The organism is Blautia pseudococcoides, from assembly GCF_001689125.2.
Classification (GTDB): domain Bacteria; phylum Bacillota; class Clostridia; order Lachnospirales; family Lachnospiraceae; genus Blautia; species Blautia pseudococcoides.
In genome coordinates this window covers 2,114,531-2,172,201 of sequence record NZ_CP015405.2, presented here as the reverse complement: position 1 = coordinate 2,172,201, position 57,671 = coordinate 2,114,531, and the positions used below count along the sequence as shown (strand labels likewise).

Below are 57,671 nucleotides of genomic sequence, written 5' to 3'. Positions count from 1 at the left end.
ACTTCATTGCACATCCTACAGGTAATGTTTTCTTGAGCAAAACATATAAGAATTAATTGTAACCGGAAAGGTACGGAGCCATTACAATTAATTGGTAAAACGGGATTGCATAAGGGCAGAGAGATCTGCCCTTATATGCGGTCTAAAAGCCTGTTTTACGGAGGAACAGTTCATTTCTGAGAGGGCTTTTTCAAAGACCCCTTGAGAAATGAATTGTTCCGGAGACAATCAAAAGAAAAAAGAGAGGGCAAGACATGTTTAAGTACATAATGAAACGGCTTTTACAGCTCATACCGGTTCTCTTCGGTGTATCCCTGATCGTCTTTTTCCTTATGCGTGTATGTGCACCGGACCCTGCGTCCATAGTATTGGGGCAGCACGCTACACAGGAAAGCATGGAAGAGTGGCGGGAGGCGAACGGGCTGAACGAACCCATAGTTACACAGTATGTAGATTTTATCAAAGGCGCTGTTACCGGTGATCTGGGTACTTCCTATTATACAAAAGCACCTGTAACAAAAGAAATTTTCAGTCGTTTCCCGGCTACCGTGGAGCTGGCAATTGTTGCCATTATACTGGCTGCGGTTTTTGGGATCGTGATCGGTGCTGTTTCGGCAGTGAAAAAGAATTCGATTTTTGACAATGGAGGTATGCTTATATCCCTGATTGGAGTGTCCGTTCCTATTTTCTGGCTGGGCATTATGCTGATCATTCTGTTTTCCGGTGTTCTGCACTGGCTGCCTTCCAGCGGACGGATCGACCCGGCTTTGCGTCCTGATACCGTGACGGGATTTATGATCATTGACAGTATTCTGGAAGGAAACACAGAGGCTCTGAAAGACAGCCTTCTGCATATGGTTCTTCCGGCAGTGACACTGAGTCTTTATTCTATGGCTATCATTGCCCGTATGACGCGTTCCAGTATGTTGGAAACGCTGGGACAGGATTACATCCGTACTGCAAGAGCAAAAGGAATCAGTGAAGGCAAAGTGACGAGAAGACATGCACTGCGCAACGCCATGCTTCCTGTCACAACCGTTATCGGCCTGCAGTTAGGTTCCCTGCTTGGCGGTGCGGTATTGACAGAATCTGTATATGCATGGCCCGGAATCGGAAACTACACGGTGCAGTGTATCATGAAATCGGATTTCCCTGTTGTGCAGGGAGTGGTACTGCTGATCGCAGTCATATTCGTGCTGATGAATCTGATCGTAGACGTTATCTATGCATTTTTAGATCCGCGTATCAAATATGTTAAGAAGGAGGTGTAACCGTCATGCGGAAAAAACAACAGGTACAGACAACAGGAGAGACACTTGAAAAACCGGAATCCCAAATCCGTGTGATGTGGGACACCCTGAAAAAGAATAAGGCAGCAGTGGCGGGTCTTATCGTTATTGTATTTTTTGTATTTTTAGCGATCATGGGAGACTGGCTGGCTCCTTATGATCCGGAGTATTCTGATATGGCCCATACGTTTGTAGCGCCCTGTAAGGATTACTACTTTGGAACAGACCAGCTTGGACGGGATATCTTTTCCCGTGTACTGTCAGGTACCAAAGTTTCTCTCTTTGTAGGTGTGGCTGCCGTTGTGTATTCTCTGCTGATCGGTACCATTCTCGGTTCTGTGGCAGGGTATTTCGGCGGTAAAGCGGATTCCTTTATTATGAGATGTATGGATATTATGCTCTCCATTCCCTCTATTCTTCTGGCGATCACATTGATGGCAGCACTGGGAAAAGGGCTTGATAAGGCCATTATTGCCATTGGTACTGTGTCAATCCCGGAATATGCCCGGATTGTGCGAAGCTCCATTCTTTCCGTCAAGGAAAATGACTATGTGGCTGCCGCCAAGGTTGTGGGAAATTCTGACAGGAGGATCATCTTTCATCACATCCTTCCAAACGTGGTAAGCTCCATTGTGGTCAGGGCAACCCTTGGTATCTCCACCGCGATCCTGGATACTGCAGCTCTTGGATTCTTAGGTATGGGTGTACAGCCGCCTATGGCAGAGTGGGGAGATATGCTGGGACGTGCGAGAACTTATATTTTCTCGGCGCCCTACACCTTGATTTTCCCGGGTCTTGCCATCACGTTAGCAGTGCTGGCATTCAACCTGTTTGGCGACGGCCTGCGCGATGCGCTGGATCCGAAAGAAAGAGTATAAGGAGGACCGTATCATGTTATTGGAAGTAAAGGATCTGGAGACAGAATTTAAAGTAAAAAGAGGTACGGTCAAGGCGGTAAACGGTGTCAGCTTTGCAGTGGACAAAGGAGAGATCCTGGCAGTGGTGGGAGAATCCGGTTCCGGAAAAAGTGTAACCTCCCTCTCTGTCATGGGATTGATCCGTGACCCGGGCCGGGTGGCAGGAGGGGAAATCCTGTTCAACGGCGAAAATCTGTTAAAGAAAAACACAAAAGAGATGCAGGCTGTCCGCGGAGATAAGATCTCTATGATCTTCCAGGAGCCAATGACCTCTCTAAACCCGGTGTACAGGATCAAGGACCAGATTATGGAGACCATTCTGACCCACACCACTATGAGTAAGAAGGAGGCTCTTGACAGAGCCATTCAAATGCTGGACCTGGTAGGTATTCCTGCGCCGGAGCAGCGTGTGAACGACTATCCACATCAGATGTCCGGCGGTATGCGTCAGCGTGTGATGATTGCCATGGCTCTGGCCTGTGATCCGGAGCTTCTGATCGCAGATGAGCCTACTACTGCCCTTGACGTTACCATCCAGGCACAGATTCTGGATTTGATCAACCGTCTGAGAGAAAAATTGGGTATGGCGGTACTTCTCATCACCCATGACCTGGGGGTTGTGGCTGAGACCGCCGACAAAGTGGTGGTTATGTACTGCGGCCGCGTGGTGGAACAGGCTTCTGTGGAACAGCTTTTCACAAAACCCCTGCATCCTTACACACAGGGACTTCTGGACTCCATCCCGAAAATGGATGAAGAAAGGGAGCGCCTGTACATGATCAAAGGTATTGTACCGGACCCCATACATCTGCCGAAGGGATGTTCCTTTGCGGACCGCTGTGACAAATGTATGGATAAGTGCAGGGAGCATATGCCCAAACTGGCTGAGACAGAGGATGGAAGAAAAGTAAGATGCTTTCTGGTAAGCGATGAAGTGGAGGGTGCGTAAGATGAGTGAAGAGAAGAGAGAAGTGCTTTTGGAGGCCAGACACCTGAAAAAGTATTTCAATGTGGAGACAAATTTCTTCGGAAAACCCACCGCTGTCCTGAAAGCTGTGGATGATGTTTCTTTTAAAATATATAAAGGCGAAGCTCTGGGCCTGGTTGGAGAGTCCGGCTGCGGTAAATCCACGATAGGTAAAATGCTGGTGGATCTGTACAAGCCCACTTCAGGAGAAATCATATACAATGGAACTGATATATCCAAGCTCTCCACAAAAGAGAGAAGGAAATACTGCAAGGACATCCAATTGATCTTCCAGGACCCCTATGCATCCCTGAACCCGCGTATGACGGTGGGCGATATTATCGCTGAACCCATCCGTATTAACAAGCTCATGCCGGATAACCAGGTGGAGGACAGGGTTACCTATCTGATGAACTGCGTAGGCCTTGCGAACCATCAGAGAAACCGGTATCCTCATGAGTTTTCAGGCGGGCAGAGACAGAGGGTGGGGATTGCCAGGGCGCTGGCTGTACAGCCCAAGCTGATCGTCTGCGATGAGCCGGTATCCGCACTGGATGTTTCCATTCAGGCCCAGGTTCTGAACCTGCTGGATGATCTGAAGGACGAATTCGGACTTACCTACCTGTTTATTGCCCATGGACTGAACGTGGTGAAACACATAAGTGACCGTGTGGGCGTAATGTATCTGGGTAAGCTGATGGAGGTGGCAGATAAGCGTGAGATCTATGATAATCCGCTGAATCCATACACACAGGCCCTCCTTTCCGCTATTCCATCCACGGATATCACGAAGAAAAAAGAGCGGATCATTCTGACGGGGGATGTGCCAACGCCTATTAACCCTCCGGCAGGCTGCCGTTTCTGCTCCCGCTGTTTTAAGAAAACAGAGGGCTGTGATACGGTGATCCCTGAATTAAGGGATATCGGAAACGGGCATATGGCTGCCTGTCATCTCTATGATCAATAAATCGGTAACTGTTTTGTATGTGCACAGTTATAAGATCCTTCCTACTAAAATACAAACACAGCCCCGGCAGTTCTTTACTGCCGGGGCTGTGTTTTGAATATATAAAAGGATTTTATCAGTTAGGCTTTTTCTATTTGGGAAACGGTGGTTTCTTTGCTCTATGTACTTATCAGTAAGTGCTTATAGCTATTATACCATGATATAAAGATAAGTAAAGATAAAAATAGGCAAAATGACGAATATGTATACTTCATGGTCTTTGGGACAGCAGCCGGTAAACAGGAATCAACAGCAGCAAAGTTTATGCAACTTTAATAATTAGTTATGTTGACACCATTCCTGTAAAGACATATAATTTTACCATCAGACTGACCAGTCAGTCGGTCGATCAAAAATACAGGAGGACTTTAAATGTTATCGCGTTTTAGTGTGAAAAAGCCCTATACCGTCGTTGTGGCGGTAGTGCTGGTGATTCTTTTGGGCGTGGTGTCTGTGACAAAAATGAACACCGATTTGCTGCCCAGTATGAATCTGCCTTATGCAATCGTAATGACTACCTATGTGGGCGCCAGCCCGGAATCGGTGGAGGAGACTGTTACAAAGCCTATTGAACAGAGTATGGCGACAGTCAGCAATATTAAGAATGTAAGCTCTGTCTCCAGAGAAAATGTATCTATGGTCATCCTGGAGTTTGAGGAGACCACCAATATGGATTCTGTGTCCCTGGAGATGCGGGAGAATCTGGACCAGATAAAGGGATACTGGGACGACTCGGTGAGTAATCCCATTATTATGAAACTGAACCCGGATATGCTTCCGGTTTTGGTTGCTGCCGTGGATGTGGATGATATGACGGCTGCGGAACTAACGGATTACATAGAAGATAATGTGCAGCCTAATATCGAGCGTATTGACGGTGTTGCCAGGGTTTCCAAGAGCGGCAGCGTAACTGAGAATATTGAGGTGAGAATCAACCAGGAGAAGCTTGATGCCATGAACCAGAAGGTCCAGGATGCCATTAACGGCAAGTTCGCTGAGGAGGAAGAGAAGCTGAACGATGCCCAGGCTGAGATTGACTCCGGTAAAAGCGAGTTGAATTCAGGCCAGAGTGAACTGGAATCCGGTCAGAATGAAGCGGCCTCCCAGATCGGTGAGGGAAGCGGACAACTCTCCCAGGCACAGAGTGAACTGACAAAGAGCGCTGCTGAGGTGGATATACAGCTCCAGAACCTGGAGAGTAAGCAGACAGAGCTTGACAGCCAGTCAAAACTTCTGCAGGCTACAGAGGAAGGCCTGAATTTCACAGTGGAAAAGCTGACAGAAGCAAAAAACAGGCTTTTGGAAGCCCAGGAGGGAACGCAGAAACTGGAGGAGGGCATTGCCACGATCCAGGGGCAGATTGAGGAGCTGGAGGAGCAGTTAAATGCTTTAACACCTGAGAAGCCTGACAATATGACAGAAGAGGAATGGCAGCAGACCATCGCCCAGCTGACCGCAGCCAAAGAGGAGATGGAGGGCAAAAAGGCGGAGATGGAGCAGCAGCTTGCAGTTCTCAACGAACAGCTTGCCCAGCTTGACCCGGTGGAAGTGGTGGATAAAGGGCTGGAAGCAGCCAATAGCGGCCTGCAGGAGATCGCAGGGGCAAAAGCGCAGCTGGCAGAGGGCCAGACCCAGTTAAATGCAGGGATACAGAAGCTGCAGGAGGCAAAGGCTCAGATCGAGGCAGGCCAGTCTCAGATGAGTGCAGCCCAGATCCAGCTTGAAACGCAGAAGATCATGGCCTCCATTCAGCTCAGTTCAGCATCCTCCAAGATCGCCATGGGAACGGCCCAGCTGGAGGCAGCCCAGTCTCAGCTTGACTCAGGAAGAGACCAGCTGAATGAGGCAAAAGAGCAGGCGCAGGACAAAGCCGATCTGAATACAATCCTCACATCCGATATGGTGAAGGGAATCCTCACGGCAGAGAACTTTGCCATGCCGGCAGGGTATGTGACAGAGGACAATAAGGAGTATCTGATCCGGGTAGGGGATAAGGTGCAGGATGTGGACAGTCTGGGGGACTTGGTCCTTCTGGACCTGAAACTGGACGGACTGGCATCTATCCGCCTGTCTGATGTGGCAGATATCAGTGTCACAGATGATTCTGCAGAGGTATATGCAAAGATCAACGGCAATCCCGGCATGATGCTTTCCATAGAGAAACAGACCGGTTATTCCACAGGAGATGTGGCTGACAAGATCCTGGACCGTATGGAGGAATTGGAGAAGGAAAATGAAGGCCTGCATTTTACAACACTGATGAATCAGGGTATCTATATTGATATGGTTGTAAATTCCGTGCTGCAGAATATGCTGTACGGAGGTATTCTGGCTATTCTGGTACTGTTTTTATTTCTGCGGGATATTAAGCCCACTTTTGTTATAGCCTGCTCCATCCCGATCAGTGTGGTGGCAGCTTTAGTGCTCATGTATTTCTCAGGAGTGACGCTGAACATCATTTCCCTCTCAGGTCTTGCCCTGGGTGTGGGTATGCTGGTAGATAACTCTATTGTTGTTATTGAGAACATATACCGTATGCGGAGCCAGGGGATACCGGCCAGAAAAGCCGCTGTGGAAGGCGCAAAACAGGTGGCGGGAGCCATTGTCTCCTCAACCCTGACAACCGTGTGCGTGTTTGCTCCCATTGTATTTACGGAGGGCATTACCCGTCAGCTTTTTGTGGATATGGGACTGACTATCGGTTATTCCCTGGCTGCCAGCCTTGTGGTGGCGCTGACCCTGGTACCTATGATGTCCGCAGGACTTTTAAAGAGGGCTGAGGCGAAGCCATCCAAACTTCTGAATAAGGTGCAGGATTTTTATGGACGTTTGATTCATAAGACCCTGAAACATAAAGCCTGGGTGCTTTTGGGAGCATTGGTTTTATTTTTGGGAAGCATGTACCTGTCGGTGAAAAAGGGGACGGAATTCTTCCCATCCATGGAGAGCACGCAGGCCAGTCTTACTGTGACCACGGACAAGGGAACCCCTCTCAAGGATACCGCAGCAAAAGCGGATGAAATTATCGACAAGATTTCTGATATAGATGATATTGAGACCATCGGTGCCATGGCTGGCGGTTCTTCCATGTCCATGGGCGGGAGTTCCACCAATGAGGTCACCATGTATTTGGTGCTGAAGGAAGATAAAAAGCTGAATAATGAGCAGCTTGAAAAAGAGATCCTGAAAAGGACCAAGGGTGTGGATGGCTGTGAAGTGGTGGTTTCTACTTCCAATATGGACATGAGCGCCCTGGGCGGCAGCGGCCTCCAGGTTGAGATCAAAGGAAAAGATTTGGAACAGCTCCAGGAGATTGCAACAGACCTGGCCGGTAAGATAGAAAAGGTAAAGGGGACGCAGAATGTCTACGACGGCATGGAGGAGACCGATGCCCAGTATAAAGTGGTTGTGGATAAGTCAAAAGCTATGCGCTATGGCCTGACTGTGGCACAGGTGTTCCAGGAGATTAATAAGAAGATCGCAGAGGCCACAAGCGCGACAACGATCTCAACGGCAACGAAAGACTATGATGTGTATGTCAGAAGTGGGAAGGATGAATCCCTTACCAGGGAACAGCTTGCAGATATATCCATCCAGACTACCAACGCAGAGGGGGAGACGGAAGAGATAAAGGTTGGGGATATTGCCGCCTTTGAGGATTCTGTAAGCCCTCAGGCTATCAACAGGGATAGCCAGTCGCGTTATATGTCAGTAACTGCCGAGATCGCGTCTGGTTATAATATCGGGCTGGTAAGCCAGGATGTACAGAAGATCCTTGATAAATATAACGTACCCGAAGGGTATACGATTGAAATGAAGGGTGAAGATGAGAGTATCAACGAGGCTATGGGGCAGCTCCTTCAGATGCTGGCTCTGGCACTGGTATTTATGTACCTGATCATGGTGGCGCAGTTCCAGTCCCTGCTGTCTCCGTTTATCATCATGTTCACCATTCCGCTGGCGTTTACAGGCGGATTTATGGGCCTGCTTGTGAGCAACAAGCCGGTCAGCATTGTGGCTATGGTGGGATTTGTCATGTTGTCAGGTATCATTGTAAACAATGGTATTGTGCTGGTGGATTACATCAACCAGCTCCGCAAGGATGGCATGGAAAAACGCGCGGCGATCGAAGAGGCAGGCCGTGCCCGTCTGCGCCCCATTGTCATGACAGCACTCACTACCATTCTGGGCCTTCTTACCATGGCTATGGGCATGGGAATGGGCGCGGATATGGTGCAGCCAATGGCGATCGTAACAATCGGAGGTTTGATTTACGGTACACTGCTGACACTCTTTGTGGTGCCGTGTATCTATGATATACTGAACCGCCGTCATTATAAAAAGGATGAGGAGAGATTAGTGGATGAAGGAGAAGCTCAGTGAGAAGGAACTGGCTCTTTTCCGGGCTGTCATTGAACTGATAGAGGAAGATGTGGACATTCACTCCATTAAGGTATCTGATATTACCAGCCGGGCCGGAATCGGTAAGGGTACCGCTTATGAGTACTTTTCCAGTAAGGAGGAGATGGTGGCGAAAGCCATCATCTGGTCCGGAGAGAAATTGTTTCAGAAAATTATGGATGTTCTCAGAAAAACCGGGAGCCTGAAAGAGCAGATCATGGCAGTGCTTGATTTCATTGAGACAGAGATGAGCAGCAGCAGATGCAGCACACAGCTTATGCGCCTGCAGGGACAGGAATGTCAGATGAAAGAACACTTATACAGGGAATATGCAAAATTCGGCGGCCCTCAGAGTCAGGTGGAGAGTGTGCTCCGCATTCTGACGGAACAGGGGAAACGCGAGGGAATCATTCCTGTGGATATGCCGGAAACATTTGTGACTATGGTATTGATGGCAGGATTAATGAGCTACTTTGTATATCTGCTTCAGGGTATGGAGACAGAGGATACTCCAAGAAATCAGACAAAAGAATTTCTACAGAGAAATATACTTCTGTCTTTTGGCAGCAGCCGGGAACAGAAGTAAACGAGAGGGAATACCGCGGCAACAGGCGGTATTCCCTCTCGTTCTGAATAAAACGCTTTATTTTCTATAGACAAATGCAGGCAGTCCGTCTGTACCCATGGGGACTTCAACGGTTCCCTGAATAAGCGGAAGCGCATAGATGACGAAATCATCACTGATATCCGAGCCATCCTCCATGATCCATTCCATGGGAACGGTTTTTTCTTTGTTACAGATCTCGTTTACATCCTCCAGGCCAAGCGTGATCGCGTAGGGGAGGTTGCAGGTCCTTTTGTATGCTACCATTTTCCCTGTATATCCTCTGAGTGCTGCACGGACGCCGAATTCACCGGCCATGACAGCTTCTTTCTGGTCCGCAGCGGACATCATGGAGGCAGAACAGCGCTGGCTTACATTCAGCTCCACGGAGCGGGCTTTTACCCCCAGACGGTTTCTCACCAGGTTTTCCAGATATTTGCCGCATCCGGCCAGCATTTTGTGTCCAAAAGTATCTGTGCCTACATTGTTGTCGTATTCACAGATAAAAGTTCCCTTGTCATCGTGGATCCCCTCAGAAACACACACTATGACATTGGGGGTTTTATCAAAGCATCCTTCCACTTTTTTGAGGAATGCCTCCTGGTCAAAGGCTGTCTCAGGCAGATAGATGAGCAGAGGGTTGTCCCCTTTATATTTTCTCGCCAGGGCGGAAGCGGCTGTGAGCCAGCCTGCATGCCGTCCCATGATTTCTATGATAGTTACTGATTTTTTCTCATATACATTGGCATCAATGACAATCTCACGCACAGTGGAAGCCACATATCTGGCCGCACTGCCAAACCCGGGTGTATGGTCAGTGAGGACCAGGTCATTGTCCACGGTCTTGGGTTCTCCGATAAAGCGGATATCACTGTTCACAGAGGCAGCATAGCGGGAGAGCTTGCTCACAGTGTCCATGGAGTCATTGCCTCCGATATAGAACACGTATCCAATCTGCAGTTCCTCAAACTTTGCAAACAGCTCCGGATAGACCGGATCAGATAAATCCTCCGGCAGTTTATAGCGGCAGGAACCCAGGTAAGCGCCCGGAGTTGTTTTCAGGCCTTCCAGTGTATTGCCTGGCAGCGCATCTTCAAAGTCCAGAATCCTTCCCTCCAGAAATCCCTCAATTCCATTTACCATTCCGTAGACACGTCCGATAAATTCTTTTTGGCGAAGGCCCTCCGCTGCCACGCCGTACAGGCTGCTGTTGATGGCAGCGGTTGGGCCGCCGGATTGGCCGACGATCATATTTTTCATTTCCATAATCCTGTTTCACTGTATAATTGCAATATATGTTATGATTCAGCAGGTCTGCACATTTAGCAGGCAAAACCCATTGCCGAAGGCGATCCTTCCTGGGTTTTTGCGGGAAATTGTGAAGACACTGAACAGTTACCAATATTCCGGCAATTATACCCTCCTTTCCATATGAATCAGAAATTTTGCTACAAATATATCATACCATAGATATCCGGGAGTGAAAACAGAAATTTACAGGACTTTTTTTGCGTGTTAAGACAGAGAGCACCCGTATGCAGGCAGGAATCGGGTAAGGAGGTCGGACCGCCTCTGGCCGGCAGCAAAGAGGAGGGGGAGTATCCGTACACATACCGCCTGGCAGGACCAACCTGTCTGGCAGGGGAATAATACCTTTAACGGGATGTGCCTGCCTGCCATAGCAGTGGAGAGGGCGGATGGGTCTTGTGAGGTGATTAAAACCTTTGGGTATGAAGATTTCAGAATGCGTCTGTAGATGTAGAGCAGCGCTTTTGCCGCCTGCATTGGTAAATTTGCGTAAGAAAAGCTTGCCAGAAGGGGGAAATGTGTTATAATAATAACAAATCGTTCTTTCCTTATGAACAGGCCGTTGGTCTGTACAAGGATGGGAAAAGCGAGAATTTTCAATTAGTGGAGGTTAGATTTATGTTAGTATCAGCAGCAGAAATGCTTAAAAAAGCAAAAGCAGGACACTATGCAGTAGGACAGTTCAACATCAATAACCTGGAGTGGACAAAGGCAGCTCTGTTAACAGCAGAAGAGTGCAAATCCCCGATCATCCTGGGTGTATCTGAGGGCGCCGGAAAATATATGACCGGATTCAAAACCGTTGCGGACATGACAAAAGCTATGATGGAAGAGCTGAACATTACTGTTCCGGTAGCTCTGCATCTGGACCATGGTACTTATGACGGATGCTACAAATGCATCAAAGCAGGTTTCTCATCCATCATGTTTGATGGTTCTCACTACCCAATCGAAGAGAACGTTGAGAAGACAAAAGAGTTAGCAGGTGTCTGCAAAGGCCTTGGCTTATCTCTGGAAGCTGAAGTTGGTTCCATCGGCGGCGAGGAAGACGGCGTTGTAGGAATGGGCGAATGCGCAGACCCGAAGGAATGCAAGATGATCGCTGATCTGGGCGTGGACATGCTGGCAGCAGGTATCGGAAATATCCACGGAAAATACCCGGAAAACTGGGCAGGCCTCCGCTTTGACGTTCTGGATGACATCCAGAAGCTGACAGGCGACATGCCGTTAGTTCTGCACGGCGGTACAGGTATCCCGGCTGATATGATCAAAAAAGCCATCGACCTGGGCGTATCCAAAATCAACGTAAACACAGAGTGCCAGCTGACTTTCGCTGCTGCTACACGTGAGTACATCGAGGCCGGAAAAGACAATCAGGGCAAAGGCTATGACCCGCGTAAATTATTAAAACCGGGCTTTGACGCTATCTGCGCTACCATCAAAGAGAAAATGGAACTGTTCGGTTCTGTTGGAAAAGCTTTCGAGTAATTCCACTGTAAAACATATGCGTTTCAAAAACTGCTCCGGGTGACCGGGGCAGTTTTTTTGCGGAACATCATTTGCGCAGAAATCCCGCTGGCAGGGGTTTCTTTTATTTCTGCGGCGCTCAGGCTGTTCATAGTTTGGACAGCATCCACATATACTGCTATGAATATCTTTTTGGGCAGGTCTTTTTGTATGTCTAATCTATTGCATACGCTCCATGAATTTGTCTGGAGCCCTGGAATGCTGTTTTTTTTCCTGGCCACCGGCATTCGTTTCACCATAAAATCACGGTTTTTTCAAATCACCCATGCAGGGGAATGGTTCCGCACCACACTGGGTTCCCTGCTGAAAAAAGAAGAAGTCAGAAAAACCAAGGAGGAGCATTCCATCTCCCAGTTCCAGTCCTTTTGCACTGCTCTGGCAGCCACGCTGGGCACCGGAAATATAACAGGGGTGGCAACAGCGCTGATGGCCGGCGGGCCCGGGGCTATTTTCTGGATGTGGGTATCCGCCTTTTTTGGTATGATGACCAATTACGCGGAGAATTATCTGGGCATCCGTTACCGCTACAGAGATGAGAACGGAGCCTGGGTAGGCGGTGCCATGGTGTATATGGACAGAGGGCTTCACTGTAAATGGATGGCTGTTATATTTTCCATATGCTGTCTGGGTGCATCCTTTGGCATGGGAAATATGGTGCAGGGAAATTCCATGGCAAAAGGGCTGGAGGAAGCCTTTCATATACCGGCCTTTTTGACAGGTGTAGTGACTATGCTGGCAACGGCCTATGTGCTGAACGGAGGCCTGAAGCGGGTCGCTGCCTTCACGGAGAAACTGGTTCCTGTTATGGCCGCCGCCTATCTCCTTGGGGCCCTGATGGTGCTGTGGGTACATAGGGAAATGATACCGGATGCATTCGGCATTATATTCCGGGAAGCATTCCGGGTAAAAGCGGCGGTGGGCGGAGCTGCCGGATACGGAGTCAGCAGGGCGCTGCAGATGGGGGTTGCCCGCGGCATATTTTCCAATGAGGCGGGCCTTGGCTCCTCCGTGATCGCACATGCCCAATCCGACGTCAAAGACCCGAAAACACAGGGGATGTGGGGAATTGCGGAGATTTTTATAGATACCATTCTGGTATGTACTGTCACCGCCCTTGTCATTTTAGTGAGTGGTGTCTACCAGCCGGAAATCTGTCTTCAGAATCTGGCAGCAGGAATTGAAAATATTGACGGCACCACCCTCACCGGAATGGCATTTTCCACAGCCATACCCTATGGCAAACAGTTTCTGGCAGCCGCCACGGTCCTCTTTGCCTTTGCGACCATTGTGGGATGGTCCTGCTTTGGTGAGCGTACAGCCGCTTATCTCTGTAAAGAGAAGGGGGCGGCTGCATACCGGTTCTGCTATATCCTGCTCACCCTGCCGGGGTGTATGCTTTCCCCGGGCGTCATATGGGAACTGTCCGATACCCTGAACGGTATGATGGCAATACCAAATCTTTTGGCACTGTTCTTTTTGGGACGGGAAGTGAAATATATTACGGATAAAAGAAGAAATTAAACATTCTTGCTGCTGTGGAGAGAAGGTGATATACTAAAACAAAATCTATTAAACAGGGTATTTGACTGCAGGAGAAAAGAAACGGTGGTGTATTATGGCAAAAATAAGAGAACTGGATATGGAGAATGCGGATGCGCTCTGTGATGTGGGAAAGGCGCTGTCCTCACCTGTGCGTGTGGAGATATTGAAGCTTCTCTATTCTGACAATATGATCATAGGAGAGATCGCCAAGGCGCTGGACATTCCCCAGTCCAGTGCGGCTTTTCATCTGAAACTTCTGGAGAAGGCAGATTTGATCCGCATGGAGGAACAGCCCGGCAGCAGGGGAACCATGAAGGTTTGCAGCAGAAAATTTGATTTTGTGAATATGTGCCTGCTCAGGCGGAACCTGGATGTCAATGAGATCGTCAGTGTGGAAATGCCTATCGGCAGTTACACCGGCTGCAAAGTCCACCCCACCTGCGGCCTGTATTCCCCGGAGGGCGTTATCGGCATGGAGGATACAGAATACAGTTTTTATGATCCTGAGAAAATAAGGGCAGGGCTTTTCTGGACATCTGCCGGTTATGTGGAATATAAATTTGCAAATGCGGTTCCCAGGAACCGTCATGCCAAGAGTCTGAGCCTGTCCATGGAAATCTGTTCCGAGGCGCCGGGATACAGGGAAGACTGGAAATCAGATATTACGGTGTGGATAAATGGCGTGGACTGCGGGACCTGGACATGCCCCGGTGATTTTGGAAGCAGAAGAGGGCGGCTGAACCCTTCCGTATGGCCGGACGGCTCCACCCAGTATGGAATGCTCATGACCTGGGAGGTGTTGGAAAACGGCGGCTTTATCAATGGAAGTGAGGCTGCCAAAGTAAGCCTGGAGGACCTTTGTTTAATGGAAAAACCCTATATTGATGTGCGCATAGGAAATAAGGAGGATGCCAGGTATATTGGAGGATTTAATCTATTTGGAAAATCCTTTGGCAACTATGAACAGGATATTGTAATGAGCGTTGAGTATTGAATACTTGTAAGCAGCCAGGAAGATCAAAACTGCCGTACGCGGAAAGCTGACAGATTTACAGCTTTCCGCGTACGGCAGTTTTTTATTCATGAGAATAGAAAACCTGTGGAGCGCGTCCCCTATTATTACATAGCCCTCTGTGATAGGGTTATAACAGAAATACTGAAAATAAAAGGTCAAATAACACTAAATATAACGGTATTACTGTTATTAATGTGCGGAAATACTGCTATAAATGGTCAAAACCACAAATAATAGCAAGTTTATACTTGACATACAGACAAAATGACGGTATTATGGATACATAAAGAACAATAAAACTGTTCTAAAGGACAAGAGTACATATCAATAACCAACAGTAATATTGTTTTTATGACCGGTCACAAAAGGATAAGAAACCAAATTTCAAGGAGGAAAAGAAAGTATGAAACGTAAAGCAATCGCATCAATCCTGGCACTTACATTAACTGCAGCAGCAGCTCTTGCCGGCTGTGGAAGCGAAAGTTCAGAAAAAAGTGAGGGGGGGGGGTAAAATCCTCTCAGGAAGAAGGAACCGCAGAGCAGGGGGAAGAAGCCTCAGCAGATGTCAATGAAGACGGAACCGTAAACAATCCGGAGGCAGTTGCCGTGGATAAAGACAAGCTGGTATTCTGGTCCCTGTTCAGCGGCGGTGACGGGGAATTCATGGATAAGATGATAAGCGAATACAATGAGGGAGGCCCGGAAAAGCAGGTACAGTCCATCATGCTGGTATGGGCAGACTACTATACAAAGCTGCAGACAGCAGTGGCGGCAGGTAAAGGCCCTGACATTGGCGTTTCCCATGCATCGTCTCTTCCGGAACTGGTAGAACAGGGTGTGGTTGCGCCTCTGGACGATTATCTGGATGAACTGGGCGTTGACCTGAGCACCATGTATTCCGAGACATCCCTGGAATCCGTAACCTTTGACGGCTCCATTTACGCGGTTCCGCTGGACACCCATGCAGAGATCATGTATTTCAACAAAGACATCCTGGACCAGGCAGGCGTCGCGCTGAATGACAAGGGCCAGCTTGCTATTGCCAGTGAAGACGATTTCTACGCGGTTTGTGATAAGATCAAAGCGGTTATTCCGGAGGGAGGCTCGGTTATCTCTCTGACAAATAATGGTGATGACCCATACCGTGTATGGTGGGCGACTTACTTCCAGATGGGAGGAACCCCTCTTGTGAATGAAGACGGCAGTGAAGTCACCATGGATAAAGACATTGCGGTAAAGGCTGCGGAATTTGTAAAGAGCCTCTATGACAAGGGCTATGTGGCAGAAGGAATTGACGACCACCAGCAGTTCTTCCAGAGCGGAAAAGCCGGCATCTATATTGGCGGCACATGGGGAACCGGAGCCCTGGAGAAAACAGAAAACCTGAATTTCGGTGCCATACCTTATCCGCAGATGTTTGACAAGAATGCATGCTGGGCAGACTCCCACACACTGATTCTTCCAACCAAGAAAGACAGAAGCGGGGAGGACAGCAAAGCAGCAGTGGAATTTATGGTGAGCGCTTCCGAAAAAGGCGGTCTTACATGGGCAGGCTCAGGCCAGATCCCTGCCAGCAATGCAGTCAGGGAAAGCCAGGAATATCTGGATATGCCCTACAGAAGCAGCTACATGGAAGCTCTGGAGACAGCAGTTCTTCCCTCAAAGGTTTCTACATTTAACGCTATGAAGTCAGGTATGATTGACAGTCTGAATACTCTGTGGTCAGGTGATACTGATGCAGAAGAGGCAGTCGGTATGCTTTACGACGAACTTGATACGAATCTTCCGTAAATAAGCAGGGCAGAGAAGGGGGAGCATAAGGCTCTCCTTTCCCTTGCAGACAGCAAAACTATCGTGAGCGGGAAGCTGTAAGGAGGAGATCAAGTGAGTAAAAAAAGAAAGCGCAAAAACCTGCTGGCAGGACTGGGATTCATACTGCCCTTTTTTATCCTGTATACAGTATTTACCATCTGGCCGGTGATCCAGGGTGTCTATGTCAGCCTTCATAAATGGTCTCTGATGGGAAAAGTAAAGTTCCTGGGACTTGACAACTACATAAAATTCCTGGGGGATAAAAAGTTTCTGGACGCCCTCTGGCACACCACATATTTTGTACTGATCACCACACCACTTCTGGTGATCATGGCACTGATCCTGGCCCTGTTTGCCAACCGGCCGAACAAATTAAAGAAGGGCCTGCGTATCTGTTATTATCTTCCCAGTGTACTGTCCGTGTCTGTTGCGGCATTTATAGCAAAATATATGTTCACGCCGTACCGGGGATTTATCAACGGATTTCTGCATTTTATTAAAGTCCTGCCCCCGGACAGGGAGCTGCAGTGGCTCAACGAGAGCGGTCTTGCCTGGTCAGCCATCACAGCCATGACGATCTGGTGGACGGTTGGATTTTCCATGCTTTTGTACCTGTCTGCGCTTCAGGATATATCGCCCCAGATATATGAGGCCGCATCCATAGACGGCGCAACCAAGAGACAGCAGCTTTTCTCCATCGTACTGCCGCTTTTGAAGCCCACTACCTATCTGGTGGTACTTCTGCAGGTCATTGCCTGCTTCAAAGTATTCGGACAGATCTATATGATCACAGCAGGCGGGCCTGCAGGCTCCACAAGGCCCCTGATCCAGTACATATATGAGACAGCCTTCAAGAAAAACAATATGGGATATGCGGCAGCCATGTCCTATGTACTGTTTCTGATACTTGTAGTGCTGACTATTGTGCAGAAGACGATTGAGAGAAAGGGGGCAGAGGCTGATGAATTCTAAGGCAAAGAAAAAACCGGGCAGTATTGTATTGTCCATCATATCCGTGATCCTGGCGGTGGTCTTTATGACGCCGATTCTGTGGTCTCTGGCAGTTTCCTTCCAGAAAGAGGGAAAGCAGATCAACAGCATACTGGATTGGTTCACACCGCCGTATACATTCCAGAACTATCCGGATCTTATTCTGGGTTCGGATGTGACAAAATGGCTGTTCAACAGTGTATTTATCGCTGTGTTGACTACAGTTCTGACCGTGATCCTTTCTGCCATGGCTGCGTATGCTCTGGCAAAGATCAAATTTAAGGGGAGCAATGCGCTGTATTTCTATTTCCTTCTGGGACTGATGGTGCCGGGGGAGGCGACCATTGTACCTCTATTTATCACGGCAAACGGCCTGAATCTCATTGATTCCTACGCAGGCCTTATATTGCCCACAATTGCGGGTTCCATGAATCTGATCATAATGGTGACCTTTTTTAAAGGGCTGCCAAACGAGCTTCTGGAGGCAGTGCAGATTGACGGGGGAGGAGAACTGACCGCGTTTTTCAAGGTGGTGCTGCCCCTGTCAAAGGCGGTTATCTCAACTGTCTGCATTTTCGCCTTTATCGGAAGCTGGAACAATTATCTCTGGCCCCTGCTTTGTTCCATGAGCAGCAGCAAGTTCACCCTTCCCATCGGTATTCCGACCTTTGCGGGAACCTATACGGTGGACTATGTAAAACCAATGACAGCAAATATGATAGCAGCGGTGCCTGTTATTCTTATTTATATCCTGTTTGAGCGTCAGATCGTGGAGGGCATCACCATGTCCGGCGTCAAGTGATGACAGGAAAAGTAATTGACATTCACCTATAAGGAGGACAAACAGAAATGAAATGCTACAAAAAAGACTATCCAAGACCCCAGTTTGTGCGTGACAACTGGATGAATTTAAACGGGACATGGGATTTTGGATTCGATGACGAAAACCGCGGAGAAAAAGAGGCATGGTATGAGACGTTTAAAGGAGAGAGGCAGATTCAGGTTCCCTTTACCTACGAGACCGTCCTCGGCGGTATCGGCGAGGAGGAGATCCATGAAAATGTCTGGTACAGACGCAGCTTTGGGGTAAATGGCGAAATGCTTTGCGGCAGGAGGCTTCTCCTGCATTTTGAAGGCAGTGATTTCCTGACAAAAGTGTGGGTGAACGGCAGTTTTGCGGGCAGTCACAGAGGCGGATACTCCCGCTTTTCCTTTGACGTGACAGACCTTGTGCGTGACGGGGAAAATGAGCTTGTAGTGAAGGTGGAGGATTCCACTGATATCCGCCAGCCAAGAGGAAAACAGCGCTGGATTAAAGAAAATTTTGCCTGCTGGTATGTGCAGACAACAGGAATCTGGAAAACCGTATGGATGGAATACGTGCCGGAGATCAGACTGGACCACGTAAAGATAACGCCTGTACTCACAGACAATGCGGTGGAGCTGGAGTATGAAATAGCGGCAGCCACGGAATGCTTCGGCGATGCGCTTTCGGTGGAAGCGGTGGTCAGTTTTGACGGAATGTTTGTGGCAAAAGGAACGGTTTTCATGGCTGCTTCCCACACAAGAACCGTGCTGGATGTTTCCGGTTCAGGGGAGAATGCCTTTGTCTGGGGCGTGAGAACCTGGTCACCGGAGGAGCCTGATCTGTATGACATTACCCTCCGTGTCCGGTACAAAGGAGAGGTTTGTGATGAGGTGGGTTCTTATTTCGGCATGAGGGAAATCAGGATTGACGGGCCAAACATTCTGCTGAACGGCAGACCACTGTATCAGAGACTTATTCTTGACCAGGGATACTGGAAGGATTCCCATCTGACCCCGCCAAGTGAGGAGGCGCTGATCGAAGACATTGACAAGATCCATGCGCTTGGTTACAATGGCCTGCGCAAACATCAGAAGATCGAGGATGAGCGTTTCCTGTACTGGTGTGATGTAAAAGGCATGTTGGTGTGGAGTGAGGCTGCCGCTGCCTATGGATTTTCTGACTATGCGGTAGAGCTGTTCACAAAGGAATGGATCGACATTGTGCGTCAGAATCACAACCATCCGTCTATCATCACCTGGACCCCGTTTAACGAATCCTGGGGAATCCAGAGAGTGGAAGCGGAGAGAAAACAACAGCATTTTACAGAGGCAGTTTACCATCTCACAAAGAGTATGGACGGTTACCGCCCGGTGGTGGTCAATGACGGTTGGGAGCATACAGTTTCCGATATCATCACGCTTCATGATTATGAAGAATGCGGCGATATTTTCTATGACCGGTATGCAGGACATAAGGAAGAGATTCTGAGTACAGAGATGTATCACAGCAGCAGCAAGTCCGCAATGGCCAACGGATACGAATACAAAGGCCAGCCTGTCCTGATCAGTGAATACGGCGGAATCGCCTTCAACAATGACGACAGCGGCTGGGGATACGGCAATAAAGTGAACAGCAGGGAGGAATTCATCCGGCGTTTTGATGAGATCACCACTGCTGTGAAAAAGGTACCTTATATCTGCGGCTTCTGCTACACACAGGTGACAGATGTACAGCAGGAGATCAACGGTCTTATGGATATGGAGAGAAACTTCAAGGTGGAACCGGAAATCATCAAAGAAATCAATGAAAGGCAAGTAGGATACTGGAGATCTTATATGTAAGAGAAACAGCTCTGCGGAGATGAAATCCGCAGAGCTGTTTTTATCCTGCCGGCAGTTCTTTTACAGGCAGATTTTTTCTGTATTCGGGAACAGAATATATTACGAGTAAGTCGTTCTCCATAAGGATGGTGTCTCCTTTGGGGACAATGGTTTCATCGCCCCGCAGTATCATTATGACCAGTTCTCCCGGATAAGGGGAAAAGTCGGAGATCTTAATGCCGATCCAGGGGCTTTTTGCAGTTATTTTCATCTCTGTCAGTTCCAGATTCTCCTGTTCCTGATATCCCCGGGCGCTTAATACAGCGGTATCCCCCGGGCAGAAAATGGTATCACCGCTTGGTATTACCGTCTCCTCCCCCCTCAGCAGCATGAGAAACAGGGTGTCAGGGGGAAGTGAAATGTCTTTAACAGCCTTGTGGCTCCAGGTATGCTCCTCAGTGATACGGATGCGGATAAACTGCAGGTCCACTTCCTCGGAATAGTCGCTGAAGGTCTTCATGACGTCTGCTTCCATATCGCTCATGTTAAGCTTTTTTGCCGCCTGGGACAAAAAACTGCCCTGGAACAAGATGGATAAGAGTACAATACAGAATACAATGTGGTAGACGTCAAAACCGGTATTGGCTTCATCAACGGTTGCCATAATGGCAAAAACGATAGATGCGGCGCCTCTGAGTCCTGCAAAGGAGACAAGTACCTGCTGGTTCATGCGGCATTTGAACGGTGCCAGAATGGCAGAAACAGCCAGAGGTCTTGCAGCCAGTGTGAGGAACAGGGCTATGGCCAGGGCGGGCAGAAAAATTTTGGGGAGCTGTGACGGTGTTGCCAGAAGGCCCAGAAGAAAGAAAATAAGCATCTGCATAAGTCCTGTGATCCCGTCAAAAAAGTTTACCAGTGATTTTTTATTCTTGATCTTGGTATTTCCAAGAATTATCCCCACCATGTAAGCGCTCAGATATCCGTTTCCGCCCGCTATGGAAGGCAGCGTGTAGGAAAGGAGTGCCACAGCGATGACAAAAGCCATGTCAAATCCGGCAATATCAAAGTGCATGTGCCGCAGGATATACCGGGCACCCAAAGCTATGAGGCATCCGAAGAGAATGCCGAAGAACAACTGGGCAAAAACCATATAGAAGATGGAGCCTGCGCCGGCAGTACCGCTCATGGCGGATAAGACCACTGCGGTGAGCATATAGGAACAGGGGTCATTACTTCCGCTTTCCAGCTCCAGCATGGAGGCAGTGCCGTATTTAAGTCCCATATTTTTGGATCGGAGTATGGAAAAAACGGACGCCGCGTCTGTGGAGCTGATGACAGAACCGATGAGCATACTGTCCAGAAAGCTGAACTTCAGGATAAAATAACAGAAAAAGCCTGTGAGGGCGGCGGTTATCACAACGCCCAGAGTGGAGAGAAGCACAGATTTGACGGCAACCGGCCTGGCCTCATTCCAGCTGGTGCCGAAACCGCCGTAGAACATAATAAAAATCAGTGCAGTGGAGCAGACATTTTCAGCCAGCCCATAATTGTCAAATGGGATTTTTACAATTCCGTCTGTTCCGAAGGCCATGCCGAGTACTATAAAAGCCAGCAGCATGGGCACGCCGATTTTATCGGAAACCCGGTGCAGCAGAATACAGAGCAGAATCACAGATGAAATTAAAAGTAAGTTCCATGTCATTGTTTAAACCTCCTGATGGTGTCCGCAGGAAAAGCAGAATGTTAAGATGCCGGAAGGCTTCAGGGATAGCGAAACCTAACAACAGTGTAACACAAAAGCAGGTTTTTGTAAAAAAGAGACACATGACCTTTTTTATTCTCTGCGATTTGTTATAATAAACCTATGAGCCACGTAAATTACAGGAAGGGATGAATATATGATAAACTATTCGGAAGTAGAGGGAAAACAATATCACACACAGGTGGGAAGAGGAGATGTGGGGCGCTATGTCATCATGCCGGGCGACCCCAAGCGATGTGAAAAGATCGCTAAGTATTTAGACGATCCCAGGCTGGTTGCGGACAGCAGGGAGTATGTGACCTATACGGGTACATTGGAGGGAGAGAAGGTCAGCGTAACCTCAACCGGCATTGGCGGCCCCTCTGCCTCTATCGCGATGGAAGAACTGGTCATGTCAGGTGCGGATACTTTTATCCGGATCGGTACCTGCGGGGGTATGGATCTGGATGTGAAGAGCGGTGATATTGTCATCGCCAACGGAGCCATCCGCATGGAAGGGACCAGTAAGGAGTATGCCCCCATTGAGTTCCCGGCTGTACCTGATTTTGGTGTGACAAATGCCCTTGTAAGTGCAGCGGAAATATTGAAAAAACCTTACCATGTGGGAGTGGTGCAGTGTAAAGATTCCTTTTTCGGCCAGCACTCTCCGGAGACAAAACCAGTGGGATACGAGCTTTTAAACAAGTGGGACGCATGGCTGAAGCTGGGCTGCAAAGCATCAGAGATGGAATCCGCGGCCCTATTCATTGTGGCAAGCTATCTGAGGGTCCGGGCAGGCAGTGTTTTTCTGGTGGTTGCCAACCAGGAACGGGCCAAAAAAGAAATGTTTAATCCGGTGGTACACGACACGGAAGGTGCGATCCAGGTGGCAGTGGAGGCTGTCCGGGCATTGATACGAAAAGAAAAAGCAGGGAAGGGGGACAGCAGGGAATGATTCCGGTAACAGAACTGATCCGGCAGGCTGTGAAGGCCATGGGCAAGGCTTATACCCCCTATTCCGGTTTTCAGGTAGGAGCAGCGCTCTGTACAAAAGAAGGGAAAATTTATCAGGGCTGCAATATTGAAAATGCCGCATATACACCCACCAACTGTGCGGAACGGACTGCATTTTTTAAGGCTGTAAGCCAGGGGGAACGGGAATTTTCGGCTATCTGTATTGTGGGCGGAAAGGACGGCGTGCTCACAGATTTTACAGCACCCTGCGGCGTCTGCAGACAGGTGATGATGGAATTCTGCAATCCTGAGACTTTTCAGATTATCCTGGCAAAGAATGAGGAAGACTACTGTATATATACCCTGAGAGATATGCTGCCTATGGGGTTTGGGCCGGATAACCTGGCTTAGAATGTGTTTGGAAAGAGGTTGTAAATGGAAAATAGAGAAAGATTCAGAAGAGTATTCGTGATCGTGATAGATTCCCTGGGTGTGGGCGGCGCTGCGGACGCGGCCAAGTTTGGGGATGCAGGGGCAGACACTCTGGGACATATTGCTTCACATGTAAAAGGATTTTCCCTGCCGAATCTGCAGAAGCTGGGAATTGCAAACCTTCACCCGCTGGAGGGGATCAAGCCAGCGGAACATCCCATGGGGTATTACACAAAGCTGAATGAGATCAGCAGGGGAAAGGACACCATGACAGGCCACTGGGAGATGATGGGACTGAAGACAGAAAAGCCTTTTATCACGTTCACTGAGACAGGATTTCCGCCTGAACTGATCGCGGAGCTGGAAAGACGAACCGGGCATAAGGTGATCGGCAATAAGAGCGCCAGCGGCACGGAGATTCTGGATGAACTTGGTGAGGAGGAAATTGCCACCGGACATATGATCGTCTACACCTCCGCGGATTCTGTACTGCAGATCTGCGGCAATGAGGAGACTTTCGGCCTGGAGGAGCTGTACCGGTGCTGTGAGATCGCAAGGGAGCTTACCATGAAAGATGAGTGGAAGGTGGGAAGAGTCATTGCGAGGCCTTATGTGGGCAGAAAGAAGGGAGAGTTCAGACGGACCAGCAACCGCCATGACTACGCGGTCAAACCCTTTGGGAAAACCGTGCTGAATGCCCTGAAGGATGCGGGTCTGGATGTGATCTCCATTGGCAAGATCAATGATATCTTCGCCGGAGAAGGAATCACAAAAGCTCTGAAATCAAAGAGCTCTGTCCACGGCATGGAACAGACCATCCGGGAGGCAGAGGAGGATGATTTTCACGGGCTGTGTTTTGTGAATCTGGTGGATTTTGATGCCCTTTGGGGACACAGAAGGGACCCGGAAGGATATGCCGGGGAGCTGGAACGTTTTGATGAGAAGCTGGGAGTTTTTCTGGATGCTATGAGGGAAGACGATATGCTCATCATCACGGCGGACCATGGAAATGATCCCACTTACCGGGGGACAGACCATACAAGGGAGCAGGTGCCGTTTTTGTTGTATTCGCCGTCCATGCAGGAAGGAAAAGAGCTGCCCCAGGCGGACTCCTTTGCGGCAGTCGGCGCCTGTGTGGCGGAGAATTTCGGTTTAACCATGCCGAAAGGGACGATTCGGATATCCCGGAATTATATGGAGGAATGCAGATGAATACCATAGAGGAATTGAAAAAATATGACCTGCACTGCCACCTGGACGGCTCCCTTTCGGAGGCAGTCATAAGAAAACTGGCATCCGGTGCCGGGGTGGATATTCCTGCAGGGGAAAAATTTATGGAGCTTCTTCAGGTACGGCCGGACTGTAAAAGCCTGAAAGAATATCTGGAAAAGTTCGACCTGCCCCTGTCCTGTCTGGCGGACCGGGATAGTTTCCGCATGGCTGTGTCCCAGCTTTTAGGAGATGGGGCAAAGGAGAATGTGGTATACATGGAGATCCGTTTTGCGCCGCTTCTGTCCGTGCGGGAGGGTCTTACATGCAGGGAGATCATTGAAGGAGCTCTGGATGGTCTGCGGGAAGGCCGAGAAAAGTATGGTGTAGGCGGAAATCTGATCCTCTGCGGTATGCGCCATATGCCGGCGGAAAAAAACGTGGAGCTGGTGGAAGCAGCCAGAGAGTATCTGGGCCAGGGTGTGGCTGCCATTGATCTGGCCGGGGATGAAGCGGCATTTCCGGTAAAGACACAGGCGGAAATGTTTCGGAAAGCAAAGAGACTGGGCATACCCTTCACGATCCATGCAGGCGAGTGCGGCAGCGCGCAGAGCGTGTGGGATGCCATTGAACTGGGCGCTGACAGGATAGGCCATGGAATCGCGGTCAGGAAGGATAAGAATCTGAAGGCACTGTGCGCACAGCGGAGGATTCCCCTTGAAATGTGTCCCACCAGCAATCTGCAGACAAAAGCTGTGGACAGCCTGAAGGATTACCCGATCCTGGAGTTTATGGAAGCCGGGATTCCCGTCACGGTGAACACGGATAACAGGACCGTGAGCGGCACAACGATAACGAAGGAGCTGGAACTTTTAAAAGAGTATTTTCATATTACTTACAGTGATATGGAGCAACTGATGAAAAATGCGGCAGAGGCAGCCTTTGATTAAGTATATTTGACAAAACTAACACCGTTCGTATATAATATAGATTATACGAACGGTGTTAGTTTTTTGCTGCAATGGAAAATACCGTACGCGGCATATCTGATTTTGTCCGGAAAAAGGAGACAGTCATGGGAAGAAGAGGATTGAATACGGAAGTGATCATGGAGGCAGCCATAGAACTGGTGGAAGAGAAGGGATACCGGAATTTTTCCATGCGTGAGCTGGCAGCTCGTCTGGGCGTGCAGCCGGCTTCTCTCTATAATCATGTAAACGGCATTGAGGAGGTCAACACAGCAGTCGGCATGCACGGTATAACAGAATTGGAAAAAGCCCTGGAACAGGCATATACATATTCTGATTTTCCGGAGGCGCTGGGTATCATGGCAGATGCCTACCGTAAATTCGCCATGGAAAGCCCGGAGCTCTACCAGGCCATCATAGAGATGCGCACCTCGGAAAATGAGGAGCTGAAACAGGCCATCCAGCGGATCATAAATCCTTTCCTGGTGCTCATCGGCAGGGAGGTAAAAGACCACGAAAAGACAGTGAACCTTCAGCGGACCATACGGAGTGCCCTCCACGGCTTTGTCTCTTTGGAGCAGGAGGGGTATCTTACCTATGAAAATCCGGACAGCAGCACCAGTTTTCGGTATATGGTGGAAAGTCTGGCGGTACTTGTAATGAGAGAGGGGGAGAAAGATTATGACAGCATCGGAGATCACAGCGGAGGAGAGAGAACGAAAACAATATGAGAAGATGACACAGACGCCGGTATCCAATCTGATCGTGCGTCTGGGCATTCCTACTATTATAAGTATGCTGATCACCAATATCTATAACACGGCAGATACATATTTTGTCAGCCGTTTAGGAACCAGCGCCAGCGGGGCGGTGGGAGTGGTGTTCAGCCTGATGGCCATACTGCAGGCTTTTGGGTTTATGTTCGGACACGGGGCAGGCAGTATCATATCCAGAAAGCTTGGGAAAAGAGACCGGGAGAGCGCAAGCAGATTTGCATCCACCAGCTTTTTTCTGTCTATTCTGACGGGAACACTGATCGGCGCGGTTGGGATTGCGTTTTTAACTCCGTTTATGAAAGTGCTGGGAAGTACCCCGACAATCCTGCCGTTTGCCAAACAGTATGGACTTTTTATTCTGCTGGCAGGTCCTTTTATGACGGGGAGCTGTGTGCTGAACAATATTCTGCGATACGAGGGCATGGCAGCTTATGCCATGATAGGACTGACAACAGGCGGCATTCTGAATATGATAGGTGACCCGATCCTCATGTTCGGCCTGAATATGGGGGTATTGGGCGCCGGGCTTGCCACAGCTCTTTCCCAGATGATCAGCTTTTTTATCCTTCTCTATATGTTTGTGGCGAAGAAGACACAGAGCAGATTGTCCATACGGCTTATGACAAGGGATATCCGCGAGGTGGGGCTGATCGTTGCGACAGGATTTCCAAGTCTGATCCGGCAGGGGCTGGGCAGTGTGTCCACCATGCTCCTCAATCATCAGGCAGCAGTGTATGGAGACGCGGCAGTGGCGGCTATGAGTATTGTGAACAGGATCTGCATGCTGGTATTCTCAGTAGGACTGGGTCTGGGTCAGGGATTTCAGCCGGTGGCGGCATTCAATTACGGCGCCGGGAAATATTCCCGTGTAAAGAAGGGGTTCTGGTTTACGGCAGGCTCAGGGGAGGTCATGCTTGGAAGCTTTGCGATTATCTGCCTTTTCGTATCCTCAGGCATCATCGGGGTGTTCCGGGATGACCCCCAGGTAATCGCCATCGGTGTCTTTGCCCTTCGATGTCAGTGCATTGCTTTCTTCTTTCAGCCCCTTTCTGTCTGTACCAACATGATGCTGCAGAGTGTGGGCGAGAGCAAAAAAGCATCCCTTCTCTCTGCGCTCAGGAGCGGGATCTGCTTTATTCCCCTCATTCTCATACTGCCGGCAGTGATGGGGCTGAGAGGGGTCCAGATCGCGCAGGCAGTGGCGGATGTCCTGACCTTTGCTATCTCTCTTCCTCTGGTAGCGTCATTTCTGAAAAAACTACCTGTGGATGAAGGTGTGCCTGCTGTGCGGTTGGAAGAGTCAGATGTGAGCGCCTGAATTTTGGGGCCCTTTTACCACAGGGGAATTTGCTGCATGGCTATTCCGCAGCATAGGGACTCCTACATGGATTCTTCTTGACAACATAATATTCCCCAATGAAATTTCAACTTTACATATGAATATTGTCATTGGTGGATGTATTATTCTGTTTATTGTAATACCCACGATTCTTATCATAAAGATTGATGGCTGACAGGAATACAGTCCATAGTTAAAGCCCGGTTTTTCAGACTGAAAATCTGAAAAACCGGGCTTTTGTATCCGTTTTTATTCCTGGATTCCAGGTATCTTAGGCAGTCTTGCAAAGCTCTTTTCCAGCTCCGCATCCGTGGGAATATAATCTTTCATTGTTCCGTCCATATAGGACTGGTACGCATACATATCGAAATATCCGGTTCCTGTCAGGCCGAAGAGAATCGTTTTGGCTTCCCCGGATTCTTTGCATTTCAGAGCCTCCTGTACGGCACCGTAGATGGCATGTGCAGATTCAGGTGCAGGAAGAATGGTCTCCTGCTTTGCAAACATGGTGGCTGTCTCGAACACTTTACTTTGTTCTACGGAAATTGCCTCCATAAAGCCATCATGATACAGCTTGGAGAGGATAGGAGACATGCCGTGATAACGCAGGCCGCCTGCGTGGTTTGCGGATGGGATAAAGTCACAGCCTAAGGTGTACATTCTGGCCAGAGGCGTCACTTTTCCTGTATCACAAAAATCATAAGCGTATTTACCGCGGGTCAGGGACGGACAGGATGCAGGTTCCACTGCCACAATGCGGGGGCTTGCTTTTCCTGTGAGTTTATCCTGCATAAACGGTGCGATCAGGCCGCCCAGGTTGGAACCGCCGCCTGCACATCCTACCACCACATCCGGGTATTCATCCAGCAGTTCCATGGCTGCTTTGGATTCCAGACCGATAATGGACTGGTGAAGCAGTACCTGGTTCAGCACAGAACCCAGCACGTATTTGTATCCGTCCGTGGAAACTGCTTTTTCCACAGCCTCGGAGATGGCACAGCCAAGGCTTCCTGAAGTGCCTGGATTTTCAGCCAGGATCTTACGGCCGATCTCTGTAGTCTCACTTGGGCTTGGAATGATTTCCGCATCAAAAGTATGGATCACGGATTTGCGGAAGGGCTTCTGCTCGTAGGAGCATTTTACCATATAGACGATCAGGGGCAGATGGTAGAAAGAGCAGGCTTCTGCCAGAGCAGTTCCCCACTGACCTGCACCAGTCTCTGTTGTCAGTCCTTTTAAGCCCTGTTCCTTTGCGTAATAGGCCTGCGCTACTGCGGAGTTTAACTTGTGGCTTCCTGAAGTGTTGCTGCCCTCAAATTTATAGTAAATTTTAGCCGGGGTGTCCAGGTGTTTTTCCAGGTTGTAGGCACGGATGAGAGGGGAGGGACGGTACATTTTATAAAATTCCTGGATCTCTTCCGGAATATCAATGTAACGGGTTGTATTGTCCAGTTCCTGGTGTGCCAGCTTTTCACAGAATACGGGATAAAGTTCCTCCTCGGTGATGGGTTTGCCTGTGCCCGGATTTAAAAGGGGGTCGGGAAGATTTTTCATATCTGCCCTCAGGTTATACCACTGTTTTGGCATCTGTTCCTCTGTTAAATATACTCTGTGCGGAATCTTTTTCATAATTATGTTCTCCTTTCTTATGGCGCGAATCCCGGAGATGGAGTTAGAGTATGTCTGAAAATGCATTCCGACACACTCTGGGGAGGACTGCAGCAATAAAAAAAGCTTCTGCCTCTGCAATTTCTGCAGGGACAAAAGCTTGTTATACAATCTTTTGCGGTACCACCCGGCTTGATGAATTGATCATCCACTCTGTTCATGTACTTCCATACACGGTTCCTTGATAACGGGTGAACATCCCGTCGGGCATTACTTGGAAACTAATTCCTTTCTTCCCGACCTCATAAGTCCATTCAATATCCGTTCTATTATCTTAATCCCACCATTTTAAGACTCTCTGCCGACAGTTTACTCTGCCGTTATCAATAAAACCTGGATATCTACTACTCTTATTCTACGGTTTCGCTGTTACAATTATTTATTTTATGTTTATCACTATAGTAGGTGAAAGTGGATTTGTCAAGAGAAAAATTGAAATTTTTCCCTTTTCGTCGAAGGGGATGTCTGATAGAATAGACAAAAACGAAGGCATATTATGAGAAGAGGGATATAAAATGAATTACAGACTGGATATACAGTATGACGGAACACGCTATGAGGGCTGGCAGAGGCAGAAAACCACTGGCAATACCATTCAGGGGAAAATTGAGGAGGTCCTGTCCAGAATGCTGGAGATACCGGTCCGGATAGACGGCGCGGGCAGAACAGATGCAGGCGTGCATGCCAAAGGACAGGTGGCGAATGTACACATGGAAACAGATAAAAGCCCTGAGGAGATATGCGCATACCTGAACCGCTATCTGCCGGAGGATATAGGGATTGAGAGAGTAAGCCGGGTTGACGAGCAGTTTCACAGCCGTCTTCTGGCTAAGAAAAAGATATATCAGTACAGGATCGCAGCAGGGCATCACAAGAATGTCTTTGAAAGAAAGTATCAGTACCCTCTACACGAGGAGTTTGATGTGGATGCCATGAAAAGGGCAGCTCAACTGCTGACAGGCACCCATGACTTTAAAAGCTTCTGCTCCAACAAGAAAATGAAAAAATCCACAGTGCGGACCATTTACGGCATTGACGTGGAATCACTGCCCGGGGAACTGAGAATCACATACACCGGGAATGGATTTCTCTACAACATGGTGCGAATTCTTACGGGAACCCTGGTGGAAGTGGGAAGAGGGGACAGAAAGCCGGAGGAAATGACGGATATTCTGCTGGCCTGCCACAGAGAATCAGCCGGATTCACAGCTCCTGCCCAGGGATTGACACTGCTCCAAGTGGAATATTAGAGCACATCAAAATATTGGGGCAGGCCTGTACCGTTTCCTTTCGGACTGTAAGAAAGCCCCTTTCGGATTGTTGTACTGGTATATTTTGGAAGGGGAATAATGGGGGAAACCTGCCGATTTTAGATTGCAAAAGATAGTCCGGGCATGTAAAATATAATATGCGAGATTATGATTTTACCCCGGGTTTATTTTGGGGTGGCAGAGGGGGCCGTTTATGTATGGAAAAGTATTAAGGACGATTTACAGAATAGAAAATAACAGTGTCATCTCCTCCATCCGAAAAGGATTTACACTATTGATTCCCGCTCTGCTGGTGGGGGCTTTTGCGCTGCTCTTCAGAAGCTTTCCGGTGCCTGTGATTCAGACATTTATAGAAAAGTGGGCAGGGGGTGTGCTGTATCAGATATTAAGTTTTCTCTTTGATTCCACTGTGGGATTTATGTCGGTTTATCTGGTAATGAGCATCAGTTATTACTATGCCGCAACCATGAAAAACAAAGACCAGTTTCTTCAGGTCATGGCCATGGTGGTATCTGCCATTTGTTTTGCGGTGTCCTTTGGCGCGGCGGGCGGTTCCATGGAATTAAGTGATCTGGGTCCGGTGGGGGTATTTACAGCAATGTTTGCCGCGGTTGCCGGCACCAGGATCTTTTACTTCTTCTGTGAAAAAGTGTCTCCGGCGTTTAAGTTTCGCTCCGCCGGTTCAGATGTGGATTACAGAAATTCGCTGTCCACCATTTATCCGCTTCTATTTTGCGCGCTTCTTTTTGTGGCAATGAATCTTCTGATACAGACGATTTTTAAAGCAGATAATTTAAATGATCTGATCACTAATTCTATTGTGGAGCTTTTCCACAACATCAATGACGGTTTGGGGGCAGGTGTCCTGTATGTGCTTGTGCTGGATGTGCTGTGGGCCTTCGGGATACACGGCGGAAATGCTTTAGAACAGGTGTCCCAGACATATCTGGTGCCGAACGATGCAGTTACAGGGACCGTCATTTCAAAATCTTTTTTGGATAATTATGCTTTGATCGGCGGATGCGGCACTTCCATTTGTCTTGTGCTGGCACTGCTGCTGTTTACAGGGAGCAGAGATAACCGGCAGCTTGCCCGTTCGGCAGCACCGGCAGTCTTTTTTAATATCAATGAGATCCTTGTGTACGGACTTCCCATAGTATTGAACCCAATTATGATCATTCCTTTTATCCTGACGCCCCTGTGTTCCCTGCTGCTTTCCTATGGCGCCACGGTATGTGGATTTCTTCCGGTCATGAAGGAGACTATCACATGGACCACACCGGTTTTTTTCAGCGGCTATCTGGCATCCGGGTCCTGGAGGGGTGTGGCAGTACAGGTGGTGATCGTGCTGGTGGGCATAGCCATTTATACACCCTTTGTCAAGCTCTCTGAGCGGGTGGGAGAACTTCAGGCGGAGATGCTGCGGAACGAGCTGACAGAATATCTGAAAGAACAGAATAAGACAGGTACGGCGCTAAGCCTTCTTGACAGGCGGGACAGCATGGGAATACTGGCAAGAAATATGGCAGCCCAGCTTCGGATTGATGTGGAGAAGAAGAACCTGACCATGGGATATCAGCCCCAGTTTAACTGTGAAGGTAAAATGACAGGTGCAGAGGCACTTTTGCGGTGGAGGTACATGGGAGAGGCAGTTTATCCGCCTCTGGCCGTGGCACTTGCCCAGGAGGACGGATTCTTTGACAGGCTCACGGAATGTGTTATAGAGATTTCCATGAAAGCGTGCAGCAGGCTTCTGACCCTTGGAAGCCCGGTCACCATATCCGCCAATATATCGGGAGAGCAGTTGAATTCTCCCCGGTTTGTGGAAAAAGTCATACGGATGGCAGAGTCGTACGGTGTGGCCGGATATTACTGTCTGGAGATCACAGAGGAATCGGCAGTGGACAAAATGGAGGAGATTCCTCAGCATATCGGCAGGCTGAAAGCAGCGGGGATTATGGCGGCTGTGGATGATTTCAGTATGGGGCGGACCAGCCTGAAGTATCTGCAGCACAACAGTTTTTATGCTGTCAAGCTGGACGGCAGCCTTGTCAGAGGGATTGTGGGCAATAAAAGAAATCAGGAGATCGTATCCTCCATCATCGCTCTTGGCAGGAACCTGGATTTTGAGGTGATGGCGGAATACGTGGAGACAGAGGAAATCCGCAGCCTTTTGGAAAGCATGGGATGCAGCCAGTATCAGGGATACCTGTACAGTCCTGCAGTGCCTCTGCAGAATTTGGAAGAAATGCTGCTGGAACAGAAAGGGAATATATGACTACGGAAGAAAAACAGATAAAAATGGAAACAGAGATTCAGCGTGATATAGAAAAAATGTACCCTGTGAACCCGGAACATCTCTACTGCAAAATGGGACTGGAATTTCATTCCTGCAGTGCCGCAGATCATGCCCTGACCCTGCGTTATCCCATACAGGAATGGGAGCTGAACCACATGTCTACCATGCACGGAGGGCTTATAGCGGCAGCAATAGATACCACCAGCGGAGCGCTTACACGCAGCCTGACCGGATGCGCAGTGACCCCCACCATTAACCTGAACATCAATTATCTGCTTCCCGGAACCAGGGAGGATGCACTGCTGGTGACAGCAAAAGCAGACAGAATAGGAAAACATCTTGCGCATATACATACAGAATGCCGTTCTGAGAACAGCGGAAAACTCCTGGCAACAGCCATGGTAAATTTCATGTTAAAAAGAGACTGAGAAACAGGCCGTCACGGATATCCCACAGAGGAAATCCATGATGGCTTTTTCTTATGCGGACAGTTACATTTTACCTGAAAAATCTTTGTGTCTGCGTATATTTTAACAGGAAAAACAGACATTCCGGGAGAAATACAAAAAAATTTGTGATACCTCAAAAATTTTTAGAAAAACACTTGCTATTACTGCTATGTAATGATAAACTGGAATTAATAAATATGGGAAATGCAAAATACTATCAAGTATGGAATGCGCAAGGAGGTATAAGCTATGTTAATGATTGGGAACGGAAGGCTTGTGACAAGAGATGACCAGGCGCCTTTTTTTGAACACGGCGCAGTAGTTCTGGATGGCAGCGTGGTGAAAAAGGCTGGGGACGAAGCGGAACTTAGAAAAGAATTTCCGGATGCAGAGTATGTGGATGCAAAAGGCGGGGTGATCATGCCGGCATTTATCAATGCCCATGAGCATATTTACAGTGCCTTTGCAAGAGGCCTGTCCATAGACGGTTACGACCCCCACGGTTTTCTGGATATTCTGGACGGTATGTGGTGGACCATAGACCGGCATCTGACACTGGAAGGCACAAAATACAGCGCCTACGCCACGTATCTGGACAGCATTAAAAATGGTGTGACCACCGTATTTGACCACCATGCCAGCTTCTGTCAGATACCTGACAGTCTGTTTGCCATCAGTGAGGCAGCAAAAGACCTGGGGATCCGCACCTGCCTCTGTTACGAGATTTCCGACAGGGACGGGATGGAGAAGGCCCGTGAGTCTGTGCTGGAGAATGAAAGATTCGCACGCCATGCGCTGGCAGATGACAGCCATATGATAGCCGGTATGATGGGAATGCACGCATCCTTTACTATTTCCAATGAGACAATGGAAATGGCGGCAGCGCACAAGCCTGAGGGAGTCGGTTATCACATTCATGTGGCGGAGGGGATTGAAGATCTGCACCACTGCCTGAAGCATTACGGAAAAAGGATCGTGGACCGTTTGATGGACTGCGGGATCCTGGGGGAGAAGACACTTCTGGGGCACTGCATTTACATCAATGAACATGAGATGGATTTGCTGAAAGAGACAGATACTATGGTAGTACATAACCCCGAATCCAACATGGGAAATGCCTGCGGATGTCCTCCAACCATGAAGATCGTGGAGAAGGGGATCCTGACCGGACTTGGCACAGACGGATATACCCATGATATGCTGGAATCCTACAAGGTGGCAAATGTCCTTCACAAACACCATCTCTGTGACCCCAATGCAGCATGGGGAGAAGTTCCCAAGATGCTCTTTGAGGGCAATGCCGGGATAGCAGGCCGCTACTTTAAAAAAGAGCTGGGTGTGTTAAAAGAGGGTGCGGCAGCAGATGTGATCGTCATGGATTATGATCCGCTTACCCCTATGCACGCAGGAAATATCAACAGCCATGTACTGTTCGGCATGAGCGGAAGACAGGTAAGCACCACGATCTGTAACGGTAAGATCCTTATGAAAGACAGGGAAGTTCTGGCTGCGGATGAAGCGGAAGTTATGGCGAAATGCAGGGAAGAAGCAAAGAAATTAGCAGATTCTATTAATGGAAGATAAGGTATTTATGGGAGGTTTTTATTATGGGCGATAAGATGACATGTATGCCGTTTTCTCAGATCATGGACTGGATCCTGGAGGAAAACAAGGCCAGTAAAACGGTGTTCGGAACACATAAAAAGTACGTGGCAAAAGAGGCAGAAGCGGAGATCTTCGGAAGAAATCTGGAGACTCCCATAGGCCCCGCAGCCGGTCCGCATACACAGCTTGCTCAGAACATTATTGCGGCATATTATACAGGCAGCCGTTTCTTTGAGCTGAAGACCGTGCAGATCATGGACGGTGCGGAGTTGTCCGCCTGCGTGAACAAACCCTGTATCCTGGCTGAGGATGAGGGGTATAACTGTGAATGGTCCACAGAGCTTACGGTGCCGGATGCCATGAGCGAGTATATTAAAGCATGGTTTGCCCTGCATGTAATGGCAAAAGAGCTGGGTCTGGGGGCCCAGGACGGATTCCAGTTCAATATCAGCGTGGGTTATGACCTGGCAGGGATCAAATCAGAAAAAATAAATCATTTCATTGACACTATGATGCATGCAGGTCAGGATGCCACATTTGCAGAATGCAGGAAATGGCTGCTTGAAAATATCGGCAGATTTGAGAAATATACAAAAGAAGATGTGGAAGCAATCCCGGAGGACATATGTAATTCCGCCACTATTTCCACCCTTCACGGATGTCCGCCTCATGAGATCGAGAGCATAGCCAACTACCTGCTCACAGAAAAGCATATCAATACCTTTGTGAAATGTAATCCCACTCTTTTGGGATATGAATTTGCCAGAAAGACCATGGATGACATGGGATATGATTATATGATGTTCGGCGATTTCCACTTTAAGGATGACCTGCAGTATGCGGACGCGGTTCCCATGTTCACAAGGCTTATGAAGCTTTCGGAGGGACTGGGGCTGTCCTTTGGGGTGAAAATAACCAATACCTTCCCTGTGGATGTGACCAGAGAGGAACTGCCCAGCGAAGAAATGTATATGTCCGGCAAGGCATTGTTCCCGCTGTCTATTTCCCTGGCGGCAAAGCTTTCAAAAGAGTTTGACGGACGCCTGCGGATCGCCTATTCCGGCGGTGCGGATTATTTCAATATATCCAGGATCGTGGGAGCTGGTATCTGGCCTGTGACCGTGGCGACCACCCTTTTAAAACCGGGCGGATATAACCGCAGTACACAGATGGCTGAACTGCTGGCGCAGGATGGCCTGAAACCCTTTGCCGGTGTGGACGTGGAGGCGGTCACAAAACTTGCCGAGGATGCCAAACGTGATGTGCACCATGTAAAACCCATAAAGCCCCTTCCAAACCGCAAGGTTCAGGACAATGTTCCACTTATGGACTGTTTTATGGCTCCGTGTGAGGCTGGATGTCCCATTCATCAGGATGTGAGCAATTATATGGAACTTGCCTCTGCAGGTAAATATGAGGAGGCATTGGAAGTGATCCTTGACAAGAATCCCCTTCCATTTATCACCGGAACGATCTGTGCCCATAACTGTATGAACAAATGTACCAGGAACTTCTATGAAGAATCTGTGCACATCCGGAATGTAAAGCTTAAAGCAGCCGAAAAAGCCTATGATGCGGTAATGGAAAAACTGGCTGTTCCTGAAAGGACAGCAGGCAAAAAAGCAGCAGTTATCGGCGGCGGCCCCACCGGAATGGCAGCGGCTTATTTCCTGGCAAGAGGCGGTGCAGATGTTACTATTTTTGAAAAAGAAAATGCTCTGGGCGGAGTCGTGGCACACGTGATCCCGGATTTCAGGATCTCAAAGGAAGCCATAGAAAAAGACGCTGCCATCATCCGCAAAATGGGTGTAAAAGTGGAGCTTGGAAGAGAAGTATCTTCTGCCAAAGAGCTGAAAGACCAGGGCTTTGACGCTGTATTTTTCGCCGCAGGAGCCGGAAAACCGGGCGTATTAAAGCTGGAAAAAGGGGAACCTGTGGACGCTGCAGAATTCCTGAAAGAGTTCAAGGTAAAAGATGGGGATGTGGAACTCGGTAAACACGTGGTTGTCATCGGCGGAGGCAACACAGCCATGGATACAGCCAGAGCAGCCAAGCGCACAAAAGGTGTGGAGCATGTCTATCTGGTATACAGAAGAACCAGACGTTATATGCCTGCTGACGCGGAAGAACTGACACTGGTACAGGAGGAAGGCATTGAGTTTAAAGAACTGTTGTCCCCGGTATCTATGGAAGATGGAAAACTGCTGTGCAGGAAGATGAAACTGGGGGAGATGGATGCTTCCGGAAGAGCTTCTGTGGAAGAGACCGGCGAGGAGGAAACCGTGCCTGCAGATACAGTGATCGCGGCTGTAGGAGAGCGTGTGGATACTGCGCTTTACCAAGCGAACGGACTTCCTCTTGACAACAGAGGAAAGGTTGTGGCAGACAGTGCCACACTGGAAGCCTGCAGCGGTATCTATGTGATCGGTGACGGTCTGGGCGGTCCGGCAACGGTGGTGGAAGGAATCCGGGATGCGCAGAAAGCGGCGGCAGCGTTCCTTCAGAAGAAAGTCGTTTCTGAACTCAAAAAAGAGGGCTGTGAGGAATCCTGTTACAGCAAAAAAGGCTTACTGGACAGTGAAAAGGAACCGGCCAAAGAAAGCGGCAGATGTCTGAACTGTGCGGCTGTCTGTGAGAACTGTACGGATGTATGTCCAAACAGAGCCAATATTGCCGTCAAAGTTCCCGGTATGGCTATGCGCCAGATTGTCCATGTGGATTACATGTGCAACGAGTGCGGCAACTGTAAGACATTCTGCCCGTACTCCAGTGCTCCTTATAAAGACAAATTTACCTTATTTGCAGATGAGGCTGACATGGAAGACAGTGAGAACAACGGTTTTGTGGTCCTTGACAGGAAAGAGAAACGGGTAAAGGTGCGCCTTTTCGGCGGACCGGTGGAAATCCTTTTGGAGGATGAAAATCCCGCGGTTCCGGCAGGACTTCGGAAGATTATGGATGCAGTCATATCTGATTACAGGTACATGATTCCGTAATAGAGCTGATCAATGAAAGAACAGGGGCCGGCAGATTGGGCTTCTGGGGAAAGATAAGGCCGTTGTCAGGTTTTGGGCAGGAATCGCTTGAGAAAAAGCCTGACAGCGGCCCTTTTAAATTTTTTCCTGTAAAGCCTTTGAAAATTACCATTTTTATGGTAGTATATTTCATAGACAAAAAATTACCATAAATATAGATGATGGAGGAACTGTAAGTGGAAAAGGAAACAGCAAAAGAAACCGTTTCTAAAAACTTTATTGAACAGATTATCGACAAGGATTTAGAGGAAGGAAAGTACGAGGAGATTTGTACCCGTTTTCCACCGGAACCCAACGGATATCTGCATATCGGACATGCAAAATCTATCCTGCTCAACTACGGTCTGGCACAGAAATATCACGGCAAATTCAATATGCGTTTTGATGATACCAACCCCACAAAAGAAAAAGTGGAATTTGTGGAATCCATTAAAGCGGATATTAAATGGCTGGGAGCAGACTGGGAGGACCGTCTGTATTTCGCGTCCGATTATTTTGAACAGATGTATGAGGCAGCCGTAAAACTGATCAAAAAAGGCAAGGCTTTTGTCTGTGACTTATCTGCAGAGGAAATCCGTGAATACCGGGGAACCCTCACGGAACCCGGCAAGGAAAGCCCATATAGAAACAGGAGCACAGAGGAAAACCTGGACCTGTTTGAGCGCATGAAAAACGGGGAGTTCGAGGACGGGAGCAAGGTGCTCCGCGCCAAGATCGACATGGCTTCCCCTAATATCAATATGAGAGATCCGGTCATCTACCGCGTGGCTCATATGACACATCACAATACCGGGGACAAATGGTGTATTTACCCCATGTATGATTTTGCCCATCCCATTGAGGATGCCATTGAGGGTGTGACTCACTCTATCTGTACCCTGGAATTTGAGGACCACCGTCCTCTTTACGACTGGGTTGTGAAGGAACTGGAATACCCGCATCCGCCCAAGCAGATCGAGTTCGCAAAACTGTACCTGACCAATGTGGTGACCGGAAAGCGTTATATCAAGAAACTGGTTGAGGACGGCATTGTGGACGGATGGGATGATCCCCGTCTGGTGTCTATTGCCGCTCTGCGAAGACGTGGATTTACACCGGAATCCATCAAAATGTTTGTGGATCTCTGCGGTGTGTCAAAGGCCAACAGCTCCGTGGATTACGCTATGCTGGAATACTGCATCCGCGAGGACCTGAAGATGAAAAAACCTCGTATGATGGCCGTTTTAGATCCGCTGAAACTGGTGATTGACAATTACCCGGAGGACCAGATAGAATATCTGGAGGTTGCCAACAACATGGAAAACCCGGAACTTGGCAGCAGAAAAGTACCTTTTGGAAGAGAACTGTATATTGAGCGTGAGGACTTCATGGAAGTACCACCGAAAAAATACAAACGTCTCTATCCGGATAATGAAGTGCGTCTCATGAACGCTTACTTTGTAAAATGTACCGGATTTGAGAAAGATGAAAACGGCAATATAACGGTAGTTCACTGCACTTACGATCCGGAGTCAAAGGGAGGAAATTCCCCTGACGGTAGAAAAGTAAAAGGAACCATTCACTGGGTAGCCAGGAAAACCGCAGCAAAAGCGGAATGCCGCCTGTATGAGAATATTGTGGATGAGGAGAAGGGGGTCTATAACAAAGAGGACGGCAGCCTGAACCTGAACCCCAACTCTCTGGTGGTGCTGAAAGACTGTTATGTGGAGCCGGCGCTGGCCGAGGCCGAGGCGTATGACAGCTTCCAGTTTGTGAGAAACGGCTTTTTCTGTGCAGACTGCCATGATTCCAAACCGGGAGAGCCGGTCTTTAACCGGATCGTCTCTTTGAAAAGCTCTTTTAAATTATAGTGCATATTTTCCATTGACCATGAATTAGAGAAAAAAGAATGAACGATTTGATTATTTCATTGGACACTAAGGCGGAAGCGCCTTTGTATGAACAGATATGTGAATATTTTAAACAGGAAATCCAGGAAGGACGGCTTGCCGCAGGAATGCGGCTGCCGTCCTCCCGCGCACTTGCGGGGAATCTGTCCGTGAGCAGGAGTACCGTGGATTTGGCCTATGACCAGCTGGTCTCAGAGGGATATATTGAGGCGGTCCCGTGTAAGGGATATTTTGTATGCGACATCGAAGGGCTCTATTACGGCACAGGCAGAAGACAGGAAACGCGTGAAGCAGGAAGACAAGCATGGTCTGACAACCCTCAAAAAGGTGTCCGGCACAGGGCGGGCATGGGGGAGGAACGAAAGACAGAGACGGACAGGGCCAAATACGCTTACGATTTTGCCCTGAACGGAATTGCCCCCGGCAGTTTTCCTCACAACGCATGGCGGAAATTGTCGCGGCAGGTCTTGACAGATGCACAGGATGCGCTCTTCTCGCTGGGGGACCCCTGCGGGGAATTGTCCCTTAGACAGGCTGTCTCCGCGTATCTCTATCAGGCCAGGGGTGTTCACTGCCAACCGGAACAGATTCTTGTGGGGGCTGGGAATGATTATCTTTTGATGCTGCTCTGCACGATCCTTGGGAAGGACAGAAAAATTGCCATGGAGAACCCTACATACAGAAGCGCCTGGCATGACTTCGGGCATATGGGATTTGAGAGATGTATTGTGAACCAGGACACACAGGGCATTGATGTACATGACCTGGAGCTAACCGGAGCAGATATGGTCTATGTCATGCCCTCCCACCAGTTTCCCATGGGGACGGTCATGCCCCTGAAACGCCGCCTGTCCCTCCTGAAATGGGCGGGGAGGGGAGATCGCTACATCATAGAAGATGACTATGACAGTGAATTCCGCTACAAAGGAAAGCCTATACCTGCCTTACAGGGATTTGATAAGGAGGAGCGGGTCATCTATCTTGGAACTTTCTCAAAGTCTATTGCACCCTCCATCCGAATCAGTTATATGGTACTGCCAAAGAAACTGATGCAGCGGTATCTAAGGGGGGAGAACCCCTTCTCCGTCACGGTTTCCAGGGCGGATCAGAAGATTCTTGAGCTTTTTTTGAGGGAAGGCTATTACGAGCGGCATTTAAACAGAATGCGCAGCCTCTATAAAGGAAAACATGACCTGCTCCTGCACTGGCTGAAAGAGGACATGGGAAACGTGTGCACCTGTTCCGGTGAAAATGCGGGGGTCCATCTTCTGATACATTTTAAAAACGGATCATCCGAACAGGAAGCAGTGGAAATGGCAGCAAAAGCCGGTGTCAGAGTTTACGGATTGTCCGAATTCCTGGTCAGCGGTAAGGCGCCTCAAATGCCGGCAACGGTTCTTCTGGGATATGCCACCATGTCGGAGGAAGATTTGGAGAAAGGCATGAAAAGGCTTGCGGAAGCCTGGAACGGAAGAGAAAAAATAGAAGGGCAGGAGGATTGACTTGACAATTATTTTACAATGAAGTACACTTGAGAAGACAACAGGGGAGCTGGAGAGAAGTCCGGCTGAGAGTAAAACCGTAATCGTTTTTCACCCTTAACCTGATCCGGGTAATGCCGGCGTAGGGAGCATAAGAGAGGCACCGCAGGCCGGTGCGCATTTGTTCTGATAACCAGCTCCTGTTCAGGTAAAACCTGCCGGGAGCTTTTGTTTATGTGAATAGAAAGTCCACATTGTGCGCTTTCTATGGGATAGCAAAGATCCCCGCAGAAAAAAAGTGAAACTTATAAAGATTCTAAGGAGGAAATGAAAATGAATGCAAGTGTAGCGATCCAGACATTGCCGGAGGCAGAGAATGACGAGGAATTGATCCGTATTGTGGACGAGGTGATCGGCTATATTAAGAGTACAGGGCTGAACTATTATGTAGGGCCTTTTGAGACGGCCATTGAAGGTGACTACGATGAACTGATGGATATTGTAAAAGAATGCCAGCATATTGCAGTCCGTGCAGGCGCGCCTTCTGTAGCGGCCTATATCAAAGTGTCTTATAAGCCAGAAGGAGATGTGCTGACCATTGAGAAAAAAGTTACAAAGCACCACCAGTAAGCTCTGGGCAGCGGCGGCCCTGTCTGCTATCCTGATCATCTGGCAGTTTGTCTCCATGGCTGGTCTGGTCCCCAACTTCATGCTTCCCTCGCCGGTGCAGGTGGTGAAAGCCTTTGTCAGTGAATTTCCGCTGCTCATGGAAAATTCCGGGGTTACGCTTCTTGAGGCGGCAGCGGGACTTTTCTGCGGTGTGGCTTTTGGGTTTATCATGGCGGTTCTCATGGATCATTTTGAAAAGCTTTACAAAGCCTTCTATCCGCTCATCGTCATTACCCAGACCGTGCCCACAGTGGCTATAGCACCGCTTCTTGTGCTGTGGTTCGGGTACGAGATGCTGCCAAAGGTCATCCTGATCGTGATCGTGACCTTCTTCCCTATCACCATAGGACTTCTGGAGGGCTTCCGTTCTGCGGATAAGGATATGATGAATCTTTTAAAAAGCATGGGGGCAGGCAGTCTCCAGATATTCAGATATATTAAAATGCCTGGCGCCATGGGCCGTTTTTTTGCCAGCCTCCGCATTTCCGCTTCCTATTCTGTTGTGGGTGCGGTCATCTCTGAGTGGCTTGGCGGGTTTTCCGGGCTTGGCGTGTATATGATCCGTGTGAAAAAGGCGTTTGCTTTTGATAAAATGTTTGCTGTTATTTTTCTAATATCCATTATCAGCCTTCTTCTCATGAAGCTGGTGGATATCCTGCAGAAAAAATGCATGCCCTGGGAAAAGGTAAAATAAGACAGAAAAGAGAGGACGATTAAATGAAAAAGAAGATTCTGGCAGCTTTCCTTGCCGCCTGTGTGCTCACATCCATGACTGCCTGCGGCAGCGGTGAGGACAAGGGAAACAAGGATTCTGCCGCTGAAAATACTGAGGATAAAGACAGTGGTTCAAAGGATTTGGAGAAGATCACGTTCGTGCTGGACTGGACGCCGAATACCAATCACACCGGATTTTATGTTGCAAAAGAGAAGGGCTATTTTGAAAAAGAAGGCCTTGATGTGGAGATCGTACAGCCTCCGGAGGATGGGGCGGATGCTTTGGTGGCATCAGGAAAGGCGCAGTTTGGCGTCTCCTTCCAGGACAGTATGGCTCCGGGTGTGGCCGGGAAAAATGCTCTGCCAAACACAGCGGTAGCTGCACTGATCCAGCATAATACGTCCGGCATCATTTCCAGAAAAGGGGAGGGGATGGATAACCCGAAAGGTCTGGAAGGAAAGAAATATGCAACCTGGGACGGGCCGATTGAGAAAGCTATGCTGCAAAATGTGGTGGAAAAAGACGGAGGGGATTTCTCAAAAGTAGAGTTGATCCCAAGCACTGTCACAGACGAAGTATCTGCCCTCAGATCCAAATCCGTGGATGCCATATGGACCTTCTACGCATGGGCAGGGATCGCCACAGAGACTGCGGACCTGGAGACGGATTATTTTGCGTTTAAGGACGTCAATCCTGTATTTGATTACTACACACCGGTGGTGATCGCCAACAATGAGTTTCTGGAAAAGGAGCCGGATACGGCTAAGGCGTTTTTAAGGGCTGTGAAACAAGGATATGAGGAGGCCATTGAGGACCCGGACAAAGCGGCGGATATTCTTCTGAAAGCTTCCCCGGAACTGGATGAAAAACTGGTGAAGGCCAGCCAGGAATACTTAAAAGACCAGTATAAGGCAGAGGTCAGTCAGTGGGGATATATAGACCCGGCCAGATGGAATGCCTTCTACAGCTGGTTAAATGAAAACGGATTGTCAGAGGCAGAGATTCCGGAAAACGCGGGATTTTCCAATGACTATCTGCCGGAATAAACAGATCTCCGGAGGTAAGATATGGCGGAACTAAAGGTTTCAAATGTGAGTAAATCTTTTGACGGAGTAAAGATCCTGGAGGATATTACCATTGAACTTCATGACCAGGAGCTGGTATGCCTTTTAGGGGTCAGCGGAGGCGGTAAAACAACCCTTTTTAATGTGATCTCCGGCCTGGAGAAACCGGAAGAGGGACATGTTTTTCTGGATGGGAAGGAGATTACCGGCTGTCCCGGAAATGTAAGCTATATGCTTCAGAAAGACATGCTGCTCCCATACAGGACCATTGAGGATAATGCAGCCCTTCCTCTTCTCATAAAAGGAGAAAAGAAAAAGGCTGCACGGGAAAAGGTACAGCCTTATTTTCAGGAATTCGGGCTGGAAGGGACGCAGAAGAAGTATCCCAGCCAGCTCTCCGGCGGTATGCGCCAGAGGGCAGCCCTTCTTCGGACCTATCTGTTTTCCCGGAAACTGGCCCTTTTGGACGAGCCGTTTTCAGCTCTTGACACTCTGACCAAGCGTGCCATGCATGAGTGGTACCTGCAGGTGATGGAGCAGATCCATCTGTCCACGATCTTTATAACCCATGACATTGACGAGGCCATAGTATTGTCAGACAGGATCTATCTGCTCACCGGTAAACCGGGACGCATCACCGGGGAAATACGCATACAGGAACCGCGTCCAAGACCCGGTAACTTTAATCTGACAGAGGGATTTTTAGAGTATAAACGGCGGATACTGGAGCATCTGGATGCCGGTCAGGAGTAAAACAAGAGACAGAAACCCCGGGAAACGGCCTGTACAGGCCGCCCGGGGTTTCTATGATATTCCGCAGCAATGCAGAGAGATGAACTGCTGCGTTATTTATTCTTCTGTTTTTTCTGTATTCTCGGAACTGCTGTTTTCCATAGCTTTTTTGGCGTTTTCCATTCTTGCCTTCAGATCCTCAGACACCTGTTCTACGCTTTTTTCCACAGCGTCCTTCACGTCCCTGGCGGTTTCTGCAGCTCCGTCTTTAGCGGTCTCGGCAGCATCTTTTAAATCGTCTTTGACATCCTCTGCGGTCTCTTTTATATCTTCCTTCAGATCATCCAGATCCATGTCGTCATCCTCGAAAATGTCCTCATCATCCAGGTCATCCAGAATGTCATCAGTGTGTTCTTTTACTTTATTTACAGTCTCTTCCACTGTTTTTTCCACTTTTTCTTTCAGCTTGCTGGCCACGTTTTTGGCAGACGCAGCGGTTTCCTTTACATTGTCCTGGAAATCTGCGAAATCTTCTTCCAGATCAGGATCTTCTTCTTTTTGTTTTTTCAAATAATAAAATGCCGCGCCGGCAGCCGCACCGATCACACTAAAACCCAATAATTTTTTTCCAAAACTACCCATATTAATCCCTTTCCTTTCAAATAACTATTCTTAGTATTACCATTATAATACTTTTTAACAGAAGATTGGAAGACCTATTTCATAAATTTTACATGAATTTTTCAATGACCTCAGCCACGCCGCCCCGGTTATTGTCCCGTATGGTGATATAATCCGCATGGTCTTTGGCCTCCTGAGTGCCGTTTTTCATACATACGGCAAAGCCTGCGGCATCCAGCATGGACAGGTCATTTTCGGCGTCTCCGGCACCGATGGTCTGTTCTATGGGCACATGCAGATATTGACAGAGCCAGCGGATGGCAGCACCTTTGGAGACACCTTCCATAACATGCTCCAGATAATATTCACTGGAGAAGAAGATGGAAACTTTTCCTTTGGCCCAGAAAAGCATATGATCCCGGTATGCCTCATGTTTTTTTCTGTCATCCAGACAGGAAGTCAGCACTTTGACAGGCTCCTCTTTGAGGTGCTTAAGAAGGTCAGGGTCAACCAGCACCTCCATCTGGGAGGACCAGTGGTACTGGGCCGCTTCCGGTCTGTCTTTGGGGGTGACAACATGGTCGCCCTCATAAGTCTGGCAGTATAGGTCAAAACGTGCGGCCTGCTCAAAAATGTATTTTACATAGGACATGGGCATAGTGTTTTTATAGAGTATGGCTCCGGTGCAGCAGTCATAGATCATGCCCCCGTTGTAGAGGATGGCATAGCATCCCTTCTGATCGAGACCCAGTTTGTCCACAAACTTTTTAGCGGAAAAATAGGAGCGCCCTGTGCAGATCACAACGGCATTCCCTTTTAAGAGTGTTTGCTTTACGGCTGTGGAGTTGATTTCCGGAATCTGTTTTTCATCGTTGAGCAGAGTGCCGTCCAGGTCGGTAAAAAGTATTTTCATAAATCGCTCCCTTGATTCTGTGTTAAGCAATGGTAAGAGGTTTTCCTGGTGTCTATTATATCCTATATCCCCGGTTTTTTAAAGGGGAAATAAATTTGGCCGGGCAGCGGGATTCTACTGCCTGTACCTTTTTTCGTAAATTCTGGTAAAATAATATCAGATATTGTAATACACAAAAGAAAAATTTGGCAAAAAATTATATTGCATGGAAGAGGGAGAAACGCTATACTTAAAAAAGTATTGAGAGGAAGGAAGCAGGGAGTAAATATGAGAAAAATAATATTAGCCAGTGCTTCTCCAAGACGCAGGGAGCTGCTGGAGCAGATCGGGGTGGCTTTTGATGTATGTCCGAGCAATGCGGAGGAGATCATGACATCCAGTCTACCCCGGGAGGTGGTACAGGATTTGTCCCGCTGCAAGGGCAGGGAGGTTTTTGAAAAGACATCCGGGGATGTGCTGGTGATCGGAGCAGATACCGTGGTGGCTTTTCAGGATTCCATTCTGGGTAAACCTGCGGACGTGTGTATGGCCAGGGACATGCTTGAGCGTCTCCAGGGCAATACCCACCAGGTATACACAGGTGTGACTCTTTTTTTACGGCAGGATGGCGTTGAGACAGAAAAGAGCTTCTTTGAAAAGACAGAGGTTGTTTTTTATCCCATGTCTGAGCAGGAGATCGATGCCTATGTGAGGACCGGGGAGCCTATGGACAAAGCGGGGGCCTATGGGATCCAGGGCAGATCCGCAGTGTTTGTGGAGAAGATAGACGGTGATTACAGTAATGTGGTGGGCCTTCCCCTGGCCAGGCTTTATCAGGAATTAAAACATATGGGAATAGACATAAAGGAGTGGCATTCATGATTCGGGCATGTATATTTGATTTGGACGGAACCATAGCGGACACGGTGGAATCCATCGGTGTTGTGGGAAACAGGCTTCTTTGCCATTACGGACTCCAAAAGAGGCAGATCCAGGAGTATAACTATTTCGCGGGGGACGGTGCCGATGAACTGGTGAAACGGATTTTAGAAGCTTCCGGCGGTACCGGAAAGGTGGACTATGAGGAGGCAAAGGCCCTCTATCGGAAGTGGTTTGAGGAGGACCCTTTTTATCATGTAAAACCATTTGACGGTATTATAGAACTGCTGGTAGGGCTGAAGGCGGAGGGGATATCCATTGCCGTATTTTCCAATAAGCCCCATCACGCGGCCGTGGGTGTGGTGAATCGGATTTTTGGTGAAGGGCTGTTCCATGCGGTACAAGGGCAGACCTCTTCGGTTCCCAGAAAGCCATCCCCGGTTGGTGCCCTGGCCATTGCGGAAAGGCTTGGGGTCACACCGGATGAATGTCTGTATCTGGGGGATACCAATACGGATATGGATACGGGAAAGGCGGCGGGAATGTTTACGATTGGCGTCACATGGGGATTCCGCCCCAGAAAAGAGCTGGAAGAACATGAGGCTAAAAAAATAGTGGACAGACCAAATGAAGTGCTGGCATTTGTGAAGGAGAGAAATCATGCTGAAACTCATTGCCAGTGATCTGGACGGAACGCTTCTGCAGGGGACAAGGGAAATTTCCAAAGAAGCGGTAGGGATGATCAAAAAACTATCTGAAATGGGAATCTTATTTGTGGCAGCCAGCGGCAGGCAGTATCCCAATCTGCGCAGATTGTTTGAGCCTGTGAAGGATGATATCGCATATATTTGTGAAAATGGCGCGCTTGTGGTCTATCAGGGCAGAGTCCTACATAAAGATGTGTTTGACAGGACATTAGGAGATGAGATACTGGAGAACATTCTTAAGAAGGAAAGCGCGGAGGCTCTGGTCTCCGGTGAGAGCACATGTTATGTCCAGCCAAAACAGGAATCTTTTTATGACCATATCGCTAATTTTGTGAAAAATGATGTAACTCTTATGGATGATATTTTCCGTATAGAGGAGCCATACCTGAAGATATCGGTGTATGAGGAGGCAGGGGTGGAGGAAATCTATCCTTACTGGAAAGAAAAATTCGGGGAGAGAGCCACCGTGGTGACCTCCGGATTTGCCTGGCTGGATATGATGCCAAAGGGCGCGGATAAGGGAAACGCCATGGAGATACTGCAGCGGAGCCTGCACATCAGACCGGAGGAGTGCGCAGCCTTTGGTGACAATTATAATGATCTGGAGATGCTTGCCAGAGTAAAGTACAGCTATGCCGCAGGTGATGCAAAAGAGACAGTGAAAAGGGCGTGCAGAGCGGAAACAAAACGGGTGGAAACCGTTTTAAATAATATAATCATTAAAGGAGGATATGCAGAATGAACGAATTCAGTGATGAATGCTTACTCACATTTTTACAGAATCAGGGGCAGCTGTTTGCCGAGCCGGTGGCGGAGACTGTGGAGGAGGCTGAGGCCTTTCTGGAGGACTGTATGGCTGTTGTGGTGGAGTCTATTGAGGAAGTCAGGGAGTATTTTGAGGAAAACGGGATGGATGTGGATGGAATGTCCCTGGATGAGATCGAGGAGGCAAGTGAAGTATTTCCGCTGCCGAATGGGCAGTATTTGATCGTAGAGGGATAAGATTTGGGGGGCTGCGATGCGGCGGTATCGTGGTGTTGGCAGACAAGGTTGTTGATTTAATGGTGGGAAAGCCGGAAAAGGGTGGGAAATGCCTTTTTTCGGCTTTTTTAGTTTGTTGGGATTGAAAGGCGGACGGAAGAGAAAGACAGGGAGCCGGGGGTTTCTGACTAGGTAGTGAAGGGGGCTTGAGGAGGGAGTGTATTGTACGGAAATAATGAGGGGGATAGAGGTGCCTTGTTCTTTTTGGGGAAATGTATTACAATAGGGGAAAGTGCGGAAAAGAGGTAGGTGTATGAAAATAGATGAACTGGTGCGGGGGCAGAGGAGGTTTTTTGAGAAGGGACATACGAAGTCTTTGGCGTTTCGGATGCAGGCGCTGGAGCGTTTGGAGAAGATTGTGAAGAGGAATGAGGGGGAGATACGGCATGCTTTGTATCAGGATCTGCATAAATCTTCTTTTGAGTCTTATATGACGGAGATGGGGATGGTTTTCAGTGAGCTGGATTTTGTGAAGAGGCATTTGAAGGGGTGGATGAGGAAGAAAACGGTGCCCACGCCTTTGGCGCAGTTTCCGTCCAGGAGTTTTGTGACGTATGAACCTTACGGGGTGGTGCTGGTGATGGCGCCGTGGAATTATCCTTTTATGCTTTGTATGGACCCCCTGATCGGGGCGGTTGCTGCCGGGAATTGTTGTATACTGAAACCTTCCGGATATGCGAAGCATGTGTCGGCTGTGATCGTTAAGATGATCCGTGAGGCTTTTCCGCCGGAATTTGTAGCTGTGGTGGAAGGGGGACGGGCGGAGAATCAGGAGCTTTTGGAGCAGCGGTTTGATTATATTTTTTTTACGGGCGGTGTAACAGTGGGCAGGCTGGTGATGGAAAAGGCAGCCCGGTATCTGACGCCGGTCACATTGGAACTCGGGGGGAAGAGTCCCTGTATCGTGGACAATACGGCTAATCTGAAGATGGCGGCCAAAAGGCTGGTGTTCGGTAAATATTTGAACAGCGGGCAGACTTGTGTGGCGCCGGATTATCTGCTTGTGCAGGAGGATGTAAAAGAGAAATTTCTGGTTTATGTGAAGCATTTTATCAGGCAGATGTTTGGAAAGGAACCGTTGAAAAATCCGGATTATCCGCGGATGATCAATGAGAAGCATTACCACAGGGTGATGGGACTGCTTAAGGGTGAGAAGGCTGAGACGGGCGGTTATGGGGATGAGAAGCGTCTGCAGATCGCGCCTACGGTACTGACCGGTATTACGGAAGGATCTCCTGTGATGCAGGAGGAGATTTTCGGCCCGGTGCTTCCGGTACTCACGTTCGGAGAGATAGAAGAAGCAATAAAGTTTATAAAAGAAAGGGAGAAGCCGCTGGCTTTGTACCTTTTTACAAGGGATGCGAGGACGGAGAAAAGGGTTTTAAGGAATCTTTCTTTTGGCGGGGGCTGTATTAACGATACGATCATTCATCTGGCTACGCCCCATATGGGCTTCGGCGGAGTGGGCGGAAGCGGTATGGGGAGTTATCATGGAAAAGAAAGTTTTGATACCTTCAGCCATAAAAAGAGTGTGGTGAAGAAGTCGGATATCATAGATCTGCCTATTCGCTATCAGCCCTATACAGAGGGAAAAGAATGGCTGCTCCGCAGATTTTTATAATGGATTAAACAGCGGATGCAGTCCGTGGTAATGTCAGGAAAGGGGAAACATGAGATGTCAAAAAAACCATCAGACAATGAATATTTCTGGAACAGGAGATCCGGAATTTATGACGACCAGGTATGGAAGGAATATAAAATGGCTTATAAAAAAACAGTGAAACGTTCACTGCCGTACCTGCATGAGGAGGCAAAAGTCCTGGATTTTGGATGCGGGACAGGGAATACCACCATCCCTATCTCGCAGAAGGTGAAGGAGATCGTGGCTATTGATACATCAGAAGAGATGATGGAAAAAGCGGTGCAGAAGGCAGCGGGGGAAAGGTGTCAGAATATTACCTTCTGTCATACAGATATGATGAATTTCAGCGGTGAACCGGAGAGCTTTGATGTGGTGACTGCTTTTAATGTACTTTTATATCTGCAGGACAGGGATGAAGCGCTGGAAAAGATATGGTCTCTGCTGAAGCCCGGCGGGGTGTTTCTATCCGCCACAGACTGTCTGGGCAGGAATTTTTCAAGAGATTCGGTCAAAAAGTTTGTAAAAAGTAAACTGCATTTGATGCCTTATGTGGCTTTTGATACGCCGATCGGCCTTATGCGGAAAATCCAGAAAAAGGGCTTTCTGGTACTGGAGATCGTAAATCTTCATAGGAATCCGCCGAATATTTTTATTGTAGCGCAGAAAATTGACAAGAAGGAATAAATTAACACCCGTTATACGGGCAAATCATGATACTAATTATATCTCTGGTCATTTGTATATGACCGGGGATATTTTTAAATACACTGGAAAGGCATTTGTTTTGCCAAGTTAGTATCCCAAGGTGTGAATATGTCACGGCATGTTTGATTACCTGGAATGGAGAGGGGAGTTGTCATTTTTGCAGAGTGAATTTAATGAAATAGACGCTCTCGTATTCTCCATACTTGCATATTTGGATTTTACAGGATTTGAAGGAGATAATGCAGTGTTTTTTAAGGATGCAGTCCATGTGAGGAACGGGAAGAGTTAGTTGCAACTGTCTTTATTGTCTATGCAAAAAACTTTTATGGAAATGGGATTGAAAAAGCAGGCACAATTGATGATAAGTTTGAGCAAAGTTGTTTTTAACAATGATACTTTTACAACTAATAACATATTAAATCTGTTTTTGGACAAAGAGGACAAAGAAATTAGATGAACAGGCCAAAGATCAAATTTGTTAGCACTCATTTAAAATGAGTGCTAATTTTCTCTTGACTTTTTGTCAAATGGGTATTAATATTATTTTTAGCTGCAGCAAACCGGAGTATGGTTTTCTGCAATAAAAACAAGAATACAGAGAAAAGGCAAAGGAGATGCATATCATGGCTAACAAGCGTGGTAATTTATCAATCAATAGCGACAACATTTTTCCTATTATCAAGAAATGGTTGTATTCCGACCATGACATTTTCTTCCGTGAGATGATTTCCAACGGATGTGATGCCATCACCAAACTGAAAAAATTAGAGGTTATGGGTGAGTACACATTCCCGGAAGGACATAAGAACAGAATTGAAGTGATCGTGAATCCGGAAGAAAAGACTCTGAAATTTATCGACACCGGACTTGGCATGACTGCTGATGAGGTGGAAGAATATATCACTCAGATCGCATTTTCAGGCGCAACAGAGTTTCTGGAGAAATACAAAGACAAGACAAACGAAGACCAGATCATCGGCCATTTCGGTCTGGGATTCTACTCCGCTTTCATGGTAGCTGACGAAGTGCACATTGATACACTTTCCTACAAAGAGGATTCCGTACCGGTACACTGGGAATGTGACGGCGGCACAGAGTATGAGATCGGAGAGGGCAGCCGTACAGAGGTTGGTACGGAGATCACCCTTTTCCTCAATGAGGATGCTCTGGAGTTTGCCAATGAATACCGTGCAAGAGAAATTATTGAAAAATACTGTTCCTTCATGCCGGTTGAGATTTTCCTGTCCAAAGCTAACGCAGAGCAGGAATATGAGACCATTGACGAGGCGGACCTGAAAGAGGATGATGTGGTTGTAGAGCATATCCACGAGGAGGCTAAGACAGAGGAGAAGGAAAACGAGAACGGCGACAAAGAGATCGTTGAGGTTTCACCGGCTCAGGACAAAGTAAAGATCAATAAACGCCCGGTATCTTTAAGCGATACCCATCCGCTGTGGACAAAACATCCCAATGACTGCACAGACGAGGAGTACAAAGAGTTCTACAGAAAAGTATTTATGGATTACAAGGAGCCTCTGTTCTGGATCCATCTGAACATGGATTATCCGTTCAACCTGAAAGGTATCCTGTATTTCCCGAAGATCAACATGGAATATGAATCCATTGAGGGAACCATCAAGCTGTACAACAACCAGGTGTTCATTGCGGACAATATTAAGGAAGTGATCCCTGAATTCTTAATGCTGTTAAAGGGTGTGATCGACTGCCCGGACCTGCCTCTGAATGTATCCAGAAGTGCGCTGCAGAACGACGGATTTGTAAAGAAAATTTCTGAGTATATCAGCAAAAAGGTAGCTGACAAGCTGTCCGGCATGTGCAAGACAGACAGGGAAAACTATGAAAAATACTGGGACGATATCAGTCCGTTTATCAAATTTGGCTGCTTAAAGGATACAAAATTCTCAGAGAGAATGATGGATTACATCCTGTATAAGAATATCGACGGCAAGTATCTGACTCTGGAGGACTGCATCAAAGCCAATGAAAAACCGGAAGAGGCCAAAGAGGCTGAGGAAACTGTAGTTGAGGAAACAAAAGAGGAGACTGCAGAGGACGGCAAGAAAGATGAAGAAGAGAAAGAGCCGGAGAAGACCAATATTTACTATGTGACAGATGAGGTGCAGCAGAGCCAGTATATTAATATGTTCAGGGAAGAGGGCCAGGATGCTGTCATCATGAAGCACAATATTGACTCCCCGTTCATCTCCCATGTAGAGCAGATCAAAGAAAATGTGAGATTCCTGCGCATTGACGCGGATATCAATGACTCTGTAAAAGAAGATGACGCAGCAGCGCTGGAGGAGGAGACAAAAACACTTTCAGAACTGTTTAAGAAGGTGCTGAATAAAGAGAACCTGACCGTCAAGGTGGAAAAACTGAAAAATGAAAATGTTTCTTCCATGATGACAGTCTCAGAGGAAAGCCGCCGTATGCAGGAAATGATGAAAATGTATAATATGTACGGCATGGACCCGTCTATGTTCGGCGGACAGGAGACGCTGATACTGAATGCCAATAATAAGCTGGTACAGTATGTTCTGGAGAACGGAGATACAGATAATACAAAAGTGATCTGTGAACAGCTTTATGATTTGGCTGTACTGAGCCACAGACAGCTTACACCTGAGGAAATGACAAAATTTGTGGCACGCAGCAATGACATTATGATGATGCTGGCAAAATAAGATAAACAGAGTGCAGAACTAAGAGGAACGGGCATAGTGCAGTTGTAAAAATGATTTTTTACAGCTGCACTTTTTTGCGTTCACGGCAGCAGGTGTTTGCCAGGTATCTGCAAAGAGAACTTGGCAGAAAGTGTTGACACGAAAACTTGGCATGTTATAATAAGGATGACAAAAAAACCTGGCAAAGAGAGGATGGTGCTGTAATGGAGAAAAAGGAAGTTTTAGTGCGGGACAGGAATAAAAAGAAAGGCTCCATGGATGAATGGGAAATGCAGGTCACGCAGAAAGGATTCAGTTTTGCGCTGATGGGGATTCATTATCTGTATAACGGTGTGAAGCTTCATAAGAAATTTGAGACAGGACTGGGAATTGTGTCAGCGCTGGCTGCCGTGCTGTTGTTTGTGGGTTGCATCAGTGAGATTTTTTAGGCGGGCTGCAGATGGAACTGTCCCAGAACCAGTTGGCGGAGATGGTGGGAGTGTCCAGAAACACCATCAGCTCCATTGAGACGGGACAGTTTAATCCAACAGCAAAACTGGCACTGATCCTATGTATTGCACTGGACAAGAAATTCGAGGACTTATTTTATTTTTGAGGGATTCCCTGAAGGTTTCGGAAATGGAATCCAGGGTGCTCATAGGTATAAACTGATCCCCCTCAATCCCGAAGAAGCGGGAGAGTATGTGCCGGTAGCGGGTCTTTTTTATATTTCCATTTCCACCCTGGCGGATCGTCTCAATGGGAGTCAGTCTGGCTATTTTTCTGGCAGGGATCCTGGCTGAGAACCATACGGTAATAAGGGTGAGCAGTATGGCAGGCAGGATGCTGGGCAGCCCGTATGAAAAAGTGACCTTTGGTATATTGCCGCTTCTGGCTGCGTCATTGATGGAGTTCACATATTGTATCAGCAAATTATCCAGAAACCATCCGGTGGCAAGTCCTGCAGGCAGGGGAAGAAGCATTAGGAACAGGCCTTCCCAGATGACGGACTGCCGGATTTGGCGGGGAGAAGCGCCGATGCTTGCCAGAATGCCCAACTGCGTAATGCGTGAATTGGCGGACAGAGAGAAAGCATTTTGGATGATCAGGACAAAAAGCCCCACCACCAATACCGCCAGGAACAGAAACATAATAGGAAATGCAAGTGCTTCCAGTGCATTGTCCATTTGGAACTGCCCTTTGGGAAAGACAAAATGCTGGGAGAGATAATCTGTATTGTATTTTAGATTATAATCACCGTATTCATCCTTTTCCCAGCCCATCAGAGCTGCTATTTTGGGTAAGTCCTTATAGGTGTCACCGATGGACCGGAACCGCAGATAGACAGTTATGGATTCCTCCGGCCGGATATCCGCATCCTCCATGTAGCCCATTGCATAATAAGAGGGGACAGAGGAGGGGGGTGGCAGCGTCCAGAATCCCTACTATAGTAAAGGTGCGCTCCTCCTTTTTGGTAAAGGTCTCCCCGCTGCGAAGCGGTTCCGTGGCCTGCAGGACAGTGCCGTCTTTTACCCGTTCCCCCATGGGGAGGGTTATGGTATCGCCTATTTTAAGTTCCGGATGGTTTTCAAAATATTGTTTTGATATGACGATCTCATTGGAAGCTGCGGGAATGCGTCCGTCCGTCAGCTCATTTTTTTCCGGCATATGTTTCCAGTATGCGGCATTGGCACAGCGCAGGGACAGATATTCTCTTCTGGGGTCCTCAATATCAGCTGTGATAAAATCGCCTTTTATCAAGACGCTGTCCACAGTGGAATACCCTTTGATGAGGGGCAAGTCCCGGACAAAGGCCTCACCGAACAATTCTCCGTGCCAGTCCCCGGATTTAAATACCGTGAGTGTGGTGGTATCCTTCCACATGGTATTGATAAACCCGCAGAGGGCGGAGAGGAAGGTGCTGGCCAGATAGAGGGCTATCATGATGGCACAGCTTGTGCGTTTGTTCCGCCGGATAAAATCCAGGGTATATTCTCTCAGGATCTTCATGACTGGTTCACCTGGTCTTTGATAACCCTGCCGTCCTCCATGGTCAGGATACGGTCAGCCTCCAATGCCAGTTTTTCGTCGTGGGTGATCAGAAGAACCATCTGTCCGAACCGGCGGTGTGATAATTTCAGCAAATCCAGCGTCTCCCGGGAATTTTTTCGGTCCAAATTGCCGGTGGGTTCATCTGCCAGTAAGATGGCAGGGCGGCAGATCAGGCTTCTGGCAATGGCGGCCCGCTGCTGCTGGCCTCCTGACAGTTCTCCGGGGAGATGCTCCAGCCTGTCGGTCAGGCCCAGGGTTGTGACAATCTGGTCAAACCTTTTCAGGTCAGGCCTGCGTCCGTCCAGAAGAACGGGCAGCAAAATATTTTTCTTGATGGTGAGGGTGGGGATCAGATTGTAAAACTGATAGATTAGGCCAACTTTCCGTCTTCGGAAGGCGGCAAGTGCTTCCTCGTCCAACGTGGAGATATCGGTGTCTTCGATACGGATTTCACCTTCGCTGGGCCGGTCCACGCCTCCCAAAAGATGCAGAAGCGTGGATTTTCCGGAACCGGAAGCGCCCACAATGGCTACGAATTCTCCGCTTTTCACGGAGAGTGTGACATGATCCAGGGCAGTGACTGCATTAGGGCCGGTGCCGTAAATTTTAGTTAGATTTTTACATGAGAGTATTTCCATAATTGTGTATCCTCCTTATGGAAACACAGTATAGCAGGGCAAAATGACATTCCAGTGACATTTATAACGGTAATGCGGTTTTATAGTTGAATTTTGTCATCAAGTCCGTTTTTGAAAAGTGTCATCATTTCTCGGGTAAGGCTGATTTCATATTCATCCACAGGAATCTGGGAACGCTCCATCCATACGGCCAGAGCCAGCTCTTCCTCATCCAGGCAGATGGTGTCATCCCCGTCCAGGTCACAGAAAAAGCCGAAGAGCAGAGTGTCCGTGAAAGACCAGGGCTGGCTTTTGTAAAAGCGGAGATTCTTTACCTTGAGGCCAACCTCCTCCATGACTTCGCGCCTAACAGTATCCTCAATGGGTTCGCCGATTTCCGCAAACCCTGCGATCAGGGCATAGTTTGTAAACTCACGGCCTGCATATTTTGACAGAAGCAGTTTTTCTCCGTTTCTAACAGCTACAATAACGGCTGGGGAGAGCTTTGGGTATTCCATAGTGTGGCAGTTGGGACAGTACATCATACGTTCTTTTTTGTCCGGTTTCATCTTTCTGCCGCAGCAGCCGCAGAATCTGCGGCCTTTATACCATTTATAGAGCTGATGTCCCGTGATGCCCGCAAAGATAAGATGGCGGGGGCTTAATGTGCGCAAACTGTCCGTCTTTTCAAGGGTATAGTTTGGCATCTCTTCAAAAGCAAGCTGGGATACCAGGTAATAGGCAGTTTCATCTATGGTAAAAAGGTAAGTCCACAGGTCTTTTACAGCGGGAAATACAGCTTCCGCTTCGGAATAGGTGGGAAAGGAGATTTCCCCGTCCGCAGCCTTCATAAAAATCCGGTCTTTTTTATAGCAGAGCAGCACACTGTCCTTTTGGGGTTCATGGGGCAGATATTCGTTGTGGTAAATATGTGGTGCAATATCCTGAATCATAATTTTTCTCCTGTCAGTATTGTTTATAAATAAAAATGCCGAAACCTAGGCCTGCCTGATGGCCTTCCATCAGCCAGGAGCGGTAAGCTCTCTGGAGCCCGGTATCTCCCGGCAGTTCTTCTGCCGGTTTTTCATAATCCTCATAAAAGATTCTCCACAGATCTCCGTTGTTATACTCCTCTTTATAGATATCATAATCCTGCATAAATCCCAGAATATTGGATGTTTTTGGAAGAAAAATCCTGTGTTCGGGAAACAGCATCCAGGATTCACACAGAAAGACCATAGGCCTGTTTGTAAAAGCATCCCGGAAAAAGTCCGCAGCCATGGCGTAGGATTTCATATATTCCTCTCTCACAAGCCGTCCGCAGGAGGGGATGTGCACATTGATAACAAGGTCCCCCGGATGCAGAGTTACACCATTTTTTTCATAAGTTCCCTCAAACGGCACCAGTTCATACTGGAAACGTCCCAGAGCAAAACGTTTGACCTCAAACCACCATATCTGCCAGTCAGCCACACTGGTGCCCCAAATACCGAACATTTTGCGGCATTCCAGCAGCTTCCAGTGCAGGT

52 protein-coding genes and 1 riboswitch (2 of these 53 running past the window's edge) are annotated in these 57,671 nt (G+C 48.2%); of the genes, 42 read left to right on the top strand and 10 right to left on the bottom strand.

Annotation, left to right across the window (positions count from 1 at the left end; translation table 11 throughout):
- The 7 genes from A4V09_RS10350 to A4V09_RS10320 all read left to right on the top strand — a co-directional run.
- Positions 1-56 carry the end of an ABC transporter substrate-binding protein gene (locus tag A4V09_RS10350; protein ID WP_065542277.1) on the top strand. 1,621 nt of this gene lie to the left of the window's left edge, so only the last 56 of its 1,677 coding nucleotides appear in the window; its start codon lies beyond the left edge, outside the window; it ends in the stop codon at positions 54-56.
- A 198-nt stretch (positions 57-254) separates the two neighbouring features.
- Complete coding sequence (locus A4V09_RS10345) at positions 255-1,271, top strand: ABC transporter permease (protein WP_065542276.1); 1,017 nt, start codon at positions 255-257, stop codon at positions 1,269-1,271.
- Between the two features lie 5 nt (positions 1,272-1,276).
- Entirely contained in the window at positions 1,277-2,167 is an 891-nt protein-coding gene (locus A4V09_RS10340; RefSeq protein WP_065542275.1) for an ABC transporter permease, read from the top strand.
- Positions 2,168-2,180: 13 nt separating this feature from the next.
- Positions 2,181-3,155: an ABC transporter ATP-binding protein gene (locus A4V09_RS10335; RefSeq protein ID WP_065542274.1), complete on the top strand. Its 975-nt coding sequence runs from the start codon at positions 2,181-2,183 to the stop codon at positions 3,153-3,155.
- 1 nt (position 3,156) lies between these two features.
- Positions 3,157-4,140 (top strand): ABC transporter ATP-binding protein, encoded by a 984-nt coding sequence (locus tag A4V09_RS10330; protein WP_065542273.1) that lies wholly within the window; start codon positions 3,157-3,159, stop codon positions 4,138-4,140.
- 411 nt (positions 4,141-4,551) lie between these two features.
- Complete coding sequence (locus A4V09_RS10325) at positions 4,552-8,562, top strand: efflux RND transporter permease subunit (protein WP_065542272.1); 4,011 nt, start codon at positions 4,552-4,554, stop codon at positions 8,560-8,562.
- Positions 8,543-9,166: a TetR/AcrR family transcriptional regulator gene (locus A4V09_RS10320; protein ID WP_065542271.1), complete on the top strand. Its 624-nt coding sequence runs from the start codon at positions 8,543-8,545 to the stop codon at positions 9,164-9,166. Before A4V09_RS10325 ends, A4V09_RS10320 begins: the two co-directional genes overlap by 20 nt.
- A 57-nt stretch (positions 9,167-9,223) precedes the next feature.
- Here A4V09_RS10320 and A4V09_RS10315 read toward each other — a convergent pair whose 3' ends face one another.
- Complete coding sequence (locus A4V09_RS10315) at positions 9,224-10,450, bottom strand: 6-phosphofructokinase (RefSeq protein WP_171285347.1); 1,227 nt, start codon at positions 10,448-10,450, stop codon at positions 9,224-9,226.
- A 246-nt stretch (positions 10,451-10,696) separates the two neighbouring features.
- Between A4V09_RS10315 and A4V09_RS26785 the strand changes: the two genes are divergently transcribed.
- The 8 genes from A4V09_RS26785 to A4V09_RS10275 all read left to right on the top strand — a co-directional run bounded on the left by A4V09_RS26785 (position 10,697) and on the right by A4V09_RS10275 (position 20,027).
- Positions 10,697-10,834: a hypothetical protein gene (locus tag A4V09_RS26785; RefSeq protein ID WP_198168581.1), complete on the top strand. Its 138-nt coding sequence runs from the start codon at positions 10,697-10,699 to the stop codon at positions 10,832-10,834.
- 276 nt (positions 10,835-11,110) lie between these two features.
- Entirely contained in the window at positions 11,111-11,980 is an 870-nt protein-coding gene (fba, locus tag A4V09_RS10305; RefSeq protein WP_065542269.1) for a class II fructose-1,6-bisphosphate aldolase, read from the top strand.
- Positions 11,981-12,169: 189 nt separating this feature from the next.
- Entirely contained in the window at positions 12,170-13,540 is a 1,371-nt protein-coding gene (locus tag A4V09_RS10300) for an alanine/glycine:cation symporter family protein (protein ID WP_065544722.1), read from the top strand.
- Between the two features lie 94 nt (positions 13,541-13,634).
- A complete protein-coding gene (locus A4V09_RS10295) occupies positions 13,635-14,555 on the top strand; it encodes an ArsR/SmtB family transcription factor (RefSeq protein ID WP_065542268.1) in 921 nt (306 codons plus the stop codon).
- 627 nt (positions 14,556-15,182) lie between these two features.
- Positions 15,183-16,367, top strand: coding sequence for an ABC transporter substrate-binding protein (locus A4V09_RS10290; protein WP_065542267.1), 1,185 nt, complete (start codon positions 15,183-15,185; stop codon positions 16,365-16,367).
- Between the two features lie 93 nt (positions 16,368-16,460).
- The gene (locus A4V09_RS10285; RefSeq protein ID WP_065542266.1) at positions 16,461-17,360 is read left to right on the top strand and encodes a carbohydrate ABC transporter permease; all 900 of its coding nucleotides are present in this window, start codon (positions 16,461-16,463) and stop codon (positions 17,358-17,360) included.
- Complete coding sequence (locus tag A4V09_RS10280; protein ID WP_065542265.1) at positions 17,350-18,180, top strand: carbohydrate ABC transporter permease; 831 nt, start codon at positions 17,350-17,352, stop codon at positions 18,178-18,180. Before A4V09_RS10285 ends, A4V09_RS10280 begins: the two co-directional genes overlap by 11 nt.
- Before the next feature lie 47 nt (positions 18,181-18,227).
- Positions 18,228-20,027 (top strand): glycoside hydrolase family 2 protein, encoded by a 1,800-nt coding sequence (locus A4V09_RS10275; protein ID WP_065542264.1) that lies wholly within the window; start codon positions 18,228-18,230, stop codon positions 20,025-20,027.
- Between the two features lie 40 nt (positions 20,028-20,067).
- Here the strand turns inward: A4V09_RS10275 and A4V09_RS10270 are convergent, their stop codons facing one another.
- Positions 20,068-21,708, bottom strand: a complete 1,641-nt coding sequence (locus A4V09_RS10270) for a potassium/proton antiporter (RefSeq protein WP_065542263.1) — start codon at positions 21,706-21,708, stop codon at positions 20,068-20,070.
- Between the two features lie 196 nt (positions 21,709-21,904).
- Here A4V09_RS10270 and udp point away from each other — a divergent pair, with 196 nt between their 5' ends.
- The 6 genes from udp to A4V09_RS10240 all read left to right on the top strand — a co-directional run bounded on the left by udp (position 21,905) and on the right by A4V09_RS10240 (position 27,404).
- Positions 21,905-22,702, top strand: a complete 798-nt coding sequence (udp, locus tag A4V09_RS10265; RefSeq protein ID WP_065542262.1) for a uridine phosphorylase — start codon at positions 21,905-21,907, stop codon at positions 22,700-22,702.
- A complete protein-coding gene (locus A4V09_RS10260) occupies positions 22,699-23,112 on the top strand; it encodes a cytidine deaminase (RefSeq protein ID WP_065542261.1) in 414 nt (137 codons plus the stop codon). Before udp ends, A4V09_RS10260 begins: the two co-directional genes overlap by 4 nt.
- A 24-nt stretch (positions 23,113-23,136) precedes the next feature.
- The gene (locus tag A4V09_RS10255; protein ID WP_065542260.1) at positions 23,137-24,345 is read left to right on the top strand and encodes a phosphopentomutase; all 1,209 of its coding nucleotides are present in this window, start codon (positions 23,137-23,139) and stop codon (positions 24,343-24,345) included.
- Positions 24,342-25,292 carry an adenosine deaminase gene (gene add / locus A4V09_RS10250; protein WP_171285353.1) on the top strand — a complete coding sequence of 317 codons (951 nt, stop codon included), beginning with the start codon at positions 24,342-24,344 and terminating at the stop codon, positions 25,290-25,292. Before A4V09_RS10255 ends, add begins: the two co-directional genes overlap by 4 nt.
- A 125-nt stretch (positions 25,293-25,417) precedes the next feature.
- Entirely contained in the window at positions 25,418-26,041 is a 624-nt protein-coding gene (locus A4V09_RS10245; protein ID WP_065542258.1) for a TetR/AcrR family transcriptional regulator, read from the top strand.
- Positions 25,992-27,404 carry an MATE family efflux transporter gene (locus A4V09_RS10240; protein ID WP_065542257.1) on the top strand — a complete coding sequence of 471 codons (1,413 nt, stop codon included), beginning with the start codon at positions 25,992-25,994 and terminating at the stop codon, positions 27,402-27,404. The genes A4V09_RS10245 and A4V09_RS10240 overlap by 50 nt, the downstream gene beginning before the upstream one ends.
- Before the next feature lie 270 nt (positions 27,405-27,674).
- On the opposite strand, the gene A4V09_RS10235 is transcribed toward A4V09_RS10240, so the two are convergent.
- Positions 27,675-29,054, bottom strand: a complete 1,380-nt coding sequence (locus A4V09_RS10235; RefSeq protein ID WP_065542256.1) for a TrpB-like pyridoxal phosphate-dependent enzyme — start codon at positions 29,052-29,054, stop codon at positions 27,675-27,677.
- A gap of 554 nt (positions 29,055-29,608) precedes the next feature.
- On the opposite strand from A4V09_RS10235, the gene truA reads away from it, so the two are divergent.
- The 11 genes from truA (at position 29,609) to A4V09_RS10180 (ending at position 44,323) form a co-directional block, all read left to right on the top strand.
- The gene (truA, locus tag A4V09_RS10230) at positions 29,609-30,343 is read left to right on the top strand and encodes a tRNA pseudouridine(38-40) synthase TruA (RefSeq protein WP_065542255.1); all 735 of its coding nucleotides are present in this window, start codon (positions 29,609-29,611) and stop codon (positions 30,341-30,343) included.
- A 214-nt stretch (positions 30,344-30,557) separates the two neighbouring features.
- A complete protein-coding gene (locus A4V09_RS10225; protein ID WP_065542254.1) occupies positions 30,558-32,642 on the top strand; it encodes a PTS sugar transporter subunit IIC/EAL domain-containing protein in 2,085 nt (694 codons plus the stop codon).
- Complete coding sequence (locus A4V09_RS10220) at positions 32,639-33,091, top strand: PaaI family thioesterase (RefSeq protein ID WP_065542253.1); 453 nt, start codon at positions 32,639-32,641, stop codon at positions 33,089-33,091. Before A4V09_RS10225 ends, A4V09_RS10220 begins: the two co-directional genes overlap by 4 nt.
- Before the next feature lie 270 nt (positions 33,092-33,361).
- The gene (gene ssnA / locus A4V09_RS10215; RefSeq protein WP_065542252.1) at positions 33,362-34,696 is read left to right on the top strand and encodes a putative aminohydrolase SsnA; all 1,335 of its coding nucleotides are present in this window, start codon (positions 33,362-33,364) and stop codon (positions 34,694-34,696) included.
- Positions 34,697-34,719: 23 nt separating this feature from the next.
- Positions 34,720-37,713, top strand: a complete 2,994-nt coding sequence (gene ygfK, locus A4V09_RS10210; protein WP_065542251.1) for a putative selenate reductase subunit YgfK — start codon at positions 34,720-34,722, stop codon at positions 37,711-37,713.
- Positions 37,714-37,928: 215 nt separating this feature from the next.
- Complete coding sequence (locus tag A4V09_RS10205) at positions 37,929-39,602, top strand: glutamine--tRNA ligase/YqeY domain fusion protein (protein ID WP_065542250.1); 1,674 nt, start codon at positions 37,929-37,931, stop codon at positions 39,600-39,602.
- A 38-nt stretch (positions 39,603-39,640) separates the two neighbouring features.
- Entirely contained in the window at positions 39,641-41,143 is a 1,503-nt protein-coding gene (pdxR, locus tag A4V09_RS10200) for a MocR-like pyridoxine biosynthesis transcription factor PdxR (RefSeq protein WP_065542249.1), read from the top strand.
- Positions 41,144-41,175: 32 nt separating this feature from the next.
- Positions 41,176-41,288: riboswitch (TPP riboswitch) on the top strand.
- A gap of 167 nt (positions 41,289-41,455) precedes the next feature.
- Entirely contained in the window at positions 41,456-41,752 is a 297-nt protein-coding gene (locus A4V09_RS10195; RefSeq protein ID WP_065542248.1) for a thiamine-binding protein, read from the top strand.
- The gene (locus A4V09_RS10190) at positions 41,721-42,485 is read left to right on the top strand and encodes an ABC transporter permease (protein ID WP_065542247.1); all 765 of its coding nucleotides are present in this window, start codon (positions 41,721-41,723) and stop codon (positions 42,483-42,485) included. The genes A4V09_RS10195 and A4V09_RS10190 overlap by 32 nt, the downstream gene beginning before the upstream one ends.
- 23 nt (positions 42,486-42,508) lie before the next feature.
- Complete coding sequence (locus A4V09_RS10185; protein ID WP_065542246.1) at positions 42,509-43,552, top strand: ABC transporter substrate-binding protein; 1,044 nt, start codon at positions 42,509-42,511, stop codon at positions 43,550-43,552.
- 21 nt (positions 43,553-43,573) lie between these two features.
- Positions 43,574-44,323: an ABC transporter ATP-binding protein gene (locus A4V09_RS10180; protein ID WP_065542245.1), complete on the top strand. Its 750-nt coding sequence runs from the start codon at positions 43,574-43,576 to the stop codon at positions 44,321-44,323.
- A 96-nt stretch (positions 44,324-44,419) separates the two neighbouring features.
- Here A4V09_RS10180 and A4V09_RS10175 read toward each other — a convergent pair whose 3' ends face one another.
- The gene (locus A4V09_RS10175) at positions 44,420-44,944 is read right to left on the bottom strand and encodes a hypothetical protein (RefSeq protein WP_065542244.1); all 525 of its coding nucleotides are present in this window, start codon (positions 44,942-44,944) and stop codon (positions 44,420-44,422) included.
- Between the two features lie 88 nt (positions 44,945-45,032).
- Positions 45,033-45,836, bottom strand: coding sequence for a Cof-type HAD-IIB family hydrolase (locus tag A4V09_RS10170; protein WP_065542243.1), 804 nt, complete (start codon positions 45,834-45,836; stop codon positions 45,033-45,035).
- A gap of 267 nt (positions 45,837-46,103) precedes the next feature.
- Between A4V09_RS10170 and A4V09_RS10165 the strand changes: the two genes are divergently transcribed.
- The 10 genes from A4V09_RS10165 to A4V09_RS10125 all read left to right on the top strand — a co-directional run bounded on the left by A4V09_RS10165 (position 46,104) and on the right by A4V09_RS10125 (position 54,089).
- Positions 46,104-46,697, top strand: coding sequence for a Maf family protein (locus tag A4V09_RS10165; RefSeq protein ID WP_065542242.1), 594 nt, complete (start codon positions 46,104-46,106; stop codon positions 46,695-46,697).
- Entirely contained in the window at positions 46,694-47,377 is a 684-nt protein-coding gene (locus A4V09_RS10160) for an HAD family hydrolase (protein ID WP_065542241.1), read from the top strand. The genes A4V09_RS10165 and A4V09_RS10160 overlap by 4 nt, the downstream gene beginning before the upstream one ends.
- Positions 47,355-48,143, top strand: a complete 789-nt coding sequence (locus A4V09_RS10155; protein WP_065542240.1) for a Cof-type HAD-IIB family hydrolase — start codon at positions 47,355-47,357, stop codon at positions 48,141-48,143. Before A4V09_RS10160 ends, A4V09_RS10155 begins: the two co-directional genes overlap by 23 nt.
- On the top strand, positions 48,140-48,403 hold the full coding sequence (locus tag A4V09_RS10150; protein ID WP_065542239.1) for a glyoxalase: 264 nt from the start codon (positions 48,140-48,142) through the stop codon (positions 48,401-48,403). Before A4V09_RS10155 ends, A4V09_RS10150 begins: the two co-directional genes overlap by 4 nt.
- 292 nt (positions 48,404-48,695) lie before the next feature.
- Positions 48,696-50,063, top strand: a complete 1,368-nt coding sequence (locus A4V09_RS10145) for an aldehyde dehydrogenase (protein ID WP_065542238.1) — start codon at positions 48,696-48,698, stop codon at positions 50,061-50,063.
- 54 nt (positions 50,064-50,117) lie between these two features.
- Positions 50,118-50,768, top strand: a complete 651-nt coding sequence (locus tag A4V09_RS10140) for a class I SAM-dependent methyltransferase (protein ID WP_065542237.1) — start codon at positions 50,118-50,120, stop codon at positions 50,766-50,768.
- A 178-nt stretch (positions 50,769-50,946) separates the two neighbouring features.
- On the top strand, positions 50,947-51,078 hold the full coding sequence (locus A4V09_RS25745; protein WP_274537198.1) for a hypothetical protein: 132 nt from the start codon (positions 50,947-50,949) through the stop codon (positions 51,076-51,078).
- Positions 51,079-51,412: 334 nt separating this feature from the next.
- Entirely contained in the window at positions 51,413-53,494 is a 2,082-nt protein-coding gene (gene htpG / locus A4V09_RS10135) for a molecular chaperone HtpG (protein ID WP_065542236.1), read from the top strand.
- 203 nt (positions 53,495-53,697) lie between these two features.
- The gene (locus tag A4V09_RS10130; RefSeq protein WP_065542235.1) at positions 53,698-53,922 is read left to right on the top strand and encodes a hypothetical protein; all 225 of its coding nucleotides are present in this window, start codon (positions 53,698-53,700) and stop codon (positions 53,920-53,922) included.
- Between the two features lie 5 nt (positions 53,923-53,927).
- Complete coding sequence (locus tag A4V09_RS10125; RefSeq protein ID WP_369858148.1) at positions 53,928-54,089, top strand: helix-turn-helix transcriptional regulator; 162 nt, start codon at positions 53,928-53,930, stop codon at positions 54,087-54,089.
- Here A4V09_RS10125 and A4V09_RS26780 read toward each other — a convergent pair.
- The 5 genes from A4V09_RS26780 to A4V09_RS10100 all read right to left on the bottom strand — a co-directional run.
- On the bottom strand, positions 54,013-54,858 hold the full coding sequence (locus A4V09_RS26780) for an ABC transporter permease (protein ID WP_162291110.1): 846 nt from the start codon (positions 54,856-54,858) through the stop codon (positions 54,013-54,015). The two genes, A4V09_RS10125 and A4V09_RS26780, sit on opposite strands and share 77 nt — an antisense overlap.
- Positions 54,791-55,483 carry a hypothetical protein gene (locus A4V09_RS10115; RefSeq protein WP_065542232.1) on the bottom strand — a complete coding sequence of 231 codons (693 nt, stop codon included), beginning with the start codon at positions 55,481-55,483 and terminating at the stop codon, positions 54,791-54,793. The genes A4V09_RS26780 and A4V09_RS10115 overlap by 68 nt, the downstream gene beginning before the upstream one ends.
- Positions 55,480-56,163 (bottom strand): ABC transporter ATP-binding protein, encoded by a 684-nt coding sequence (locus A4V09_RS10110; protein WP_065542231.1) that lies wholly within the window; start codon positions 56,161-56,163, stop codon positions 55,480-55,482. The genes A4V09_RS10115 and A4V09_RS10110 overlap by 4 nt, the downstream gene beginning before the upstream one ends.
- Before the next feature lie 80 nt (positions 56,164-56,243).
- Complete coding sequence (gene nudC, locus A4V09_RS10105; RefSeq protein WP_065542230.1) at positions 56,244-57,095, bottom strand: NAD(+) diphosphatase; 852 nt, start codon at positions 57,093-57,095, stop codon at positions 56,244-56,246.
- 13 nt (positions 57,096-57,108) lie between these two features.
- Positions 57,109-57,671: the 3' portion of an acyltransferase domain-containing protein gene (locus A4V09_RS10100; protein ID WP_065542229.1), read on the bottom strand. 355 nt of this gene lie beyond the right edge of the window; 563 of the gene's 918 nt are visible here — the last part of the coding sequence; its start codon lies beyond the right edge, outside the window; its stop codon occupies positions 57,109-57,111.

Bases quoted from the DNA above. Each gene is read 5' to 3' on its own strand.
- A4V09_RS10345 (WP_065542276.1), top strand. From the start codon at position 255: ATGTTTAAGTACATAATGAAACGGCTTTTACAGCTCATACCGGTTCTC.
- A4V09_RS10340 (WP_065542275.1), top strand. From the start codon at position 1,277: ATGCGGAAAAAACAACAGGTACAGACAACAGGAGAGACACTTGAAAAA.
- A4V09_RS10335 (WP_065542274.1), top strand. From the start codon at position 2,181: ATGTTATTGGAAGTAAAGGATCTGGAGACAGAATTTAAAGTAAAAAGA.
- A4V09_RS10330 (WP_065542273.1), top strand. From the start codon at position 3,157: ATGAGTGAAGAGAAGAGAGAAGTGCTTTTGGAGGCCAGACACCTGAAA.
- A4V09_RS10325 (WP_065542272.1), top strand. From the start codon at position 4,552: ATGTTATCGCGTTTTAGTGTGAAAAAGCCCTATACCGTCGTTGTGGCG.
- A4V09_RS10320 (WP_065542271.1), top strand. From the start codon at position 8,543: ATGAAGGAGAAGCTCAGTGAGAAGGAACTGGCTCTTTTCCGGGCTGTC.
- A4V09_RS10315 (WP_171285347.1), bottom strand. From the start codon at position 10,450: ATGGAAATGAAAAATATGATCGTCGGCCAATCCGGCGGCCCAACCGCT.
- fba (WP_065542269.1), top strand. From the start codon at position 11,111: ATGTTAGTATCAGCAGCAGAAATGCTTAAAAAAGCAAAAGCAGGACAC.
- A4V09_RS10300 (WP_065544722.1), top strand. From the start codon at position 12,170: ATGTCTAATCTATTGCATACGCTCCATGAATTTGTCTGGAGCCCTGGA.
- A4V09_RS10295 (WP_065542268.1), top strand. From the start codon at position 13,635: ATGGCAAAAATAAGAGAACTGGATATGGAGAATGCGGATGCGCTCTGT.
- A4V09_RS10280 (WP_065542265.1), top strand. From the start codon at position 17,350: ATGAATTCTAAGGCAAAGAAAAAACCGGGCAGTATTGTATTGTCCATC.
- A4V09_RS10275 (WP_065542264.1), top strand. From the start codon at position 18,228: ATGAAATGCTACAAAAAAGACTATCCAAGACCCCAGTTTGTGCGTGAC.
- A4V09_RS10270 (WP_065542263.1), bottom strand. From the start codon at position 21,708: ATGACATGGAACTTACTTTTAATTTCATCTGTGATTCTGCTCTGTATT.
- udp (WP_065542262.1), top strand. From the start codon at position 21,905: ATGATAAACTATTCGGAAGTAGAGGGAAAACAATATCACACACAGGTG.
- A4V09_RS10260 (WP_065542261.1), top strand. From the start codon at position 22,699: ATGATTCCGGTAACAGAACTGATCCGGCAGGCTGTGAAGGCCATGGGC.
- A4V09_RS10255 (WP_065542260.1), top strand. From the start codon at position 23,137: ATGGAAAATAGAGAAAGATTCAGAAGAGTATTCGTGATCGTGATAGAT.
- add (WP_171285353.1), top strand. From the start codon at position 24,342: ATGAATACCATAGAGGAATTGAAAAAATATGACCTGCACTGCCACCTG.
- A4V09_RS10245 (WP_065542258.1), top strand. From the start codon at position 25,418: ATGGGAAGAAGAGGATTGAATACGGAAGTGATCATGGAGGCAGCCATA.
- A4V09_RS10240 (WP_065542257.1), top strand. From the start codon at position 25,992: ATGACAGCATCGGAGATCACAGCGGAGGAGAGAGAACGAAAACAATAT.
- A4V09_RS10235 (WP_065542256.1), bottom strand. From the start codon at position 29,054: ATGAAAAAGATTCCGCACAGAGTATATTTAACAGAGGAACAGATGCCA.
- truA (WP_065542255.1), top strand. From the start codon at position 29,609: ATGAATTACAGACTGGATATACAGTATGACGGAACACGCTATGAGGGC.
- A4V09_RS10225 (WP_065542254.1), top strand. From the start codon at position 30,558: ATGTATGGAAAAGTATTAAGGACGATTTACAGAATAGAAAATAACAGT.
- A4V09_RS10220 (WP_065542253.1), top strand. From the start codon at position 32,639: ATGACTACGGAAGAAAAACAGATAAAAATGGAAACAGAGATTCAGCGT.
- ssnA (WP_065542252.1), top strand. From the start codon at position 33,362: ATGTTAATGATTGGGAACGGAAGGCTTGTGACAAGAGATGACCAGGCG.
- ygfK (WP_065542251.1), top strand. From the start codon at position 34,720: ATGGGCGATAAGATGACATGTATGCCGTTTTCTCAGATCATGGACTGG.
- pdxR (WP_065542249.1), top strand. From the start codon at position 39,641: ATGAACGATTTGATTATTTCATTGGACACTAAGGCGGAAGCGCCTTTG.
- A4V09_RS10195 (WP_065542248.1), top strand. From the start codon at position 41,456: ATGAATGCAAGTGTAGCGATCCAGACATTGCCGGAGGCAGAGAATGAC.
- A4V09_RS10185 (WP_065542246.1), top strand. From the start codon at position 42,509: ATGAAAAAGAAGATTCTGGCAGCTTTCCTTGCCGCCTGTGTGCTCACA.
- A4V09_RS10180 (WP_065542245.1), top strand. From the start codon at position 43,574: ATGGCGGAACTAAAGGTTTCAAATGTGAGTAAATCTTTTGACGGAGTA.
- A4V09_RS10175 (WP_065542244.1), bottom strand. From the start codon at position 44,944: ATGGGTAGTTTTGGAAAAAAATTATTGGGTTTTAGTGTGATCGGTGCG.
- A4V09_RS10170 (WP_065542243.1), bottom strand. From the start codon at position 45,836: ATGAAAATACTTTTTACCGACCTGGACGGCACTCTGCTCAACGATGAA.
- A4V09_RS10165 (WP_065542242.1), top strand. From the start codon at position 46,104: ATGAGAAAAATAATATTAGCCAGTGCTTCTCCAAGACGCAGGGAGCTG.
- A4V09_RS10160 (WP_065542241.1), top strand. From the start codon at position 46,694: ATGATTCGGGCATGTATATTTGATTTGGACGGAACCATAGCGGACACG.
- A4V09_RS10155 (WP_065542240.1), top strand. From the start codon at position 47,355: ATGCTGAAACTCATTGCCAGTGATCTGGACGGAACGCTTCTGCAGGGG.
- A4V09_RS10150 (WP_065542239.1), top strand. From the start codon at position 48,140: ATGAACGAATTCAGTGATGAATGCTTACTCACATTTTTACAGAATCAG.
- A4V09_RS10145 (WP_065542238.1), top strand. From the start codon at position 48,696: ATGAAAATAGATGAACTGGTGCGGGGGCAGAGGAGGTTTTTTGAGAAG.
- A4V09_RS10140 (WP_065542237.1), top strand. From the start codon at position 50,118: ATGTCAAAAAAACCATCAGACAATGAATATTTCTGGAACAGGAGATCC.
- htpG (WP_065542236.1), top strand. From the start codon at position 51,413: ATGGCTAACAAGCGTGGTAATTTATCAATCAATAGCGACAACATTTTT.
- A4V09_RS10130 (WP_065542235.1), top strand. From the start codon at position 53,698: ATGGAGAAAAAGGAAGTTTTAGTGCGGGACAGGAATAAAAAGAAAGGC.
- A4V09_RS26780 (WP_162291110.1), bottom strand. From the start codon at position 54,858: ATGGAGGATGCGGATATCCGGCCGGAGGAATCCATAACTGTCTATCTG.
- A4V09_RS10115 (WP_065542232.1), bottom strand. From the start codon at position 55,483: ATGAAGATCCTGAGAGAATATACCCTGGATTTTATCCGGCGGAACAAA.
- A4V09_RS10110 (WP_065542231.1), bottom strand. From the start codon at position 56,163: ATGGAAATACTCTCATGTAAAAATCTAACTAAAATTTACGGCACCGGC.
- nudC (WP_065542230.1), bottom strand. From the start codon at position 57,095: ATGATTCAGGATATTGCACCACATATTTACCACAACGAATATCTGCCC.